This is a genomic window from Asticcacaulis sp. AC402 (assembly GCF_000495835.1).
GTDB lineage: Bacteria > Pseudomonadota > Alphaproteobacteria > Caulobacterales > Caulobacteraceae > Asticcacaulis.
On the sequence record NZ_AWGC01000012.1, the window covers coordinates 1 to 55,633 of the forward strand.

The 55,633-nt window shown below is 61.2% G+C and carries 56 protein-coding genes and 1 tRNA gene (1 of these 57 cut by a window edge); 28 read left to right on the forward strand and 29 right to left on the reverse strand.

Features of this window, described 5'->3' with window-relative positions:
- Nucleotides 1-128 precede the first annotated feature (128 nt).
- The 4 genes from nth to ABAC402_RS26380 form a co-directional block, all read right to left on the reverse strand.
- Nucleotides 129-770 (reverse strand): endonuclease III, encoded by a 642-nt coding sequence (gene nth, locus ABAC402_RS26365; protein WP_023448695.1) that lies wholly within the window; start codon nt 768-770, stop codon nt 129-131.
- A gap of 191 nt (nt 771-961) precedes the next feature.
- Nucleotides 962-1,477: a GNAT family N-acetyltransferase gene (locus ABAC402_RS26370; RefSeq protein ID WP_023448696.1), complete on the reverse strand. Its 516-nt coding sequence runs from the start codon at nt 1,475-1,477 to the stop codon at nt 962-964.
- Nucleotides 1,474-1,824: a phosphoribosyl-ATP pyrophosphohydrolase gene (locus ABAC402_RS26375; RefSeq protein WP_023448697.1), complete on the reverse strand. Its 351-nt coding sequence runs from the start codon at nt 1,822-1,824 to the stop codon at nt 1,474-1,476. The genes ABAC402_RS26370 and ABAC402_RS26375 overlap by 4 nt, the downstream gene beginning before the upstream one ends.
- 61 nt (nt 1,825-1,885) lie before the next feature.
- Nucleotides 1,886-3,034 carry an alpha/beta hydrolase gene (locus ABAC402_RS26380; protein ID WP_023448698.1) on the reverse strand — a complete coding sequence of 383 codons (1,149 nt, stop codon included), beginning with the start codon at nt 3,032-3,034 and terminating at the stop codon, nt 1,886-1,888.
- 96 nt (nt 3,035-3,130) lie between these two features.
- On the opposite strand from ABAC402_RS26380, the gene ABAC402_RS26385 reads away from it, so the two are divergent.
- From ABAC402_RS26385 to ABAC402_RS0119910, 3 genes are all read left to right on the forward strand, one after another.
- Nucleotides 3,131-3,589: a low molecular weight protein-tyrosine-phosphatase gene (locus ABAC402_RS26385; RefSeq protein WP_023448699.1), complete on the forward strand. Its 459-nt coding sequence runs from the start codon at nt 3,131-3,133 to the stop codon at nt 3,587-3,589.
- A gap of 66 nt (nt 3,590-3,655) precedes the next feature.
- The gene (locus ABAC402_RS26390; RefSeq protein ID WP_023448700.1) at nt 3,656-3,859 is read left to right on the forward strand and encodes a DUF3144 domain-containing protein; all 204 of its coding nucleotides are present in this window, start codon (nt 3,656-3,658) and stop codon (nt 3,857-3,859) included.
- Between the two features lie 157 nt (nt 3,860-4,016).
- On the forward strand, nt 4,017-4,316 hold the full coding sequence (locus ABAC402_RS0119910; protein ID WP_023448701.1) for a DUF3144 domain-containing protein: 300 nt from the start codon (nt 4,017-4,019) through the stop codon (nt 4,314-4,316).
- Here the strand turns inward: ABAC402_RS0119910 and hslU are convergent, their stop codons facing one another.
- From hslU to ABAC402_RS26420, 6 genes are all read right to left on the reverse strand, one after another.
- Complete coding sequence (gene hslU, locus ABAC402_RS26395; RefSeq protein ID WP_031235312.1) at nt 4,317-5,615, reverse strand: ATP-dependent protease ATPase subunit HslU; 1,299 nt, start codon at nt 5,613-5,615, stop codon at nt 4,317-4,319. It abuts the gene before it with no gap.
- 262 nt (nt 5,616-5,877) lie between these two features.
- Nucleotides 5,878-6,399, reverse strand: a complete 522-nt coding sequence (locus tag ABAC402_RS26400) for a GNAT family N-acetyltransferase (protein ID WP_023448703.1) — start codon at nt 6,397-6,399, stop codon at nt 5,878-5,880.
- Nucleotides 6,396-6,770 carry a hypothetical protein gene (locus tag ABAC402_RS26405; RefSeq protein WP_023448704.1) on the reverse strand — a complete coding sequence of 125 codons (375 nt, stop codon included), beginning with the start codon at nt 6,768-6,770 and terminating at the stop codon, nt 6,396-6,398. Before ABAC402_RS26405 ends, ABAC402_RS26400 begins: the two co-directional genes overlap by 4 nt.
- Nucleotides 6,767-7,330 (reverse strand): ATP-dependent protease subunit HslV, encoded by a 564-nt coding sequence (gene hslV, locus ABAC402_RS26410; protein ID WP_023448705.1) that lies wholly within the window; start codon nt 7,328-7,330, stop codon nt 6,767-6,769. Before hslV ends, ABAC402_RS26405 begins: the two co-directional genes overlap by 4 nt.
- A gap of 353 nt (nt 7,331-7,683) precedes the next feature.
- A complete protein-coding gene (locus ABAC402_RS26415; protein WP_040409845.1) occupies nt 7,684-8,424 on the reverse strand; it encodes a YoaK family protein in 741 nt (246 codons plus the stop codon).
- A gap of 73 nt (nt 8,425-8,497) precedes the next feature.
- Nucleotides 8,498-8,758: a glycosyl hydrolase gene (locus ABAC402_RS26420; protein ID WP_023448707.1), complete on the reverse strand. Its 261-nt coding sequence runs from the start codon at nt 8,756-8,758 to the stop codon at nt 8,498-8,500.
- A gap of 156 nt (nt 8,759-8,914) precedes the next feature.
- On the opposite strand from ABAC402_RS26420, the gene ABAC402_RS26425 reads away from it, so the two are divergent.
- The 3 genes from ABAC402_RS26425 to ABAC402_RS26430 all read left to right on the forward strand — a co-directional run bounded on the left by ABAC402_RS26425 (nt 8,915) and on the right by ABAC402_RS26430 (nt 10,945).
- The gene (locus ABAC402_RS26425; protein WP_023448708.1) at nt 8,915-9,649 is read left to right on the forward strand and encodes a HesA/MoeB/ThiF family protein; all 735 of its coding nucleotides are present in this window, start codon (nt 8,915-8,917) and stop codon (nt 9,647-9,649) included.
- Between the two features lie 66 nt (nt 9,650-9,715).
- Nucleotides 9,716-10,114, forward strand: a complete 399-nt coding sequence (locus ABAC402_RS39160; RefSeq protein ID WP_023448709.1) for a cytochrome c family protein — start codon at nt 9,716-9,718, stop codon at nt 10,112-10,114.
- Nucleotides 10,115-10,210: 96 nt separating this feature from the next.
- Nucleotides 10,211-10,945, forward strand: coding sequence for a YitT family protein (locus ABAC402_RS26430; RefSeq protein WP_023448710.1), 735 nt, complete (start codon nt 10,211-10,213; stop codon nt 10,943-10,945).
- Between the two features lie 118 nt (nt 10,946-11,063).
- Here ABAC402_RS26430 and ABAC402_RS26435 read toward each other — a convergent pair whose 3' ends face one another.
- The gene (locus ABAC402_RS26435; protein ID WP_023448711.1) at nt 11,064-11,546 is read right to left on the reverse strand and encodes a hypothetical protein; all 483 of its coding nucleotides are present in this window, start codon (nt 11,544-11,546) and stop codon (nt 11,064-11,066) included.
- Nucleotides 11,547-11,675: 129 nt separating this feature from the next.
- Here ABAC402_RS26435 and rlmN point away from each other — a divergent pair, with 129 nt between their 5' ends.
- From rlmN to ABAC402_RS26465, 6 genes are all read left to right on the forward strand, one after another.
- Nucleotides 11,676-12,893 carry a 23S rRNA (adenine(2503)-C(2))-methyltransferase RlmN gene (gene rlmN, locus ABAC402_RS26440; RefSeq protein WP_023448712.1) on the forward strand — a complete coding sequence of 406 codons (1,218 nt, stop codon included), beginning with the start codon at nt 11,676-11,678 and terminating at the stop codon, nt 12,891-12,893.
- 207 nt (nt 12,894-13,100) lie between these two features.
- The gene (locus ABAC402_RS26445) at nt 13,101-13,559 is read left to right on the forward strand and encodes a DUF350 domain-containing protein (protein WP_023448713.1); all 459 of its coding nucleotides are present in this window, start codon (nt 13,101-13,103) and stop codon (nt 13,557-13,559) included.
- 5 nt (nt 13,560-13,564) lie between these two features.
- Nucleotides 13,565-14,386 carry a hypothetical protein gene (locus ABAC402_RS26450; RefSeq protein ID WP_023448714.1) on the forward strand — a complete coding sequence of 274 codons (822 nt, stop codon included), beginning with the start codon at nt 13,565-13,567 and terminating at the stop codon, nt 14,384-14,386.
- A gap of 257 nt (nt 14,387-14,643) precedes the next feature.
- Nucleotides 14,644-15,273, forward strand: coding sequence for a DNA-3-methyladenine glycosylase (locus tag ABAC402_RS26455; protein ID WP_023448715.1), 630 nt, complete (start codon nt 14,644-14,646; stop codon nt 15,271-15,273).
- Nucleotides 15,263-15,559 carry a DUF1905 domain-containing protein gene (locus ABAC402_RS26460; protein ID WP_023448716.1) on the forward strand — a complete coding sequence of 99 codons (297 nt, stop codon included), beginning with the start codon at nt 15,263-15,265 and terminating at the stop codon, nt 15,557-15,559. The genes ABAC402_RS26455 and ABAC402_RS26460 overlap by 11 nt, the downstream gene beginning before the upstream one ends.
- Nucleotides 15,556-16,176, forward strand: coding sequence for a glutathione S-transferase family protein (locus tag ABAC402_RS26465; protein WP_023448717.1), 621 nt, complete (start codon nt 15,556-15,558; stop codon nt 16,174-16,176). The genes ABAC402_RS26460 and ABAC402_RS26465 overlap by 4 nt, the downstream gene beginning before the upstream one ends.
- Here the strand turns inward: ABAC402_RS26465 and ABAC402_RS26470 are convergent.
- The 3 genes from ABAC402_RS26470 to acs all read right to left on the reverse strand — a co-directional run bounded on the left by ABAC402_RS26470 (nt 16,152) and on the right by acs (nt 19,391).
- On the reverse strand, nt 16,152-16,661 hold the full coding sequence (locus ABAC402_RS26470; RefSeq protein ID WP_023448718.1) for an MOSC domain-containing protein: 510 nt from the start codon (nt 16,659-16,661) through the stop codon (nt 16,152-16,154). The genes ABAC402_RS26465 and ABAC402_RS26470 overlap by 25 nt on opposite strands.
- A gap of 154 nt (nt 16,662-16,815) precedes the next feature.
- Nucleotides 16,816-17,352 carry a hypothetical protein gene (locus tag ABAC402_RS26475; protein WP_023448719.1) on the reverse strand — a complete coding sequence of 179 codons (537 nt, stop codon included), beginning with the start codon at nt 17,350-17,352 and terminating at the stop codon, nt 16,816-16,818.
- Between the two features lie 98 nt (nt 17,353-17,450).
- Nucleotides 17,451-19,391, reverse strand: a complete 1,941-nt coding sequence (gene acs, locus ABAC402_RS26480) for an acetate--CoA ligase (RefSeq protein WP_023448720.1) — start codon at nt 19,389-19,391, stop codon at nt 17,451-17,453.
- Between the two features lie 184 nt (nt 19,392-19,575).
- Between acs and ABAC402_RS26485 the strand changes: the two genes are divergently transcribed.
- Nucleotides 19,576-20,313 carry a creatininase family protein gene (locus tag ABAC402_RS26485; RefSeq protein ID WP_023448721.1) on the forward strand — a complete coding sequence of 246 codons (738 nt, stop codon included), beginning with the start codon at nt 19,576-19,578 and terminating at the stop codon, nt 20,311-20,313.
- Nucleotides 20,314-20,538: 225 nt separating this feature from the next.
- Here ABAC402_RS26485 and htpG read toward each other — a convergent pair whose 3' ends face one another.
- Nucleotides 20,539-22,434: a molecular chaperone HtpG gene (gene htpG / locus ABAC402_RS26490; protein WP_023448722.1), complete on the reverse strand. Its 1,896-nt coding sequence runs from the start codon at nt 22,432-22,434 to the stop codon at nt 20,539-20,541.
- Nucleotides 22,435-22,970: 536 nt separating this feature from the next.
- Here htpG and ABAC402_RS26495 point away from each other — a divergent pair.
- The 4 genes from ABAC402_RS26495 (at nt 22,971) to ABAC402_RS26510 (ending at nt 27,218) form a co-directional block, all read left to right on the forward strand.
- On the forward strand, nt 22,971-25,196 hold the full coding sequence (locus ABAC402_RS26495) for a fused MFS/spermidine synthase (protein ID WP_023448723.1): 2,226 nt from the start codon (nt 22,971-22,973) through the stop codon (nt 25,194-25,196).
- A gap of 185 nt (nt 25,197-25,381) precedes the next feature.
- On the forward strand, nt 25,382-25,744 hold the full coding sequence (locus tag ABAC402_RS26500; protein WP_023448724.1) for a hypothetical protein: 363 nt from the start codon (nt 25,382-25,384) through the stop codon (nt 25,742-25,744).
- A 608-nt stretch (nt 25,745-26,352) separates the two neighbouring features.
- Entirely contained in the window at nt 26,353-26,649 is a 297-nt protein-coding gene (locus ABAC402_RS26505; RefSeq protein WP_023448725.1) for an autorepressor SdpR family transcription factor, read from the forward strand.
- A gap of 14 nt (nt 26,650-26,663) precedes the next feature.
- Nucleotides 26,664-27,218, forward strand: coding sequence for a hypothetical protein (locus ABAC402_RS26510; protein ID WP_023448726.1), 555 nt, complete (start codon nt 26,664-26,666; stop codon nt 27,216-27,218).
- 150 nt (nt 27,219-27,368) lie between these two features.
- On the opposite strand, the gene ABAC402_RS26515 is transcribed toward ABAC402_RS26510, so the two are convergent.
- From ABAC402_RS26515 to tsaD, 3 genes are read right to left on the reverse strand one after another with little or no spacing between them, the layout of a single operon-like run.
- Nucleotides 27,369-29,255, reverse strand: coding sequence for a glycoside hydrolase family 9 protein (locus ABAC402_RS26515; RefSeq protein WP_023448727.1), 1,887 nt, complete (start codon nt 29,253-29,255; stop codon nt 27,369-27,371).
- On the reverse strand, nt 29,252-30,256 hold the full coding sequence (locus tag ABAC402_RS26520; protein ID WP_031235318.1) for an NAD(P)H-dependent glycerol-3-phosphate dehydrogenase: 1,005 nt from the start codon (nt 30,254-30,256) through the stop codon (nt 29,252-29,254). The genes ABAC402_RS26515 and ABAC402_RS26520 overlap by 4 nt, the downstream gene beginning before the upstream one ends.
- Nucleotides 30,253-31,386: a tRNA (adenosine(37)-N6)-threonylcarbamoyltransferase complex transferase subunit TsaD gene (gene tsaD, locus ABAC402_RS26525; RefSeq protein WP_023448729.1), complete on the reverse strand. Its 1,134-nt coding sequence runs from the start codon at nt 31,384-31,386 to the stop codon at nt 30,253-30,255. Before tsaD ends, ABAC402_RS26520 begins: the two co-directional genes overlap by 4 nt.
- A gap of 79 nt (nt 31,387-31,465) precedes the next feature.
- On the opposite strand from tsaD, the gene hemC reads away from it, so the two are divergent.
- The 6 genes from hemC to ABAC402_RS40130 all read left to right on the forward strand — a co-directional run bounded on the left by hemC (nt 31,466) and on the right by ABAC402_RS40130 (nt 36,469).
- Nucleotides 31,466-32,401 (forward strand): hydroxymethylbilane synthase, encoded by a 936-nt coding sequence (gene hemC / locus ABAC402_RS26530; protein ID WP_023448730.1) that lies wholly within the window; start codon nt 31,466-31,468, stop codon nt 32,399-32,401.
- Between the two features lie 162 nt (nt 32,402-32,563).
- Complete coding sequence (locus tag ABAC402_RS26535; RefSeq protein WP_023448731.1) at nt 32,564-33,286, forward strand: uroporphyrinogen-III synthase; 723 nt, start codon at nt 32,564-32,566, stop codon at nt 33,284-33,286.
- 15 nt (nt 33,287-33,301) lie between these two features.
- On the forward strand, nt 33,302-34,258 hold the full coding sequence (locus ABAC402_RS26540; protein WP_023448732.1) for a COG4223 family protein: 957 nt from the start codon (nt 33,302-33,304) through the stop codon (nt 34,256-34,258).
- Complete coding sequence (locus tag ABAC402_RS26545; protein WP_023448733.1) at nt 34,255-35,808, forward strand: heme biosynthesis protein HemY; 1,554 nt, start codon at nt 34,255-34,257, stop codon at nt 35,806-35,808. Before ABAC402_RS26540 ends, ABAC402_RS26545 begins: the two co-directional genes overlap by 4 nt.
- A gap of 105 nt (nt 35,809-35,913) precedes the next feature.
- Nucleotides 35,914-35,989 (forward strand) — tRNA-Thr (locus ABAC402_RS26550).
- Nucleotides 35,990-36,331: 342 nt separating this feature from the next.
- On the forward strand, nt 36,332-36,469 hold the full coding sequence (locus ABAC402_RS40130) for a hypothetical protein (RefSeq protein WP_162148504.1): 138 nt from the start codon (nt 36,332-36,334) through the stop codon (nt 36,467-36,469).
- 310 nt (nt 36,470-36,779) lie between these two features.
- Here the strand turns inward: ABAC402_RS40130 and ABAC402_RS41220 are convergent, their stop codons facing one another.
- The 7 genes from ABAC402_RS41220 to ABAC402_RS26580 all read right to left on the reverse strand — a co-directional run bounded on the left by ABAC402_RS41220 (nt 36,780) and on the right by ABAC402_RS26580 (nt 41,684).
- Complete coding sequence (locus ABAC402_RS41220) at nt 36,780-37,028, reverse strand: HGGxSTG domain-containing protein (RefSeq protein WP_082179867.1); 249 nt, start codon at nt 37,026-37,028, stop codon at nt 36,780-36,782.
- Nucleotides 36,922-37,701: a hypothetical protein gene (locus ABAC402_RS26555; protein WP_155847332.1), complete on the reverse strand. Its 780-nt coding sequence runs from the start codon at nt 37,699-37,701 to the stop codon at nt 36,922-36,924. Before ABAC402_RS26555 ends, ABAC402_RS41220 begins: the two co-directional genes overlap by 107 nt.
- 189 nt (nt 37,702-37,890) lie before the next feature.
- Nucleotides 37,891-38,358, reverse strand: coding sequence for a helix-turn-helix domain-containing protein (locus ABAC402_RS26560; RefSeq protein ID WP_023448736.1), 468 nt, complete (start codon nt 38,356-38,358; stop codon nt 37,891-37,893).
- Nucleotides 38,359-38,365: 7 nt separating this feature from the next.
- Nucleotides 38,366-38,620: a hypothetical protein gene (locus ABAC402_RS26565; protein WP_023448737.1), complete on the reverse strand. Its 255-nt coding sequence runs from the start codon at nt 38,618-38,620 to the stop codon at nt 38,366-38,368.
- Between the two features lie 133 nt (nt 38,621-38,753).
- On the reverse strand, nt 38,754-39,107 hold the full coding sequence (locus ABAC402_RS26570; protein ID WP_162148506.1) for a helix-turn-helix domain-containing protein: 354 nt from the start codon (nt 39,105-39,107) through the stop codon (nt 38,754-38,756).
- Between the two features lie 410 nt (nt 39,108-39,517).
- Nucleotides 39,518-40,237, reverse strand: a complete 720-nt coding sequence (locus ABAC402_RS26575; RefSeq protein ID WP_023448740.1) for a hypothetical protein — start codon at nt 40,235-40,237, stop codon at nt 39,518-39,520.
- A 22-nt stretch (nt 40,238-40,259) separates the two neighbouring features.
- Nucleotides 40,260-41,684, reverse strand: a complete 1,425-nt coding sequence (locus ABAC402_RS26580; protein WP_162148507.1) for a site-specific integrase — start codon at nt 41,682-41,684, stop codon at nt 40,260-40,262.
- A 358-nt stretch (nt 41,685-42,042) separates the two neighbouring features.
- Between ABAC402_RS26580 and araD1 the strand changes: the two genes are divergently transcribed.
- The 3 genes from araD1 to ABAC402_RS26595 all read left to right on the forward strand — a co-directional run bounded on the left by araD1 (nt 42,043) and on the right by ABAC402_RS26595 (nt 46,983).
- Nucleotides 42,043-43,035 (forward strand): AraD1 family protein, encoded by a 993-nt coding sequence (gene araD1 / locus ABAC402_RS26585; RefSeq protein ID WP_023448742.1) that lies wholly within the window; start codon nt 42,043-42,045, stop codon nt 43,033-43,035.
- Nucleotides 43,036-43,490: 455 nt separating this feature from the next.
- A complete protein-coding gene (locus ABAC402_RS26590) occupies nt 43,491-45,800 on the forward strand; it encodes a TonB-dependent receptor (RefSeq protein ID WP_023448743.1) in 2,310 nt (769 codons plus the stop codon).
- A gap of 94 nt (nt 45,801-45,894) precedes the next feature.
- Nucleotides 45,895-46,983 (forward strand): glycerophosphodiester phosphodiesterase family protein, encoded by a 1,089-nt coding sequence (locus ABAC402_RS26595; protein WP_023448744.1) that lies wholly within the window; start codon nt 45,895-45,897, stop codon nt 46,981-46,983.
- Between the two features lie 155 nt (nt 46,984-47,138).
- Here the strand turns inward: ABAC402_RS26595 and ABAC402_RS26600 are convergent, their stop codons facing one another.
- On the reverse strand, nt 47,139-47,900 hold the full coding sequence (locus ABAC402_RS26600) for an ABC transporter permease (protein ID WP_023448745.1): 762 nt from the start codon (nt 47,898-47,900) through the stop codon (nt 47,139-47,141).
- The gene (locus ABAC402_RS26605) at nt 47,897-48,832 is read right to left on the reverse strand and encodes an ABC transporter ATP-binding protein (protein ID WP_023448746.1); all 936 of its coding nucleotides are present in this window, start codon (nt 48,830-48,832) and stop codon (nt 47,897-47,899) included. The genes ABAC402_RS26600 and ABAC402_RS26605 overlap by 4 nt, the downstream gene beginning before the upstream one ends.
- A gap of 198 nt (nt 48,833-49,030) precedes the next feature.
- On the opposite strand from ABAC402_RS26605, the gene ABAC402_RS26610 reads away from it, so the two are divergent.
- A complete protein-coding gene (locus ABAC402_RS26610) occupies nt 49,031-50,713 on the forward strand; it encodes an alkaline phosphatase (protein ID WP_023448747.1) in 1,683 nt (560 codons plus the stop codon).
- On the opposite strand, the gene ABAC402_RS40135 is transcribed toward ABAC402_RS26610, so the two are convergent.
- Both ABAC402_RS40135 and ABAC402_RS26620 read right to left on the reverse strand, forming a co-directional pair.
- Nucleotides 50,714-53,647, reverse strand: coding sequence for a calcium-binding protein (locus ABAC402_RS40135; protein WP_155847334.1), 2,934 nt, complete (start codon nt 53,645-53,647; stop codon nt 50,714-50,716).
- A gap of 133 nt (nt 53,648-53,780) precedes the next feature.
- Complete coding sequence (locus tag ABAC402_RS26620; protein WP_155847335.1) at nt 53,781-55,196, reverse strand: hypothetical protein; 1,416 nt, start codon at nt 55,194-55,196, stop codon at nt 53,781-53,783.
- Between the two features lie 171 nt (nt 55,197-55,367).
- On the opposite strand from ABAC402_RS26620, the gene murJ reads away from it, so the two are divergent.
- On the forward strand, nt 55,368-55,633 hold the beginning of the coding sequence (gene murJ, locus ABAC402_RS26625) for a murein biosynthesis integral membrane protein MurJ (RefSeq protein WP_023448750.1). Its footprint extends 1,351 nt past the window's final position; only the first 266 of its 1,617 coding nucleotides appear in the window; the start codon lies at nt 55,368-55,370; its stop codon lies off the right edge, out of view.

Consider the following 55,633-nt stretch of genomic DNA (forward strand, 5'->3'; position numbering starts at 1 on the left):
GCCTCATTAAGAATGACGCTTGGTATTCGCTTTTTTTCAGCTCAAGCGCCGCATGGCTCCTCGCAAAAGCTCGGGCGCGCGGTCGCGCTTGCCAACCCACGATGAGCCAAGATTTTCGCGGGTTGGTATTAAACCCCGATCCGTGGACACAGGTGGCTGACGATGCACAGCTCGCACTTGGGTTTTCGGGCGATACAGACATAGCGCCCATGCAGGATCAGCCAGTGATGGGCACGGGTCAACCACTTTTTTGGAATGACCTGCATCAGTTGTTGCTCAACCTTGTCTGGCGTCTTGTCGGCGGCATCCACCAGGCCCAGTCGATGCGAGACGCGAAAAACATGGGTGTCGACGGCGATGGCGGGCTGAATGTCCAGTTCGTTGAGCACCACACTGGCCGTCTTGTTGCCGACACCCGGCAGCGCCACCAGTTCGTCGCGGGTCAAAGGGATTTCGCCGCCATATTGCTCGATCAGGATCTGGCTGAGCCGAATGACATTGCGTGCCTTGCCACGAAAGAAGTTCAGCGAGGCCAGCATCGGGGTCAACCCGTCTTCACCCAGGGCAACCATGGCGGCCGGATTGTCGGCGACCTTGAACAGGGGCTCGGTGGCTTTGTTGACCGCCTTGTCGGTGGTCTGGGCGGACAGCGCCACCGCAACGACCAGGGTGTAGGGATTGACGAAATCGAGTTCCGTGCGCGGGTCGGGTTTGTCGGCTTCGAAACGCTCGAACAGGGCGGAAATCAGGGCTGGATCGGGTGCGGCCATCTGGGGTGATTAGCGGAGTTCGCCGACGTGCGGAACCGATGTTTTTTAAGATTTTTGACCACGAACAACACGAACAGACACGAACGAGAAACACCGTCACACACCAGGACTGAAAACCTCGGAGCGCCGTTTGCGTTCGTCAATACGCTTGTTCGTGTCTGTTCGTGTGGTTCGTGGTCAATTCTTAAGCCCTACGTTCTCAACCGCTCCAGCAATTGAATTTTCTCGCCGCGCAGATCCCCCTCCACCCACGGCGTAAACCCGACCTTGGTCGCCAACCGGAACGACGCCGCATTGTCTGGCGCGATCATGCAGGTCGTCCGCGCCAGCTTCAGATCCTCATCGGCATGGCGCAGGGCTTCCGTCACGGCTTCAAAAGCGTAACCCTGACCCTGAAAAGCCGGGTCCAGTCCCCAACCGACCTCCAGATCGCCCAAGACAGGCACCAAATCGCGGCGATAGTCGAAAATCCCGACCGATCCGATGAAGGCTGAATCGTCCCGGCGGCGGATGGACCAGTTGCCGACGCCCAGGGCCTGCCAATGGCCGATATCCCGCAACAGCCGCAGCCACACTGTCTCCGGAGTCATGGCCGGCAGTCCTATCTGGCCGGTAAAGGCCGGATCGCGCCATAGCCGGCACAGATGGTCGAAATCCGCCACCGTCATCGGCGTCAGGCGCAGCCGCGCCGTTGTCAGCTCCGTCATGCCTGGATCAGTTCCGGGGCGCTTTCGTCGGCCATGACCTGCTCCCATTTCAGCCACTTCTGCGTGATGGCGGCATTGAGGTCGATGCCTTCGGACCGCGCCATCAGCAGCACCATGCAGACGACATCGGCCAACTCCATCGCCACATCATGGCGGGCACCGTCGACGCTGCGGCGCGACCGGCCGGTCATAGCCAGGTAGGCCTGGGTCAGCTCGCCCATCTCTTCCTGGACCTTGATCAGGTGCCAGTCGCCGCTACGGTCGACATCATAGACTCTCTGATAACGGTCGGAAATGGCCTTCAGCCGGTCGACAAAGGCTTCGAGTTCGGGCAGGGGCAAGGACATGGGAATACCGTTCACGGGATGTTCTCACCTCATTTACGCACGATTCCCCGATGCGGCAAGCCTAGTTCGAATGTAGCCGAACGCCGAACTGTGCGGCTTCGCTGCGCGCCGCCGCATCGGCATCGGGCACATAGGCCGTGGTCTGCAGAAAAGCGTGGATCAGGGTGCCGTACCGGATATGGGTGGCGTCAAGTTTGCACTCGGCCCCGGCCGAAAAACTCGCCGCAAAGGCGGCTTGGGAGTCCTTCAGCGGATCGAACCCTGCCGATACGACACGGACGCTAGGCAGACCGCACAGATCGGCCTGCATGGGAGACGTATCGGCGGCCGTGGTAGCGACACTGGCGGGATAGGCTTGGTCAGCCAGGTACTTCAGATTGTCGGCATCCAGGCCGTAGCCGGCGCCCAGGTCCTTCATAGACGGATAGTCGTTCACCCGATCTACCCCGGGATAGAAGAGCAGCAGGCCATCTGGCATCGGCTTTTTCGCTTCGCGAGCCCGCAAAGCCGTGGCGATGGCCAGGGTACCGCCGGCGCTGTCACCGGCCAGGCCGATCCGACCGCCGCTCAGCCCCCCCCGGTTGGCCAGCACCCAGTCATAGGCGTCTTCGGCATCGTTCCAGGCCGCGGGATAGGGGTGTTCAGGCGCCAGGCGATAGCCGACCGAAACGACCACGGCCTTTGATTCAAACGCCATCATCCGCAGCGACGGATCGAAGGCATCCAGGCCGCCGAACATGAAGCCGCCGCCGTGGTAATAGACGATAACCGGTGCATCCGTGGGCAGGCCGTCAGGGCGATAGATGCGAATGGGAATAGCCGTTCCGTCGCGACCAGGTACTGTGCGGTCCTCGGTCGCCATCTGCGGTCCTGGGGCAGTGCGCAGCGCCCAGTAACGGTCCAGCGCCGTCCGCGTTGCGGCGCGGCCCTGCGGCGTGGCATAGCTGTTGCGAAGATAGGCCTGAACTGCCGGCGTCGAGGCCGGGCGCGTAACGTTTTCCAGCACCCACTGCAGGCGGGCGTCCAACGCAACGCCATCGGAGACCTCGCGCGGCCCCTTGAGATTGGCGAGAAACCAGGCTTCCGGCTGTTTCAATGCCTCTATTTGCGCCTGTTCCGCCGGTGTGGCGACGATCGGTTCGGCCCATACAGGCGTAACCAGGGCGGGGGTCGCGAGGATCAGTGCGGCGATGGCGATAGTGCGGATCATGGTTACCTGCCCTGTTGTGATTTTTACCGACCCTAACCCGGTCAGCCGGAAATTTCAACGCTTGTTGTAAACACAGGCGCACCTTATGACGAACCCATGACCGCCATCCTGTTCGTCTGCCTTGGCAATATCTGTCGATCGCCCCTGGCCGAAGGCGTGCTGCGCCACAAGGTCCGCCAAAAGCAACTCGACCACTGTTTCGAGATCGACTCGGCCGGCTGTGGTGGCTGGCACGCCGGCGAGGCGCCCGACCACCGCTCCATAGCCGTTGCCGCCCGCTTCGGGATGGACATTTCCGGCCAGTGCGCCCGCCAGGTGAAGCCGCACGATTTCGACCACTACGACGTGATCCTGGGCCTGGACCGCGACAATGTCCGCCACCTGACGAAGGTGCAGCCGCGCGGCTCGAAAGCCCGCGTGGCCCTCTATCTCGAGGAGGCCCTGGGCCTGAACAAGGACGTCCCCGATCCCTACTACGGCGGCGCGCGCGACTTCGAGGCCGTTTACCGGTTGTGTGACGAGGCCAGCGACGCTTTGCTGGCGAAACTGACGTAATTTGGTGGCATCCGAAACGGTTTTGTTGCAGGGTGCTACCCCACAAAGTTGCTTATGAGACCTGATATGCTGGAACGCCTCGCCCCCACCATCGAAGACATGGTCGGCCAACACATCCAACTGGCCAATGCCCTGTCCAAGGACCACCCGCCCAAGCATGTCAGCCTTGCCCTGTCGGCGGCGGCGGCCAATTACGCCGTTTACCTTTCAGCCAAGGTCAGCGAGGATCAGGCCCAGTTCGAAGCCATGCGCCAACAGCATATCGACTAATTCAGCACCGAATTCCGCGGGCTGATGGAAAAATTCTTCGACGACTACGTCACCCATTTCGACGCCGTCCGCGCTCGCCGACAGGTTTGATGTGACAGACTGGAACAATTATGTAGTCTGATGCTATGGGTGCGATTGATACCAAAGAAAGCATCGCATGTCCCAGCATATCGACCCCGGCTTCGAGGCCCGTTTCAAGAGCTTTATCAACACGGCCAATGGCTACCTGGCCACGACGCCGCCGATCAATATCAGCGTATCGCTGAACGAAGCGGCAGCGCGTTATCATGCATGGGTATGGGCCAAGATGGCGCCATCCGAGGCCGGGTACGCCGCCAAGAAGGCCGAGGCCACCGACTATTTTGTCGACCAATGCCGCAAGATGTTCGAGGCGCACTTCGACGACTATGTTCGCAATTACGACAAGAACTTCCCGAAGGATGAGACTAAAGCCTGATTACAGGATATACCGGCTAAGATCGGCGTCCGTGGCGATGTCACCCAGGCGGCGCTTGACGTAATCCGCGTCGATCAGCACGGTCTGGCCCGCCATGTCGGACGCGGTGTAGGACAGCTCCTCCATCACCTTTTCGATGACCGTGTGCAGCCGCCGAGCGCCGATGTTTTCGACCTTGGCATTGACCGTCGCTGCAGCCGCGGCCATTTCGGCAATGGCGCCGTCATCGAATTCCAAAGTCACGCCCTCGGTCTTCATCAGCGCTTGGTTTTGCTTGATCAGATTGGCTTCCGGCTCGCTTAAGATTCGGCGGAAATCGTCCTGGGTCAGGGCCTTCAGCTCCACCCGGATCGGCAAGCGGCCCTGCAGTTCCGGCAACAGGTCCGACGGCTTGGCGACGTGGAAAGCGCCCGAGGCGATGAACAGGATATGGTCGGTCTTGACCGGCCCATACTTGGTCGACACCGTCGTGCCTTCGATCAGCGGCAGCAGGTCGCGCTGGACACCTTCACGCGACACATCGGCGCCACCGCGTTCCGACCGCGACGCCACCTTGTCGATTTCATCCAGGAAGACGATGCCTTCGTTCTCAGCCAGGCTCAACGCCTCCGAAGCCACCGCCTCCTGGTCCAGCAGCTTGTCGGATTCTTCCGAGATCAGGGTCGGCCAGGCCGATTTAACCGTCGTCTTGACCGTCTTCTTGCGCCCGCCCATGGCCTTGGACAACATGTCGCCGAGATTGAAATTGTTGCCCGCCTGGCCGGGGATCTCGATCATGCCGATCGGCGACCCGGTTTCAGTCAGTTGCAACTCGACCTCCTTGTCGTCCAGTTCGTTGTTGCGCAGCTTCTTACGGAAGCTGTCGCGCGTCGCCTGGCCGGATGTGTTGCCGACCAGGGCGTCGATCAGCCGCTCTTCGGCGGCGGCCTCGGCCCTGGCGCGGACGCCGGCGCGGTTCTTATCCTTGATCATCAGCATGGCGGCCTCGACCAGATCGCGGACAATCTGGTCGACATCGCGGCCGACATAGCCGACCTCGGTGAACTTGGTTGCCTCGACCTTGATGAAGGGCGCCTGGGCCAGCTTGGCCAGGCGGCGGGCAATCTCGGTCTTTCCGACGCCGGTGGGCCCGATCATCAGGATGTTCTTGGGCGTGATCTCGTCGCGGATCGAGGCATCAGTAGCCTTGCGGCGCCAGCGGTTGCGCAGCGCGACGGCAACGGCCTTCTTGGCGTCGTTGTGGCCGATGATGTGGCGGTCGAGTTCGGAGACGATTTCACGAGGAGAAAATGTGGTCATGATGTCAGTCGGTCTGTGGGCGTTCTGGGCGAAGCGCGTTTGGGTCTTCGGGTTTAAAAAGGGGTTGTCCACAGATAAGCCAGATAAGCCAGATGGATAGCGTATCCCGCGTCAAATCCGGGCCGAGTCTCGGGCCTGGTTTATCGACGCGCGTTGCGCTTCAGGCGAACCGCTGAATAGAGCGCAGGCTGTGCGGAAAGGCTCCGCCCATCCGGCTTATCTGGCTTATCTGTGGACAACCCTTTCCTCGGTTTCAGTCGTATCAGCGGGTGCAGGCCATCAGCAGGCTGCAGCCCCATTGCGGATGATGGCCCTCTCCATATGGGATGAAACCTGCCTTTTCATAGGCCCGGATCGCCCTTCCATTCGAGGGATGCGGATCGGTGACGACGACGACCGCGCCTTCGTCGAACAACTCGGCCACCCGTTGCCGGATAAAGGCCGAGCCGTGTCCCTTGCCCACCATGTCGGGAACACCGATAAACTGGTCGATGCCGCGGGCCGGCGCGGGGCGGTCTTCGAAATGGTGCCCTGGATAGAGGTGCGGGTCGTAGTCCTGCATATAGGCGAAGGGTTCGCCTTCGTGCAGGACCAGCCACATGCGAAAATCCGGCTCGTCGAAATCCTCCGGGCCAATCGGCTCGGACGGGCCATCGGCCTCCACCCACCACTGCGCCACGTGCGGCGCCGCGATCCAGCCATTGACCAGGTCGAGGTCGTCCGGAGTCAGGCGGCGGAAAACATAGTGCTCTAGGAGCGAAGCGTTAGCACGACCTAGACTCACGCCCGTCCTTCCAACCTCAAGATTTGCGCCCGCATGTCTTTCGAACAGATTTCCGACTTTTCAGCAAATCCATTGTCGGGGCCGATCACCTTGGCGACGATGGCAGCCGCCTTCATCTGCTGGACATTGCCGGCACCGCTATAGGCCCATAGTTTCCATCGCGGCGTCATGTAGGCCCTGTACATCCAGGCCAGCGGCCAGCCGGACACGGCGACCGCCATCGACATAAAGGTGAACAGCGGCGGCAGCAAGCCCGATGGCACCAGGATCAGCGCCTGCCCCCAGGCGGCGAACATGATGCAGGTCGCCGGCAGGTGAACCGTCATCTTGGCCTTCGCTATGGCCTGGTCGATGGTCACGCGCCCGGTCACGACAGGGTCTCGATGGTCAGGTGGTCGTTGGTGTAGACGCAGATGCTCGCGGCGACCTTCATCGCCTTGCGCGCAATGACCTCGGCGTCCGGTTCGTATTCGATCAGGGCGCGCGCCGCCGACAGGGCATAGACCCCGCCCGAGCCGATGGCGGCAACGCCGTCCTCGGGCTCCAGGACATCACCGACCCCGGTCAGGGTCAGGATATGGTCGCGGTCGGCGACCAGCAGCATGGCTTCAAGTCGGCGCAGATAGCGATCGGTACGCCAGTCCTTGGCCAGGTCGACGCAGGCGCGTGCCAACTGGTCCGGGAACAGCTCCAGCTTGGCTTCCAGCCGCTCCAGCAGGGCGAAGGCATCGGCCGTGGCGCCGGCAAAGCCGGTCAGCACCTTGCCGCCAGCGAGGGTACGGACCTTGCGCGCACCGCCCTTGACGATGGTAGCCCCCATGGACACCTGGCCGTCGCCGGCGATAACGGTCTTGCCGTTTTGGCGCACGGCGACGATGGTCGTGCCGTGCCAGTTGGGGAAGTTGGAGTCGGAAAGGTTAGAGTTTGGCATGCCCGCTTACTTGGCGGTTTTGCCGTCCGGTTGCAAGGTGTGACGGTCAGAGACTGTTTTGAAAATTCGTCAGGCTGAGCCGAAAAGGCTTGGTTTCGAGAACCGGAGCGCCGCTTACACCAAGCCTCATAAAGAATGACGCTTGGTATTCGCATTTTTTCAGCTCAAGCGCCGGACTAGGCGCCCCCCATGGCTCCTCGCATAAGCTCGGGCGCCCCAGAAACGTACACTGGCGCGCTTGCCAGTCCGCGATGAGTCAAGGTCATCGCGGGCTGGTATTACTCAAGTACGTGAGCACCGGAAGCGCAGAAAACGGCCCTTTGCAGGCCAACCTGACGGATTTGCAAACAGTCTCAGCGTTGGGGTGAAAAAACCCGCTTTAGATCGTCGGCAATCGGCAATAGCGCCATCACGGCCAAAAGCACCGCCAACGGCAGAACGGCGACGAAGCCGATCCAGTTGAAGGCCGCCGCGCCCGCCAGCCCGCCAATGACGAAACCGGCCAGCAACAGCAACAGACGACGCAATTTGACCGCACTGAATCGCGTGTCGGTATGGCTGGCCTTGCCAAACAGTAACCGGCCGGTTTCGATACCAAGGTCTGTGATGACGCCGGTCATATGGGTGGTGCGGATCTCGGAGTGGGAAATCTTGGTGATCAGACCGTTCTGCATCCCCATAATCAGGCACAGCAATGCGATCAGGGCGTAAAGCCCGCCCAGACCGGCACCGAGACCGGCGGCGGCCAGGACACCGAAGACCACCAGTAACAAAGCTTCTGTCATCAGCGGCAGGGCGAACTCGCTGGCCAATTTCTTAAGCCGTGCCCAGTTGATCAGTACCGCCGACAGAACAGACCCGGCGAAAAAGGCAATAACGTGCGGAATGATGGCAACGGCCGTCCGCCATTGGTTGACGACGATCAGGTCGGTGATCGAGGCCACCATGCCGGTCATATGAGACGTATAGGCGCCGACGGCGAGGAACCCGCCAGCATTGATCGCGCCGGCGACAAAAGCCAGGACCACGCCCAGGCGGGTGTCGGCCTGTTCGGTGCGGTGCAGGGCGATCAGCTGGCGAAGGGCGGTCTTCATAATCATCGTCCCTGGAAGCCGCCAGTGTCCGCCGCTATGGTAAACAAATTGAAAACGGCGTTACTCTATGCACTCACCGGAGCTTTCCAGGACAGGTGGCGCGCAGTTGCGCCGGCAGTTCGTCCAGGGTGACGGTCTGGTCGCGAGCGAACAGGGCGTCCCACAGGGCCGGATATTGCGTCTTCTGGCCCCACCAGAACCACGCGCCGTTCATCTCGTGCAACGGCCGCCACAGGATGACGAGTCCTTGCGCCTCCCAGCGTTTGAAGACGACGGCTATGGCGTCGATATCGGCATTCATCAGATCGTTTTCGCGCGTTCCCGGCCTCAGCATTCGGCATGAGCCACCGGCGCGAGGGAGAGAAGCAACGCGATGATAGCTGCCAGAATGAATTTCATGTGACCTCTCCGAATACTTATTTCGTTTTTTCTGATTAGCCGCCAACATTCGGCTGTCGTCAAGCGGTCGCGAGACGACTATAGGAAGGCGATGCTCTCTGACGACGAAATCGACCGCTATGCCCGCCACCTGGTGCTGAAGGAAATCGGCGGCCAGGGCCAGATGAAACTCAAGGCCGCCAAGGTGGCGCTGGTCGGCATGGGCGGGATTGGCTCGCCGGCAGCGCTATATCTGGCGGCCGCCGGAATCGGGACCTTGGGCCTGATCGATGACGATACGGTCAGCCTGAACAATCTGCAGCGCCAGGTTTTGTATAGCACCGGCGAGATCGGCGCGTCCAAGGCCGGTACAGCCCAGGCGCGGCTTGCGCAGATCAATCCGCATTGCGATTGCCGTGTCCACGCGGTGCGCCTGGACGAGGCCAATGCCGCCGCGGTCTTGCGCGGGTACGACATCGTGCTCGACGGCTGCGATAACTTCCCGACACGGTTGCTGGTCAACCAGGTGTGTCACGACCTAAACAAGCCGTTGGTTTCGGCGGCGATCGGGCGTTGGAGCGGCCAATTGGCCGTGTTCAAAGGTCGTCCCTGCTATCGGTGCCTGGTGCCGGATCTGCCGCCTGACGCCGAGACATGTGAGCGGGTCGGTGTCGTCGGCGCTTTGGCGGGCGTCCTGGGAACCCTGGCGGCGTTGGAGACGGTCAAGCTGATCACAGGCGCGGGCGAGAATCTGGCCGGGCGGCTGATGATCTTCGACGGGCTGACCCTGCAAAGCCGGATTGTCGGTCTCGCGGCCGATCCGCAATGTCGCGTCTGCAGCCGGTGACTTGATTCTGATCAAGGACGGGCTCGCCAATGAGATCCATGATGCGACGTTCACATGGAGCGTCGGATGAAAGCCTTTTTATTCCTTGGCACGGTTCTGCTGTTTGCCCCTGCTGTTCAGGCGAAGACACCGCCTCCTCCCGGGCCAGACATCCAGGCGGGAAGCGCCCTCTATTTCAAGGCCTGCAGCCTGTGCCACGACGACAGCGCTCACATGCTGCTCGACACCGGGCCACCCCTGTTCGGCGTGGTCGGCCGGCGTGTCGGCTCGGTCGAAGGCTTCACCTATTCACCGGCCCTGCAGAAAGGCTATCGGAAAGGACATCGCTGGTCGGAAAAACGGCTCGACAAATTCCTGGCGGGTCCCCAGCACGTCTATGGTGGTACGGACATGCCAATGATGTTCAATGATCCGAAGGTCCGGCAGAACCTGATTGGTTACCTGAAAGGTCTCAAGGCCGAATAGACGACAGCCACAATCTGTGGCATGGGTGGTTTCAAGCGCAAGCATCTGCGCATCGACAGGCGATGAGACGTTCAGGCCAAACCTGACGAGTTCCGCATGCCCACATCTGCCACCCCAGCCAAAACGACGCTCGATAAAACCCAGTTGGACCAGGCCAAACTGGACAAGGCCAAACTGGAAAAGGCCAAACTGGACAAGGCCAAACTGGACAAAGATGGCGCCGATGCTCTCTATCCCGCCGTCAAACATACGGTGATCGAGGACATCTACGCCTTTGCCATTGGATGTTCGTTCGTGGTGCTGGGCGTAGTTTTCCTGAAATCAGTCGGGCTGGTAACGGGTGGCGTCGCCGGTATCGCCCTCCTCGTCTCCTATCTCGTGCCCCTGCCGGTCGGCGTGCTGTTTATGCTGATCAACATCCCGTTCGTCCTGTTTGCCTGGCCGGCCATGGGGAAGCGCTTCATGATCAAGACCGTCATCGTCAACCTGGCCATCATGGGCCTGGCGACCTTGGCACCGTTCATGTTCACCCTGTCGGGTGTCAATCCCGTCTTCGCGGCCCTGTTCGGCGGCACCATCATCGGCATGGGCATACTGGCCTTGGCGCGGCACAGCGCCGGCGCCGGCGGCACCGGCGTGCTGGCGCTTTACCTTCAGAAGACTCGCGGCATCAATGCCGGCAAGACGCAGATGCTGTGCGACGCCCTGATCCTGTCAGCCTCGATCCTGGTACTGAACTGGCAGCAGGCCGGACTGTCCCTGTTATCGGCCGCCGCCATGAGCGGGGTCATGCTCGGTTTCCACCGGCCGGAACGCTACATCGGCCGTTAGAGCGCAATCCGATAAAGTGGCCGCCGCCGCACGGGCGTTCCTGTTTTCGGAAAAAGTGCGCGAAAAAATTTAGAGCGGGTTGTGTTCAGATGGAAACGTTTGGCAGAACACAATCCGCTTATTTCTTCTTATCGGCGCCGCCGTTCGAGATAATGGCCTGGGCGAACGCGTTCAGGTCGATATATTTGACCAGGTCGCTGGACCCGGACTGGACAGCAGGATCGCCCATCAGTTCCGTCATGGCCAGTTCGCCCAGTGACTTGAACGCCTGGCCGAAACCATCCGAGCTTTCAGCCCTGAGCGCTTCTGCCGATTCCGCCGCGCAATCCACGGCCATCAGCCGGGTAAAGACGTCGCCGGCGGCCCGATTGACTTTTTCGTACTTCGCGTCGGTCATCGCCGACAGGTCGGAGACACTGGGGTGACGGGCGATGACGCCGAATATCCAGCGGGCCAGGTTGGCGCGGTCGGTCTTGGTGCTCTTCTGGATCAGGCACCGCGACAGGGCCTCGCTGGCCGGGCCAGCGTGCGAGGGTGCAGCCAGCGGCAAGGTAAGAGCGACGGCCATGGCCACGGTCAAGGCGGTGGTCGAAATTTTCATGATGATCCCCAATTCCCTTATTGCTCTCATGGTACATTGCGGAAATGCCTTGTCAATTGGACTTTGCGGCGGGTTTGAGGTATAGGCTCGCCTCTTCCTCATAAGTCTGTTTTTCGAAAGCCGCATCTCTTGGCCCATACGCTCGACCTGTCGCCCAAGCCCGCGACCCAGCCTGCCCTGGTCAATATCACAGGCCTGACCCGTGATGGCCTGCTGCACGTCCTGCTCGACAGCGGCGTGGTCGAGGAACGTAAAGCCAAAATGCGGATGCAACAGATCTGGCGTTGGATTCACCATTACGGCGTCACCGATTTCGACCTGATGACCGACATCGCCAAGGAACAGCGCGCTCTGTTCACAGATCGCTTTACGCTGGCCCGGCCTGAGATCGTCGAGCGTCAGATTTCGCGCGATGGTACGCGCAAGTATCTTATCCGCATGGGACCGGGCATCGAGGTCGAAAGTGTCTACATTCCGGGCGTCGGCCGCGCCGGAGCGCTCTGCGTCTCCAGCCAGGTCGGATGTACGCTGAACTGCACCTTTTGCCACACTGGCACGCAAAAGCTGGTGCGCAACCTGACGGCGGCGGAAATCGTCGCCCAGGTCCAGGTGGCCCGCGACGACCTCGGTGAATGGCCGTCGCCCAAGGAAGACCGCCAGCTGTCGAACATCGTCTTCATGGGGATGGGCGAGCCGCTGTACAATCTCGACCATGTCTGCGATGCCATCGACGTCATCTCCGACAACGAAGGCATAGCCCTGTCGCGTCGCCGCATCACCGTCTCGACCTCCGGCGTGGTGCCGGAGCTGGAAGCACTGGGCAGCCGGACGGCTGCCATGCTGGCCATTTCGCTGCACGCCACCCATGACGCGCTGCGCGACGAGATCGTGCCGCTGAACAAGAAGTACAATATCGAGGCCCTGATGGCCGGAGTCCGCGCCTACCCTGGCTTGTCGAACGCGCGCCGCGTCACCTTCGAGTATGTCATGCTGAAAGGCGTCAATGACAGCCCGGCCGAGGCCCGCGCCCTGGTCAAGCTGCTGAAGGGGATTCCGGCCAAGATCAACCTGATCCCCTTCAATCCGTGGCCGGGCACCGACTACCAGTGCTCGGACTGGACGACGATCGAGACCTTCGCCGCCATCCTCAACAAGGCAGGTTATGCCTCGCCGATCCGCACCCCGCGCGGCCGCGATATCCTGGCGGCCTGCGGTCAGCTCAAGTCAGAGAGCGAAAAGAAACGCGCCTCGACGATCCGCCGCGAAGCGCGTGATGCGTCAAACGAGGACAACGGCCACGGCGAAAGCCTGCCGTTTGCCCATCTCGCGGCGGGCATGGTCGACTAGGCTGGGCCGGTTTGGGCCTTGCGTCTTATGGCCTTTTTGGTTGCAACAGAAATATTGTCCACAGCGGTTTATTGTTGGACTTGATCTTGCAGGGACAATCCCTCATGAATGAGCCGCCCAAGGCTGCGGGCATGTATGTAGTATTTTAGTAGGCACAGTGCTTACGGAAAAGTGAAAACGCTTTTCCTGGATTGCTTAGGGGACCGCATGACATCCGACTCCTTTAATCTCGACTTTCTATCGCCGGAGATCCTGCGGCCCGAAATCCAGGCCTTTAGCGAAGGTTTCCCAACGACCCTGGCACATGCCGGCATTACCTTGTTGCTGCTTTTTCTTGGCGCCTTCATCTATTCCATCCTGACGCCCTATAAGGAGATTCAGCAGATCCGCGAGGGCAATTCGGCCGCAGCGGTGGCTTATGGCGGGGTCGTTATCGGCCTGGCCATTCCGCTGGCCGCCTCTCTGGCGGCTGCGACCTCCTGGCGTGAAATCCTGCTGTGGGGCGGTGCCACGATCGTCCTGCAGCTCTTTGTCTTCCGCCTGGTCGACTTTCTGCTGGCAGGGCTTCCCAATCGCATCAACGATGGCGAGAGTTCTGCCGCGGTGCTGCTGGTGGCTGCCAAGTTGGCTGCCGCCCTGATCCTCGCCGCCGCCATTTCCAGCTAATCGCCATGAAGGCCGACTGGCTCCTCTATGCAGCGGCGATTGCGATCCTGGTGATCGTTCCTGGCGCCTGGCACGAAAATTCCGCCCTGCCGGAAGCGCCGCCGCCGCCAGGTGTCGGTGAGATGTCGTTGTTCGCCACCTTTACCCCCTTCTCTGCCGGTTCGATCATTAACCTGCCGACGGATGATCAAAGGGTAATGACCGGGACGGCCTTCGCCATTGCCGCGTCGGGCGAGTGGATCATGGCCCGCGAAAGCATCGCCGGCTGCCCCCACCCCTTCCTGAATATTGGCGGCAATCTTGGTGTTCCCTTCACCGTGCGCGACGTCAAGAGCGTCGATGGCTACGTTATCGGCGTCACCCAAGGCGCTGGACGCGCCCTCTCGCTCGCCGATCCGTCCACAATCGAGGCTGGTGTCCGTGGTTTTATGCCAGGCTATCCCTCCGATCTGCCTGGCGAGGCGACCGCGCGCTACATCGGCACCGTGACCCTGAAACGCGCCAAACGCGGCGACCAACCGGAAACCGTCATGGCCTGGGCCCGAGCCGGAAAGACCAATGGTATTCGCGGCGATCTTAACAAGCTGGCCGGCGGACCGGTGCTTGACGACAATAGCCGGGTGATCGGCATTACCATTAAAGAAAAGCCGCGCCGCGGCCGCATCTATAGCTCGACGCCGCAGACCCTGGCGAAAGTGGCGAGCACCGCGGCGATCAAGCCCGACTTCGACAACGAGGCCGTCATCACCAAGGCCAATTACGGTATCGTCTCGGATACTTTACGGCGTGAATATCGCGTTGCGCAGGTGGGCTGTATCAAGTCGTAGAATTTTTGGAACCACGGGTGGACACGGATAAACACAGATAATCCGTGTTTATCCGTGCCAATCCGTGGTTCCCTCCCTCTTATACCAATCCACGATGACCTTGACTCATCGTGGATTGGCAAGGGCGACTGCCCGCCCGAGCTTACGCGAGGAGCCATGCGGCGCTTGAGCTGAAAAAATGCGAATACCAAGCGTCATTCTTTATGAGGCTTGGTATTACTGTCAGAAACCGGCGAATCCGGTGATATTCAGCGGCCATGACGCCGCTCGATCCCCTGCACCTGACCGCACTGGCCACCGCCGACCCGAAACTAAAACCGCTCACCGAGCGCTTCGGCCATATCCAGTATCGCCTGCGCGAAAGGGGCTTTGCGGCCCTGCTCGGGCTCATCGTCGAGCAGCAACTGTCGGTCAAGGCCGCCGACACCATACTGGCGCGTCTGCACGCCGGTCTCGGTCAGGTCAGCCCGCAAGCCGTGCTCAGCCACGATGACGACCTGATGCGCAGCTACGGCCTCTCGCGCCCCAAGATCAAATATGCCCGCGCTCTGGCCGAAGCCATCCACACCGGCACTTTCGATACAGGCAGCCTGAAAGACCTCGATGTTGATGCCGCGGCCGACAAGCTGCTGGCCCTGAAAGGCATCGGCCGCTGGACCGCCGAGGTCTATCTGATGTTCTCGGAAGGCCGGCTGGACCTGTTCCCGGTCGGAGATGTCGCCCTGCGCGAAGCCGTCGCCTGGCTCGACAAACTCGAAGCCCGACCGGACGAAACATACTGCTCTGAACGGGCCAGGGCCTGGTCGCCCTACCGGTCAATCGCCGCCCACCTGTTGTGGGCGTGGTATGGCGCCGTCAAGCGCGGAGACATGGGCCGTGATCTATAGCTTCACCGGCAAGCTGTGGCGCTGGAAAGGCGGGGCACCGGCGTCGTGGGTCTTCGTCACCCTGCCCGGCGATGTTGCTTTCGAGATCAAGTGCCAGATCCAGGACCGCCGTGCCTGGGGATCAGTCGGCGTCGAAGCGCGTATCGGGGCCACCGCCTGGCAAACCTCCCTGTTTCCCGAAAAGGCGTCCGGCAGCTATCTCCTGCCGGTCAAGGCAGCGGTACGCAAGGCGGAGGGGCTGAACGATGAAGACGAAGCCACAATCGAACTCAAGGTGAAATCATGATCAGAATTCTGGGCCGGCAATCGTCGTTGAATGTGCGCAAGGTGTTGTGGGCCTGCGATGAACTGAACCTCGATTTTGAACGCGAAGACTATGGCGTCGGTTTCCGGTCGGTCGATACGCCGGACTTCCTGGCGCTGAATCCGAACGGCCAGATCCCGGTGGTGTTCGACGGCGACCTGGTGCTGTGGGAATCCAACGCCATTATCCGCTACCTGGCCAACTGTCACGGTCACCACCTTTATCCGGCAGAGCCGGTTGCGCGGGCGCGGGTCGATCAGTGGCTTGACTGGCAGGCGACCGATCTCAACGCCGCCTGGGTCTACGGCTTTCTGGCGTTGGCGCGGCGCACGCCCGGCTATGACGACCCCGCCCGCATTACCGCCTCGGTGGCGGCGTGGAACCGGGTGATGACCATCCTCGACGGCCAGTTGGCGAAGGCGGGTGGTTATGTTTCAGGGCCGGAGTTCCGCCTGGCCGATATCGCCATTGGCCTCTCGGTCCATCGCTGGGTGGCGACACCGTTGGACCATGCCGACCTGCCGCGGGTGCGTGACTATTACGAACGCCTGCGTGAACGCCCGGCCTTTGTGCCCTATGCCTCGTCCGAGACACCCTGAACCACGGTCAAGGCATCGCCGAGTTGCACCTCGCCGTCCTCCAGAACCCGCGCCGTGATACCGCCATGGCCGCGCACCGCATTGTAACCGCCTGGGCCGAAAATGGTCTCCATGCGTGAGCACGGATGGCAATCCCCCGTCATCTCAAGACGTGCGGAACCCAGGAAAAATTGCCGGCCTTTCAAGGCCAGCAGATTAATCCCTGACACGACGACATTGCGGCGAAGCAGGTCCGGTGTCACCTCATTCCGGCCCAGGAAGGCGGCGATGGCGGTCAGGTGCTCGGCCTGGATCAGGGTGATATCGCGGGCGCCGCTGCGGCCCATGTAATGGTCGCCCTCCAGGCCCTTGCCGCGTATCATCCGGGCATGGTCGACCGACGTCATCGCCAAGAGGTGATCGGGGCGGAGGCCAATCCAGGTGACCGTGCCCGGCCGGGCCGGCGCTGTCATCAGCTTGGCAAGGGGGGATTTGGGATTGAGCATAGGCAAAGCCGGTAAGTTGATCTCCCGGCCTTAGCCTGTTTCGCCTTGGGGGGCCAGAGCGTGTTCCGATCAGATTGCTTCAGACAGGCACTCTGGTTTTTTGTTTTTACGCGCTTTCTGATCCAAAAAATGCGTCACACTTTTTGGAAGGCGCTTAGCCGACCTTGCCGATGGTATTGTCTGGTTTGACCTCGACGTCCGGAGTCAGGGCGTGGTCATTGGCGTCCTTGGGGGCGTCGAACCTGTGGTCCTTGTCCGGAGGGAAGTATTCCTTGTCCTCGCCGGCCTGGTTCAGTTCGTGGGCCGAGAACACCGTCTTGCCCTCGTAGGTGACAAAGTCGACGGCGTTGGCTTCCGAAGGATCGGCATTCAGGTTATCGCCGTCGTACGGTGCCTGGGTAACGCCGCCGGCGTCGTCGGCGATGACCTCAGCGGCATTTTCCTGGACCTCAGTCGCATAGGTCGGATCGCCGGCGGCGGAGGCGTCACGTGCCGTGCCGCCCTGGACGGACAGATTGCCCGTCAAGCCGGCCGTGGCGGCAAAAGCGCTGCCACTCTGGAACGGGTTCATGCCGCCCAGGTTCTGGTCCTGCTCGGCGGCCGACTGGCTCTGGCCGGCGTTCTCGCCGAACAAATCCGGGGCATTACCGGTGGAAGTCTGGAAGTTGCGATCGTCGCTCGGCTTGTCCATGACGGTCCTCCTGAGGGGTGTTTAGCCCGTCAGTATAGGCGCATGGACATAAGGGCGGAGGCGGCATTGCGCCCTTACTCCATAAGGGAAAAATAAGCTTAGTTCAGCCCCTTGGCGCCCTCGATCAGGTCCGCCACCACCGACGGATCGGCCAGGGTCGAGATATCGCCCAGGTTCGACACATCCCCCTCGGCGATCTTGCGCAGAATGCGGCGCATGATCTTCCCCGACCGCGTCTTGGGCAAGCCCGGCGCGAACTGGATGACGTCCGGCGAGGCGATCGGTCCAATCTCGCGGCGCACCCAGTTGCGCAGCTCGACCTTCAACGCGTCCGTGCCTTCAATTCCCTGTTTCAGGGTGACGTAGCACCAGATTCCCTGGCCCTTGATATCGTGCGGGTAGCCGACGACCGCGGCCTCGGTAACATCGCTGTGGGCAACCAGGGCACTTTCGACCTCGGCCGTGCCGAGCCTGTGGCCCGAGACGTTCAGAACGTCATCGACCCGGCCGGTGATCCAGTAATAGCCGTCCTCGTCGCGGCGGCAACCGTCACCGGTGAAATACATGCCGGGATAGGTCGAGAAGTAGGTTTCCAGGAAACGGGCATGGTCACCGAAAACGGTGCGCATCTGCCCCGGCCATGAGTCGGTCAGGCACAGGTTGCCCTCGGTGGCACCGTCCAGCACCTTGCCCTCGGCATCGACCAGGCAGGGCTGGACACCCGGCAGGGGCTGGGTCGCGGAGCCTGGTTTCAGCGGCGTGGCACCCGGTACCGGAGAAATCAGAATGCCGCCGGTTTCGGTCTGCCACCAGGTGTCGACGATGGGGCAGCGGCTGTCGCCGACCACCCTGTGGTACCACAGCCAGGCTTCGGGATTGATCGGCTCGCCGACCGAACCCAGCAAACGCAAGCTTGCGCGCGACGATGCTTTCACCGGCACCTCGCCGTCGCGCATCAGGGCGCGAATGGCCGTCGGGGCGGTGTAGAAGATGTTGACCTGGTGCTTGTCGATCACCTGCCAGAAACGGCTGACGGTCGGATAGTTGGGCACGCCCTCGAACATCAGGGTGGTGCCGCCATTGGCCAGAGGCCCGTACAGCACATACGAATGGCCGGTCACCCAGCCGATATCGGCCGTGCACCAGTAGACGTCGCCATCCTGGTAGTCGAACACGGTCTTGTGGGTATAGGCCGCCCAGGCGAGGTAGCCGGCCGTGGTGTGCAGCACCCCCTTGGGTTTGCCGGTGGAGCCCGAGGTATAGAGGATGAACAAGGGATCTTCGGCACTCATCGGCTCGGGCGGGCAGTCAGCCGACATGGCTTCCAGCGCCTTGGGAACGCTGATGTCACGGCCGCTATGGGTCAGATAGTGGGCAGCCGTATGTTCGACCACCAGGACATGCCGGACCTTGGGGCATTGCAGCAGGGCGAGATCGACATTGGCCTTTAGCGGGATGGTCTTGCCGCCGCGCAAACCCTCATTGGCGGTGACAACGATGTCCGACTGGCAATCGAGAATCCGGCCGGCGATGCTGTCGGGCGAAAAACCGCCGAAGACGACCGAGTGAACCGCGCCGATACGGCTGCAGGCCAGCATGAAGTAGGCAGCTTCCGGCACCATCGGCATGTAGATGGTGACGCGGTCGCCCTTCTTGACACCGTGGGCCTTGAGCAGGTTGGCGCGTTTATTAACCGCTTCGGACAGCTGGGCATAGGTGATGTGTTCGGAAACGCCGGGATCGTCGCCTTCGAAGATGATGGCGGTCTGGTCGGCGCGGGTACGCAGGTGACGGTCGATGCAGTTGGCCGAAACGTTGAGGACACCGTCGTGGAACCAGCGGATGCGGAAGTCCGAGCGGTTGAACGACACGTCCTTGACCTGACTGTACGCCTTAATCCAGTCGAGGGCATCGCCTAAGGATCGCCAGTAATGTTCGGGGTCGGCGGCGAAGCCATCATGCTGAGCTTTCAGGCCGCTGGCGGTCAGGGTGCCAGGACGGATGAAGTCGCCGGGAACGCGGAAAAAATGATCTGGCATGGCGGCAGTTTCCTCTGCATTTTCTCGTTCTGGCCCCTTTGCGACCCAAAAGAACCAACGGGATTTTTCGTTGCCCGGACCTTAGGGAAACGCGAATCCGAAGTCCATAAGACCAATGCGAAAAAGATGGCGCCCCCGCAATAAACGTCTTAAGACGTCGCAGTTTGCGACAGGAGTTCAAGACATGCTGCTGGCTTTTTCCACCTGGCCCGAGATCGATGCGCGCCTGAAGTCGTCGCGCACCGTCATCATCCCGATCGGCTCCAATGAGCAGCATGGCCCGATGGGGTTGCTGGGTACAGACTGGCTGTGTCCGGAAATCATCGCCCATGCCGCCGAAAAGGAGGGCGACCTTCTGATCGCGCCGACTTTCAATATCGGTATGGCCCAGCATCACCTCGGCTTTTCCGGTACGATTTCCCTGCGGCCATCGACCTTCATGGCGGCGATTTCCGACTGGGTGAACTCGCTGGCGCGACATGGCTTCGACCGCATCTATTTCCTCAATGGCCACGGCGGCAATGTCGCCACCATAGAGGCGGCCTTTTCCGAGATCTATTCGGACTATTCTTACTCTGCAGAAGCCTGCCCCTTCATCCTGAAGCTGCGCAACTGGTGGGACCTTCCCGGCATTGCACGCCTTTGCGCCAGGATTTACCCGACCGGCCACGGCACCCATGCCACCCCATCAGAGATCGCCGTGACCTTTGCCGCCTATCCCGACCGGGTGAAATCGCACCTGATGGAGCCGCAAATCGCGCCCAGCGGCCCGATCCGCGACGCGCTGGATTACCGGGCGCGGTTCCCCGACGGCCGCATCGGCTCGGACTCATCCCTGGCTACCGTCGAAGACGGCCGCGCGATCATCGCCGCCTCGGTCACCGGGCTGATTGAAGATATCGCCAAGTTCGACGCGGACTAGAGCGGGATGAGTTTTGATGGAATCAAAACCCCGCTCTAACTTTTTGTTTTGTCGCGCAATTTTTCCGAAAAGTGGCGTCCACTTTATCGGATTGCGCTCTAGCAGCCTGTCGGATTGGGCGTCACGCTTCTACATAAGCTATTGATTTTATAGACATTTAAATTCAAGGCCGAAACTACGATCTTGAATTAAATCAACGACTTAAGTTTTCAATCCGACAGACTGCTAACGTTCCACTGCCAGAGCGGTGGCAAAGAGCCTCGACAGGCGCTCGGCGAAAGCACGCGGATTCGCCGGCTTGTCGCCGTCGAGAATTCTGGCTTCGTCGAGCAACAACCACGCGGCATCCTCCCTCGCCGCTCCCTCTGACCGACCGGAGATCTGTTTTACCAACTCGCTCTGGGCGTTGATCTCCAGCACGGGCTTGGAAGCCGTTTGCAACCGGCCGGCACTTTTCAGGATCTTCTCAAGTTGCCGGTCTGGTCCGTTTTCGGGGGCCACCAGACAAACAGCGCTCTGAGTCAGGCGTGAGGAGATGCGTACATCTGCAACCTCATCCTTCAGGGCTTCGCGGGCAAACGCGACAAATTCGGCAACAGCTTCCGACGTTTCAGGCTTTTCATCCGTGGAGGCATCTTCGCCCGCGACGGCATCCAGATCCGCCAATCCCTGGGTTACGGAGTCCAAAGCCTTTCCCTCGAAGGTCTGTCCGGTCGGCGCCCAGAAGCTGTCCACGACGTCGGTCAGCAACAGGACCTCAATGCCCTTGGCGCGAAAGCCTTCCAGTTGCGGCGAGGCCTGCAACTGGTCGAGGTTTGTGCCCGTAATGTAGTAGATAGCCGTCTGGCCCGGCTTCATGTCCTTGACGTAATCGGCCAGGCTGCGCATGCCATCGCCCGACGCCGTCGTGCGGAAACGCGCCAGCTTCAACAGCTGCTCGCGCCGTTCGTGGTCGTCGTAAATCCCTTCCTTAAGAACGGCGCCGAAGAGGCCCCACACCTTGTCAAAGGCTTCAGGATCGGAGTCCGCCAAGGTCTCAATTGCCGTCAAAATTCGGCCCGTCACGCCTTTTCGAATGGCGGTGAGGACAGGGCTCTGCTGGATCATTTCACGTGAAATGTTGAGCGGCAAGTCAGAGGTGTCGACGACGCCACGCACGAAACGCAGGTAACGCGGCAACAGCTCGGCGTCGTCGGTGATGAACACCCGCTTCACATAGAGCTTCATTCGGCCGGCACGGTCGGCATCGAAGAGGTCAAACGGTTGAGACCCCGGCACAAAGGCCAGCGTCGTATACTCATGCCTGCCTTCGGCGCGGAAATGCACGTTCATCAGCGGATCGTCGTACTGTCCTGAGATGCCGCGGTAGAAATCGGCATAGTCCTCTTTGGATATTTCGCTCTTGGGCCGGGTCCACAGCGCCACGCCATCGGCAACGCTGACAGGGTCAGCGCCGTCTTTCTCGATCAGCTTGATCGGCACGGGAACGTGACCGGACTGGTCGCGGATAATCTTTTCGACGGTCCACTTGCTGGTATAGGTCCTTGCATCCTCGTTGAGGTGCAAAACAACGCGCGTACCGCGTGTCAGACCTTCGGTTTCGGGGGCCTGGGCAATCGTATAACTGCCCTGTCCGTCCGAAGACCACAGCCAGGCTTCGGCCTGTCCAGCGCGGCGCGATACGACGTCGACCCGGTCCGCCACCATAAAGGACGAATAAAAGCCGACGCCAAACTGGCCGATCAACTCCGCCTTATCGCCCGCCTTGGCGGCTTCGATACGCTCCAGGAACAGCCGGGTTCCCGACCTTGCAATCGTCCCAAGCGCATCGATCATGTCCTCGCGACTCATGCCGATGCCGTTATCGTCGACGATCAGAGTCCGCGCCTCTTCGTTCAGCGAAATCAGGATACGCGCGGGCTCACCGTCGCTGACGAGTCCGCCATTCGATATCGACTCGTAGCGAAGTTTCTCACAGGCATCCGCCGCATTTGAAATCAGTTCACGCAGGAAGACATTTTTGTCGGAATACACCGAATGCACCATCATATGCAGAAGGCGACTGACGTCAGCTTCAAATGCATGCTGTTCGGATTTGGAAGCGTCTACGGTCGTTGTCATGGCATGCCTCGCTAGAGCGGGATGCGTTTTGATCGAATCAAAACCCCACCCTAAGTTTTTGTTTTGTCACGCAATTTTTCCGCAAAGTGCTGCACACCTTATCGGATTGCGCTCTGAATTTAGACCCGACGCATCAGATATTTTCGACACGCGAGAATTTCAAGGGCACAAACATGTTTTGGTGAGTGTTGTACAAAAGCATTTGAACACGCTTCGCAATGAACACTGAGCGCATTTGGCGAAGCAACCCCCTCTACCCGCATCCCTGTCAGCCAAGCGCATCGCGAGCCAGGCTGACGGTCACTACAGGAAAGACTGCCAGTTTTCAATCACTTGCTTCACCACAGTAGTGGCCCAGGCAAGGTCCCTGTCGGGCTCGACCGGAACCTGGCCAAAACGCGGAGGCCCTGCCTCTCCTGCCGGCAAAAAGGTGAAAAAACTCACAGCAGCCTAATGTCGTTCAATCTTCCCGCTATAAACACCTATTAAGCATAACACCTTAAGTCTGCGTCATCTGGTTGACACGAGGGAACCCCATGTCCAGCTCCGCGACGGCGCCTGCCGTGCCCGTCCTGTCGCGCCCACCGGCGCTGTTTGTCGTTACCGTTTTCACCTCCGCCTTCCTCGTCTTCTTCGTCCAGCCCATGGTCGGCAAGCTGCTGCTACCGATGCTGGGGGGCGCGCCGGCCGTGTGGAACACCTCCATGGCCTTCTTCCAGGCCGCCCTGCTGGCCGGCTACGGCTACGCCCACCTGCTGCAAAAGCTCAAGGGCTTCAAGACCCAGGTCCTGGTCCACGGTATCATGCTGGCCCTGGCCGGGCTGACCCTGCCGCTGCATGTGTCCGGCGTGCTGGGGGCACCCAATCCGGAGCAGCCTATCCTGTGGCTTTTGGGCGTGCTGACCCTGTCGATCGGCGCGCCTTTCGCCGTCCTGTCGGCCACCGCCCCTCTGGTCCAGGCCTGGTTCGCCCGCACCGCTGCGCTCGATCCGACCACCGGAAAAGCACCGGAGCCCTACAACCTCTATGCCGCTTCCAACCTGGGGAGCCTGCTGTCGCTGCTGGCCTATCCGATCCTCGTCGAGCCCCTGACCCTGTTGACGCATCAACGCCTGGGCTGGAGCCTCGGCTACGGCGTCCTGGCCGCCATGATCATCCTGCTGGGCCTCACCCAGAAGGCCCGCACTGCAGCGGCCGAACACGATGCCGCCACGCCGCGCCCGGACCTGCTGACCATGGCCAAGTGGGTGGCGCTGGCCGCCATTCCGTCCAGCCTGATGATTGGCGTCACCACCTATCTTTCGACCGACGTCGCCACCGCCCCCTTCCTTTGGGTAATCCCGCTGGCCCTCTACCTTGTGACGTTCATCCTTGCCTTTTCCAGCCGCCAGATCATCAGCCGCAAATATCTCCTGCTGGCCCAGGCCCTCGGGCTTGGCGTATGCCTGTACCTGCTGCCGCTGCAGACCAGCAGCATCCTGCTCCACCTGTTCGTCCACCTTTTGTGTTTCTTCCTGACGGCATGGGTGTGCCACACCGCCCTGGCCCAGGCCCGGCCGGCGCCGGGTCACCTCACCCTCTACTATCTCTGCCTGTCCCTGGGTGGTGTGATCGGCGGCGGCTTCAACGCCTTCGTCGCCCCGGTGCTGTTTGACACCATTTTCGAGTACATTCTGATCCTGGCGGTAGCGTGCGCCGCCCGGCCGTGGGGGGATGGCTGGGTCCGTCGCGACGTCATCTGGCTGACGACAGGGATCGTCGCCGCGCTGGCCATGGCAGGTCTCGGTTTTGTAACGGTTTCCGAGGAGCTGGGCAGCGCTCTCGCCAAAACCTTTTTCGCCATCGCCATCGTCTCAATCATCGCCTTGCACCATCGCGGACTGCTGATGGCGCTCATCGCCGTCCTGGTGTCCATGGCATTGCAGGTATTCAACCATCCGGGCAACCTGATCGAAACCGATCGCAATTTTTTCGGCGTCATCCGCGTGTCGGATGTTGAAGACCCGACGCTGGGGCCCATCCGCGAAATGATTCATGGCACAACCCTGCACGGCGCCCAACGCCGGCTGGCCGGGACGCAATGCCAGGCCCTCACCTATTACGGACCGAAAGCGGCGATCGGCCAGACCTTTACCCTGCAGCAGGCTCGCAGTCCGTCGCTGGAGCTGGCGACCGTGGGCCTGGGCGTCGGTACGGTTGCCACCTATGTCCGGCCAGGCGATCGCCTGACCTTCTATGAGATCGACCCCGAAGTGATGCGCCTCGCGCGCAATCCGGAACGCTTTACCTTTATCTCGCATTGCGCCCAGGGCCCGGTCGACTTCCGCACCGGCGATGCCCGGTTGACCCTGGCGCCTTTGCCGCAAGGTGAGTTGGACCTGCTGCTGGTCGATGCCTTTACATCCGACGCCGTGCCGGCGCATCTGCTGACCGCCGAGGCAATCGCCATGTACCTGTCCAAGCTGAGCGACGACGGGGTGGTGGTTTTCCATCTCAGCAACCGGCACCTGGAACTGCGCAGCCCCGTCATTGCGGCGGTGCTTCAGGCAGGTGGCGTATCCCTCACTCAGGTCAGTCCGGCGGCGGCCAAAGACAGCCGGATCCGCACGGCCTCGATCGTCGTCGTGGCGGGCAAGAGCGACCGGGCCCTGGCCCCCTTCCTTGCCGATCCGCGCTGGGAAGGCCGCAGCCCGGGTAAGGTCAAGGCCTGGACCGACGACTACATGAACGTCATAGGGGCGATGTTCCGGCCGCAGTATTGAAGTTGCCGCCACACCTGAAGACGTGGCATGTCACGCCAATGTGAGTCTCCTGTCACGGAACTGGCACAAGAGTGTCATGGACCGCGCCTAAGCGGGATTCGCCCACACGTGACGGGCGAATCCCCGCAGCCGAGACTCTCCCATCACTTGAAGCCCGGCTGCCCGAAAACAACAGAGGTCACACCATGAATCGCTACCTGTTCCTGTATTTTGGCGGCTCCGAGCCGACGGCGCCTGAAGAGATCGAAGCTACCATGGACGCCTGGACGGCCTATTTCGACAAGCTGGGCGACAAGATCATCGACGGCGGTGCGCCCCTGGCGGACCGGACTTCGGTCGGCGGCAGCGTCATGAGCCAGGCCACCGGCTATTCGATCATCATCGCCGCCGACCTCGATGAGGCCCGGACTTTGAGCGACGGCCACCCCCATCTCATCACCGGCGGGACGATCGAAATCCTCGAATGCGTCGACATGGACATGGGCGGCGAAGAGGACGAGGAAGACGACGAGGACGAAGACGAGATGGTCCGCGAAGCGGTAATCTAGAGCGGGTTGCGTTTTGATGGAATCAAAACTCCGCTCTCAGTTTATGTTTTGTCGCGCAGTTTGTCCGAGAGGTGCTTCACACTTTGTCGGACTACGAACTCGCTAAGCTGAAGTTGAATTAACCAGAATTTTGGGCGGCGATTTTCTCTCGCCGCCCTTTCCCTGATTGTTCGGCGCGCTACGAAATGCCGCGCCGCAAAATTTTGGGAAACCATTTGGGTAAACCTTACCGTAGTGTCGGGCACGACCAGAGCGGGACGTGTGTTGATAGACCCAAAACCACGCTCTGCTTTTTTGTTTTGTCGCGCAGTTTATCCGAAAACGGGAGCGCCCGTGCGGGTGCGTCACACTTTATCGGATTGCGCTCAAATACCAATCCACGATGACCTTGACTCATCGTGGATTGGCAAGGGCGACTGCCCGCCCGAGCTTACGCGAGGAGCCATGCGGCGCTTGAGCTGAAAAATGCGAATACCGAGCGTCATTCTTTATGAGGCTTGGTATAAGAACCGACTGCGCTCGCCGCACAAGGGGAGGGTGAGAAAGAAACATTTCCGCCAAAAACATCGCGCTTGACTCTATTTCGATATTTAGCTAAATACAAATTTATGAGCCTGATTTTCAAAGCCCTTTCCGATCCGACCCGCCGACGCGTTCTCGAAATGCTGCGCCAAAGGCCGATGTCGGCCGGAGACCTGGCGGCGGCCTTTCAGGTCTCCAAACCCACAATGTCGGCGCATTTTGCCGTCCTGCGTGAGGCGGGTCTGATCGCCTCGGAAAAACAGGCCCAGAGCGTCATCTATCACCTGCAGATGTCGGTTCTCGAAGAGGCCATGCTGGGTTTTGCCCAGGCCTTCGGCTGGCAGTTGCACACCGTAAGCAAGCCGGATTCATCACCAGACTGAACGGAGATTCTCCCATGACAGATCCCACGACCCCCGCAAAGCCCGCCCTGTTTTCCGTCGTCGCCCTCATCGTCCTGGTGGCGCTGATCCTGGCGATCGCCGTCGCCAAGATGACAGGCCTGATGGAAACCGCGACCGCTGCGCAATACATCGGCAGTATATTCAGTATACTGATGATTGGTGCCGGCAATGTCCTGCCGAGGAGCGAACCGCAGACGGCTTCGCGGGTCGCCGGCTGGATATTGGTCCTGGGCGGCCTGGCCAGCTTGGCCGTGTGGCTGTTGGCGACGCAGGATATCCGCATACCCCTGGCTTCGGCGACCGCGCTGGGCGCCTTCGCCGTCGCGCTGCTGGCGGCCATCATGCACCTGAAACGCGGCAGCCCGACCGGCGCGCGAAGCCATCATTCCGTGCTGCACATCCTGCATGGCTTGATGTGGGCCTTCGCCATCCTGCTGGCCGCTGTCGTCGTGGGCGGGCAATCCGTCTTGTGGATGACCGCGGGCTTCACCGTCTCGATGAGCCTTCTGACGATCGTCCTGCGCCGCCCTGCCGGGACATCCGCCTAGAGCGGAATGGCTTTAGTTAGAAACGCCATCTCGCTCTGGAGCGCAATCCGATAAAGTGGCGTCCACTTTATCGGATTGCGTAGGTTTTAGGTTTTTGCTTTGTCGCGCAATTTTTCCGAAAACGGGAGCGCCCGTGCGGTGGCGTCCACTTTATCGGATTGCGCTGTAGTCTGCGCCCACAAACCGGACGAGCAGCCTCAGATAGGCGACTTGGTAGGCGTTGGAGTTCTCGGTCACTTCCCACGAATTGATCGGCCAAGACGTGTTGAAATCGGCGTAGGCCTTCTGGTCCGGCTGGCCGTAGGGCGGTGACAACGGCGCCTTACCGCATTGCGGGCTGACCCCAGGACAGCGCGAGTCCCAGCCGTAGGACGGGTTGGCGCCACCGACAACAAAGCCTGGCGCCGGGCCGTACTTCGACTCCTTGACGCTGTCCCACGACGTGCCCGGCGCAAACCACGAATGGTAGAAGCGGTCGACGGAGTTTTCAGCGCCCAAAGCTCCCATGTTCGACAGGTAGACCTTACCGAGCGGGTTGACGCCGTGCAGGTAGTGCAGATAGCCGGCGGCGGCATCGCGCGACTGTTGCACCGGATGGTCCGACAACCCATAGCGCGCCAGATCACCGAACAGGCTGCCGTGATTGCCCTTGGTGGCACTGCTGCCCCAGGTATAGGCGGTAACATAGGCATTGTACGGATCGACGCCCTGCGATGCCCAGCCTACACCACCCTCGAAACCACTTACCCACGCGTCCCTGATATCCCTGGCCACTTTCGGTGTCGCTCCCGGCGCCATGGCGTAGTCAAGCAACGGGGCATGCTCGGTGTAGCGAAAGTCGAGATTAATCGCATGCGCGAACAATTGGGCGTCGCGATAATGGGCGTCGACATAGTCGCGATAGACCGCTTCCCCCGTCAGGTCGAACAGGTAGATGGCCGCCGCCAGCGCCTTCATGGCGCGGCTATGGTCGTCGGTCTCCTGCTGGCCGGCGCCGACGCCTTCGGAGTTGTCGCGGGCGTCGTTATTGTAGAAGGTCGCCTTGGGGTTGGCACGGGCCCACGCCCACGCCTTGACCGCCCGCTGCTTCAGGTCGGCCGCATAAGACGCAAAGCGCGGGTCTCCGCCATAGACCTTGGCAGCGCGGGCAAAGGCCGCCGCCGTCCCGTAGGACGCCGAGGTCGTGGCCGGGCCATACAGGCTGGGTCCTGTGGCAGCCGAGGGCGGCGAGGCATGCGACAGGGCGACGATCGACAGCACGCCGCCATCGGGGTTCTGCATGCGCGTCAGCCAGTCGGTGCCGTACTTCACCTCGTCCAGCAGGTCGGGGACACCGTTGCCGGATTCCGGGATGTTGAAGTCGTCGGTCCACACAGCCGGATTCTCGGCATAGGCCGCCAGCAGACCGACAACATAGTCCGCCGTCCAACTGGTATATTTGTTGTAGTCACCGGCATCGTACCAGCCGCCCGACAGGTCGCGCTCCGTGGTCGCGTCATTTTTGGCGCTATACAGTCTCGCCCTGGCGTCCTGGGTGTGCGACGCGCCGTCGGCCCAGCCGTCACCGGCAAAGCGGGCCACCTTGGCAAGGCCGGCGCGCTGGTAGTAAAAGACCCGCGTGGCGGCGACCAGGACCGGCCGGTAGACCGAGGACGAAATTTCAAAGCTGTGGGAATCGTAGGCCGCCTGTTTGTCGCGAATGAGATACTTGCCGGGCGCGGTTACCGGTGAAAAGTCGAAATGCCACGCCCGGTCACCCGATGACGGATCGACGGCGCCAGAGTTCCAGGGCGCGGGCTTGCCTTCGTGGACGACAGCGCCCGAGGCCGTATCGATGACCTGATAGACGGCGCCAGGGGTAAAATCCCACTCGGCGTCGAAGCCAGTTTCCGGGTCGCGAATGACAGCAATCTTGCGGGCATCCGGCAGGTAGCCAAATTGGTCGACAGTGATGAACGGGGTCGGCGGGCCGTCGTCCTGAGCCATGACCGGCCCCGCCAACAACGACAAACCCACGACCAGCGCCGCGGCCCTCATGCCCGTTCGACCTTGAGCGGCCGCGATAGCAGGGCATCGATGGCGGTGCGCACATCCATCTCGCCCTGAAGTACCGAATTAACGGCCTGGCACAGGGGCAGTTCGACATCGAACTTGCGGCCGAGATCGACCGCCGCCGGCGCCGACTGGACGCCCTCGGCGACAGATACCTTACCGGCCAGGGCTTCCTCAAGCGTCATGCCCTGACCCAGGGCCATACCGACGCTCATGTTGCGTGACTGGCTGGACGAGCAGGTCAGCACCAGGTCACCCAGACCGCATAGCCCGACCATGGTCTCGAACTGCCCGCCCATGGCGACGGCGAGACGTGACATTTCGGCGAAACCGCGGGTAATCAGCGCGGCATGGGCATTGCGCCCCAGCCCCTTGCCTTCGGAAATACCGCAGGCAATCGCCAGGACGTTCTTCAGCGCCCCGCCGGCCTCTGCACCGATCATATCGTTCGATTTATAGGGCCGAAACGTCGGTCCGGCGAGGCTGGCGGCAATGCGGGCGCACAGCGGGGCGTCATCGCAGGCCACGGTAACGGCCGCCGGCAGGCCGCGCGCCACTTCGGCGGCAAAGCTGGGTCCGGCCAGGACGGCGCCGCGCGCGTGGGGCAGGACGTCGCGCAGGATCTCATTCATCAGAGCGTCGGTGCCGCGCTCGATACCCTTGGAGCACAACACGATGGCGACGTCATCGCGGGCAAAGGGGGCGAAAGCGGTCAGGGCCGCGCGCATGTGCTGAGCCGGCGGAACCGCCAGGATCAGGTCGCAGTCGGCCAGTTCTGCCAGATCACCTGTGGCGCGGATGTCGGGCGAAAGCTCCACATCCTTGAGGTAGATGGCGTTTTGCTGGTCGGCGCGGATGCTTTGCACCACCTCTGGCTCACGCGCCTGCAGGGTCACCTTGTGACCGGCAAAGGTCGCCACCTGGGCCAGGGCTGTGCCCCACGCCCCGGCGCCGATGACGCCCACACGTTTGAACCGCTCACTCAAGACTTGGCTCCCTTGCGCCCCTGTTTCTTATGGATCGGGTCGGCCAGCGCCCGAACCTCGTCGAGCGGCCAGCGCGGACGCGCCAACGCCGCCAGTCCCTCGGCGATCAGCGACTCCCGTTCCTTCAGGCCCATCTTGCAAAGCTTGGCGTAATGTTCAAGGCCTGCCAGGGCGATCATCGCTGCATTGTCGGTGCAGTATTTCAGTGGCGGCGCCAAGAAGCGAAAGCCGTTGCGCCCGGCCAGGGCCTGCAATTCGCGCCTAATCGTAGCATTGGCGGCCACGCCGCCGGCGACTACGAACGCGGGCACATTTTCGTTACCTGCCACGCAGGTGTGTGCTTTGAACAGCGTCATCGCCCGGCCGGAGCGTTCAACCAACTGGCGCGCAATGGCCGCCTGGACGCAGGCGCACAGGTCGGCGCGGTCCTGTTCAGTCTTGACGTGTTCATAGGCCAGGGTCGCCGCCGCCGTCTTCAAACCCGAGAAAGAGAAGTCGCAGTCCTTGCGACCCAGCAGGGCGCGTGGCAGGGTAAACCGGTCCGGATTTCCGCTGAGGGCAGCTTTTTCCAGCGCTGGACCGCCAGGATAACCCAGGCCCAGCACCTTGGCGATCTTGTCGAAGGCTTCGCCGGCGGCATCGTCGATCGTGGTGCCCAGTCGCTCGTAGTCGCCAACGCCGCGCACGCTCAGCAGTTGGCAATGGCCACCGGAGACCAGCAGCAGAAGAAACGGAAAAGGCACATCTTCGGTCAGCCGCGCCGACAGGGCGTGGCCTTCGAGGTGATTGACCGCCATCAGCGGCAGGCCACGGGCGAAGGCAAAGCCCTTGGCGAATGACAGCCCGACCATGACCCCCCCGATCAAACCAGGCCCTGCGGTCGCGGCGACGACATCAATCGCCGGATAGCCAGCTTCGGCCAGGGCGCGTTGCGCCAGGTCGTCGATGGTTTCGACGTGCGACCGCGCAGCGATCTCCGGCACGACACCGCCATATTCAGCATGCTTGACCACCTGGGAATGGATGACGCTCGACAGGACCTCGACGCCCGCGGCAGACCGGCGCACGACGGCCACGGCGGTTTCGTCGCAGCTCGATTCGATGCCCAGCACGGTAAGGGTTTCGCTCATAGGCCCCTAGATGCTGCCCTCAACCCGGGCGTCAAGTCTTTTGCATTGAACCAGCATAAGAAAATGCTAGATCAGAGTCATGACGACTCTGAAGATCGGTACCCGCGGTTCGAAACTGGCCCTCACCCAATGTGGATGGGTTCAGCGCCGAATCGTCACAGCTCTGGGCGAAGACGCCGGCCGGGCCGACGAGGTGGCGCCGCTCACCGTCATCACCACTCAGGGCGACCGTATTCAGGACCGGCGACTGATCGAGGCCGGCGGCAAGGCGCTGTTCACCAAGGAGATCGAGGACGCCTTGCTGCGTGGCGACATCGATGTAGCGGTCCATTCGCTGAAAGACATGCCGGCTGCGGAGGTGCCGGGTCTCAGCCTGTGCGCTATTCCGGTGCGCGAAGACCCGCGCGACGCTTTCCTGGCGCCACGGTACGAGTCCATCGCCGACCTGCCCCAGGGCGCGCGTTTGGGGACGGCCAGCATGCGCCGCCAGGCCCAGGCCCTGGCGCAACGGCCGGACCTTGAGATCGTCATGGTGCGTGGCAATGTTGATACCCGCCTGGCCAAGCTTGCGGCCGGCGAAACAGATGCTTTGCTGCTCGCGGCGGCCGGGCTGAACCGGCTCGGGTTTTCCCACCATATCCGGTCCTTCATCGATGCCTCTCAGTTTGCGTCTGCTCCGGGTCAGGGGGCTCTGGCAATCCAGTGCCGGAGCGAGGATCTGGGCGCGGCGTGGATGGCCAGGGTGCATGATGTCACGACCTTTCTGCGGGTCCAGGCCGAGCGCGGCGCGCTGGAGGCGCTGGAAGCGTCGTGCCGCACGGCGGTCGGCGCCTATGCGACCTTGCAGAACGGCCAACTGGATCTTTTTGTCGAAGCGCTAAGTCGTGACGGTTCCAAACGCTGGCAAAGGCGAGAGAGTCTGTCCAACCCGACGAAGCAGACGGCGCGCGACCTCGGCATGAAGCTGGGCCATGACATCAAGGCCGAGGCCGGCTCAGAACTGATCGTGAGCTAGCGCATGATCCACGAGAGCGCCAGTTTTCTGTCTCTTACACCACCCCGCGCCCTCTGCGTGGGGAGGGGACCATCAGCGTAGCGAACGCAGTTAAGCGGAGCGAAATGGTCCCCTCCCCACGCAAAGGGCGCGGGAAGGTATCAGACTCTGGGGTGCCACCGCATGACCCGACCGGTCGTCTGGATCACCCGCACCCCCGATGGCGCCAAGAGCACGGCCAGGGCCGTCCAGGCGCGGGGCGGTGAAGCGATCCTGGCGCCGGTGCTCAGGGTCGTTCCCCTCAAACCCATCATCGATCCGCACAGCTTCGACGCCGTCATCCTGACGTCTCGCAATGGTCTGGCCGCCTTCAGCGCCATTGTCGGCCGCCGCTCGATCACCGCCTGGTGTGTCGGCGAAGCCACCGCCGAAGCCGCCCGTACCGCCAGGTACCAGAACGTCGTTGCCGCCGACGGCGATACCGACGCCCTGGCCAAACTGATCATCGCCACCGCGGATCGACACAGCCGACTGTTTTACGCGGCGCCCAGGGAACCGGCCGGCGACCTGGCCGGCGAACTTCGCAAGGCCGGTTTCCCGGTGAGTGAAGCCGCCGTCTACGAAACGCGCCCGGTCATGCCCGTGCTCCTGCCCACCGACATGGCGCGCATGACCCATGTCCTGGTGCATTCCGCGAAGGCGGGACGCGTTATCGGAGCCATGCTGAAAGCCCATCGCGACCGCTTCGACCTCGATCGACTGTGCTTCGTCTGCATCTCGGACAGCGCCTGGCATGGGCTCGAACACGCGCTAAACGAAGGCGAAAAAAATATTGATCCCTCACGGCTTATCCGGCGCATTTCGCCGTTCCCTGATGAGGCTTCCATGCTAAAACAGCTCGACTAATCCGGAACGAACATCATGAACGATACCACCGATCCGCTGACGGTCGATCACGACGCCGAAGATGCCGCGCTGCGCGATCACCGTCGCGAAGCCGCCAAGGTGACGCGAATCGCTCTTCTGTTCGCCGTGCCATTTGTGCTGATGCTGATAGCCGTCATCGTTGCATTCATTTGGAGCTCGCAGCGCGATGCCTCCAGCGCCGCGCGCCTGGCCGCCACCTCGGCTTCATCCGCCACTGCGCCGGTGCCCGCCGACAACAAGGATGCCGAGATCGCTCGTCTGCGCAGCCAGATCGCCGCCCTGCAACAGGGCCAGAGCGTATCCGCCATTCCGGTCACGCCGGGCACGTCCGCCTATACCGATCCCAATGCCCTGGCACAGATTTCGGCGCGCCTCGATCGCGTCGAAGCCAATCAGCGCGCCCTGGCCCGCGCCGCCGCCGCGGCCAATGCTGCCGCCGCGCTGCAGCAGGCTGCGCGTAACGACGGCCCCTTCCTCGCGCAACTGGGCGTGGTCGAGAGAAGCATTGACGACCCGGCCCTCATTGCCCTGCTGCGGCCCCACGCCGAAAAGGGTGTCCCGAGCGAGGTTTCGCTGGCTATCGAATTTCCCCAATATGCCGCCAAGGCCCATATCGCCGCCGCTTCGGCCGCCAACAAGAATGGCGTGCTGGAACGTATCGGTCAGATGCTCAACATTTCCGTCCGGCGTACCGATGGCGAAGACCAGGGGCCGGATGGTCTGCTGCACAGCGCCGAGTCACGGCTGAATGCCGGCGATTTGCGCGGCGCCGTCGCCTTCGTGAACCGCTTGCCGGCGCCGGCGCAGCCGTCGCTGAAACCCTGGCTGGACAAGGCCCAGGCGCGGCTCAGCGTCGACGACGCCATTCACCGCCTGACCGAGACCACCCTGGCCCGGCTGAGCCAAGGCGGCGAAGCGGCGGCGTCGGCGGAGACCGGAGCTGTGCTGTGATCCGTTCGCTTCTGATCCTGCTGACCATTACCACCCTGATCGTCCTGGCCATCGGGCTGATCGGCGATCCAGGACTGGCTTCGCTGAGCTGGATGAACTACCGGATCGACATTCCGGCGACGGCGGCGGTGATCCTCATCGGCATTATGGCCTTCTGCGCTGTTGCGTTCTGGAACCTCGCCCTGTGGCTGGCGCGCTCGCCCCAGCGCGCCGAACGGGCACGTGCCGAGCAACGCCGTCGCCAGGGCGAAGACGCCATCACCCGTGGCTTTATGGCTGTCGCCACCGGCGACGGCTCCGAGGCCCGTCGTCACGCCATCAAGGCACTGGACCTCAGCGACAACACAATCCTGGTCCGCATCCTCACCGCCATGGCGGCTGAAGAGTCCGGCGATGCCGCGGCAACCAAATCCGCCTATTCCGCCATGGTCAGCGTGCCGGAGCTGAAACTGGCTGGCCTGCGCGGCCTGATGCAGTTGGCTGCCCGCCAGGGCGACAAGGCCGAAGCCGTCAAGCTGGCGGCCGAGGCCTACAACCAGCCGCGCCCCGGCATGTGGTCTTTTGAGACCCTGTTCGAAGCCCGGCTCGAGGCCGGCGAATGGGCCGAGGCCCTGGACCTGATCGAAGGCGCCCTGACTCGCAAGCTGATTTCGCCCATCTTCTCCGAGCGCGCCAAGGCGTCGCTGATGGCGGCCTCGGCCGCCCGGCTGGAGACCTCGGACGACGCCCAAATGCGCGACCAGGCCCTCGACTACGCCCAGCGCGCCGCCAAACTGCAGCCGCAGTTCACGCCCGCCGCCATAATCGCTGCGCGCCTGCTGAAGAAGGCCAACAAGGCTGGCCGCGCCGAGGATGTGCTCGAGGCCGCCTGGGCCGCCCGTCCGCACCCGGCATTGTGGCTGGCCTATCGCGATCTCGTCTCGGACGAGACGCCGAAGGAACGCGCCCGCCGGCTTCAGGGCCTGGCCGATCGCAATGCCAAGCATCGCGAAAGCCGCCTGTTACAGGTCGAACGCGCCCTGCTGACCAACACCAAGGCGGAGATTTCCACCGCACTGGCGGCGCTTGAAGATGACAGCGCGGAGGCCAACCTGACCAAGCGGCTGTGCGGGGTCATCGCTCGGGGCGCCCAGGGCCTGGGCGACTACGACACAGCGCGGGTGTGGATCGCCAAGGCGTCCGGCGTCCGGGGCGAGGCCGACTGGTCCGATATCGACGCCGAGGGCAATGCCTTTACCTATTCGGCTTCGGACTGGAGCGACGTTATCCTGACCTTTGCCGAGACCGCGGCGCTGTCGCATCCACGCTATGAACGTGGCGATAAGGGCCTTCCCGAGATCCCGGACATGCCGACGCGATATGTGCCGTCCATGCCCTTCATCAAGGGTTCGTCGCGATCTTCGTCGGTTCGTACCGAACCGGGCCACATACCGGACGATGTCGGTCAGTATGATGCGGCGATCACGGGCCAGGACCTGGATGACGAACCGCTTGAAGAGGCAAAGCCCAAACCCGCCCGCGGCCGCGCCAGGGCGCCGAAGAGCAAGTAAATTATCCCTGGCAGGGCGTTACAAAGCGCTTGGCAAGGCAAGCGGTTATGTGTAATGACACCGGCCTGCCTGCGGGGCCTTCGTCTGCCCTGCCCAAGGTTCCGGGCCGCTTTAGCTCAGCCGGTAGAGCATCGCATTCGTAATGCGAGGGTCAGGTGTTCGAGTCACCTAAGCGGCACCACTTTTTACCAATATATTCAAAATCTTGCGCAGCGCCGGCCATGGCGTGCGCGTCTCGGCAGGACGCCAGACACCAAATAGACACCACGGCGAAAAAATCCTACGTCCCCAGCAAGGGCATATTCCATGAGCCGACACGAAGGACGTTGATGGAAACTTCGATCAGCAAATGCACTTCATGTTTGCCCTCCAAGGCATGGGAAAGACCGCCCTTGTCAGGGAGCGGCTGTGTGGCGTATTTACACTTACAATCGGTTGAGTTTGCCGCGCGCTATAAATCAGGTTGATTCAGCGCCGGGTTGAGGACTAGACTCCGGGTATGGAAAAGAAGAGCCCCCGAGACATGACCGATGGGGAGGCAAAAGCCGCCCTCTCCGATCCGCACTACACCGATAACCACGACCGGTTCATGGAACTTCGTAACCGGCTCGTGCTTATCAGCGGCGCGTATCACGCCACAAAGGGCATTGAAGACGGTTAAGCCGCCACCCCGATGATGTCGGTGACGAAACGCCCGTTTAGCACGGGGATTTCGTAGCCACCGGCACCAATTACGATGCCGTTCGCCGTCTGGTCTGCCGTGCCGTCGCCGAACTTGTAGGTCAGGTTATAGGTCGCAGCAGCGGGCTTGATCGTGAACGCGACAGCCGCGCGTTCGACCGGCGCAGTCGTTGTGTCGATAGGAGAGCCCCAGCGCGTGGCCTGATGCCGTAGTCATTGATCGAACCACGGATCAAACAGCCCATCACTGCTCTTCAAACGTCAAACCTTTGAGGGGAAGGTTGACTGCATTATGACTCATTGAACTCCCGAACAATCTCCCGGATCCGTCGCAAATCGTCCTGACACGCCTTGGTATAAATCCCGTGCCGATAGCGCCCGTTCGCGCGCCCGACAGGTGCACCAGGACTCTTCCCGCCGTGCATCCGGCATCTAGCCTTCCCGGACACCGCTGGCGACTGGCACGGCTTCCCGGACCGCGTCTTCGCCCCGCATCGCCTCGACAGGTGCGCCCGGCTGATATTCCAGGCCTTGTGCATGGGGTTGACCAGGGTTTTGAGGTCGCTCCCCTCCCCCGGTCTTGACGGTATCGGCGATGACATTCTGACTGTTCCTTGCATCAATATGGGTGTGCTTGACCTCGACCAACTGCCGACCGCCGCCACGCATTTTCTGTAGCGCCTCGACCTGCGCCGTGAAGGTGCGCCCCAGCCGGTTGACCTGATCCAGCCACAGCTTGGCTACGTCCATCCGCTCCGTCGATTCCACCCGTCGCGCCGAACTCATCATCAGGCAGTGAACGGCGAACATCTGCGTCGCCAGCGCACCTTCGATTTCGTTCTGAGGTGCCACGCCCTGCATGAACCCGAGCCCTTCCGGCAGGCCCGCCGCCTTGTTGCTGTCATTCTTGATTTCCGACCCTACGTCTCGCAATTGCGTGAGTAAGCGTTCAGCGTAGGCTTCAGACCGGGTGCCCAATGCGTCGCACAGCACCAGCCCGTCAAAGACCGAGTTGGCCATGTCCGATGCCACTGCGACACCGCCACCAGGCTTGGCCGTCGCGGAAAACTTCACCCGTGGCCCCTTCGACAGAACCTTGTCCGACAGATTCGTCACAAGCTTCTGGTGCGGCTTGGACAATGCCGCGTGCGCCGCCTCCACATCCACCGCTTTTGGTTTGGCGACAGTCGCCACCTTCTTCGACTTCGTCACGGTCAATTTCCTTTCAGTACGCCTTCAAAATTCAAAACACGGTCGCAATCGGTGGTGTGAACGGTCGCAATTGACGCCACCGTTCCCTCTAAATCGCCCTATTTTAGAGCCCCACGGCCTCAATCCACACCACCGTCGACCAGGTGCAGGGACTGGCCACGGTCGCAATCCATGGGGTACATATAGAATCTAGCCATAGGCCCTCACTTCCAAAGGGGACACGGATGGTTCAACCGCATCGCCGCCGGTGACCGTGTCTGTGTTCGCCGCTCTACCCGAACGCCACAGCTTGAAACCGTTTGAAGGTGCCTTGCCGGTCTTGTCGCATTTGATCCAGGTGAGGCGATATTCCGCCGCCAACCGCATCTTGCATCCAAAGCTTGCCTCACGCGTCCGCTCAATGAAGCCGACCTCGATCAGCCGCCGCAGCGCCGCCGATACCGTGTTCGGCGCCAATCGGCATTCATCCGCCAGCGCGTCGACCGATGCCCCCAGGGTGCCATTATTCTGGCCTCTGTAGCGGCTCATAAGCTGGATCAGGACAACCCTTGCCGATGCCCCAAGTTCCCGCCAAGCCTCTGACTGCAGAATGTCGTGTCTCAGCATGACGAAGGACGGGACGCCTTTAGAGCGCCCCTTTTTGTTGTGCTTGGCCATGCGTGTCCTAACCCGTGCTACCGGTCAGCAGGCCCAGGTCGTGCGCCTTGGCCTCGGCTTCCTGTAACAACCGGATCAGGTCGGGGATTTTGCCGACCGTGACCGTAACCCCTTTCCCGGTGGCCATGTAGGTCTTGGCCGCGCCGAAGGTGCCATAGTGGCGAAGGTCGACGACATCGCCGGCTTTCACAGTCTGGAAGGCAAGGCGAACTTCTTCGCCCTCCCCCACGACGACAGCGCCGATTCTATGCGTGACGGTCATGTGCGCGCCTCCGTCTCTTTGATGGCGCGTTCCAGATGGCGCTTGGCTGTGACAAGGTCCGCCCGTCTCTCACGCGCGTTCCTCGACTGCATGGCACTGGCGAGCCACCGCATCGCACGACTGACATGACGGCTCATGACGCGCCTCCCGAGCTCTGTATTCCGCCGGTTTCGAGAACGTCGAAGTCGACCGCCAGGACATACCGCGCCACACGCGTGTCGACCTCGACCTGTTCCATATGCGTCTGGATATCGAAGCCCAGCTTACGAAGGTCGAAGACATAGCCGCTTGTGCGCCGCGCCCATTTGGCGTTCGAGAACCCCAGAGAGGTATCGCCCGCCGGTCCGGCCTCGATCAAGTGCGCCAGGGTTTGCGCTTCCCGTCCGCGTGCCGTGGTGACGCTGCCGTCGCGCCGTTTCACCTTGATAAACGGCTTTGATTTTGCTTTATGGGGTTCATGTATCGAGTTGGGGGCTTGTTGGCGCAAGCCCCTTTCATTTTGCCCGAACGGCCCCTTTGCGATGTGCTGATCCATCACGCGCCAACCCCTTGAGAGGTGTTGTCACGTACTCGGCTGGCCAGGAAGTCGGCGACGCACGCCGGGTCATATCTGACACTCTTTCGTCCAAGTTTTATGTAGGCAGGTCCGCCGCCAGTCAGCCGCCAGCGCCGCAAGGTGATTTCAGCTAATCCAAGGTGTTGCGCTGTTTTGCGCGTGTCCCAAAGGTCTGTCATGGGAAGTCTCCGTAAATGACACGGCACAGGCAAACGCCATCAGCCGAGAACGGATACCTATTGAGCACATAAAACCGTGTTGCTCACGAATAAACGTCTGCAAAATTAATCTGTCCGCAAAAAAGCGACACTCATTATGTGTACAGTGGGGACAATCACCTACTATGTGGACGGTTTCGTTCTTTTTTCGCTTTCAGCAATAATTTCCATATTTCTTTTCCAAGTTCCATCGCGAATAGATCGAGTAGCCATCCAAGTTTTTAATTCAGTCTCAAATTCGTTATCTGGGAACCACCTCATAACGGTGCTTGGCTGAACGCCCATAATCTTGGAAATCTCCCGAAAAGTCGGCTTTTTCCCGTAATCGATCAGCTGTTCGGCAATCACTATGGCAGTATGCTTTTTGTGCTTCTTTTCAGCCGCTTGCCTGTAAGGGCTGTCTTTTCCAGAAAGGCGCTCCCTAATAAGAATGTTAAATGATGTATTAACAATTCCAATATTATGCCATTCGGTGGCCCTGAGTATAAGTTCAATTATATAATCTATCAGCGCGAATGGTATGACCTTATTTCTAGAAATGATATGAGTTTCGCCCCCTTTCTGAAGGCGCTTGTACTCAGATATTGATTTCAAAAGCGCGATACACAAGCGATCAATACAATTTTCGTCAAGATCAAAACAGCCAACTAAATCTTTTATATCTAATCCATGCAATTTAAATTCATCTTGCAACGGCATATAGGCAAACACGTCCATTCTGTATCGCAAGAAATCTTCTTCCGGATAAGCTTCTTTTAATGCCAGATAGAAATCTAAGTCCTGATTTTCAGCAAAGCTCGAAACATCGAAGAGCCTATCACCCGTGATTTTCCATTCACTCATTGCCCGCTCCCCAGAGGAAATTCTAGCCCACGATAGCTTTCAAACGGTCCCGCCCATTAGTGACTGAAAGCCGTTTGCCAATTTTGTCGACGGCCTCCTGCAACGGATCAGAAGACAGGTGCGCGTAACGTTCCGTCGTGCGCGTGTTGGCATGACCCAAAAGCTTCGACACCAGGAAAAGACTTGCCCCGTCCGCAACGGCGAAAGATGCGAAGCTGTGGCGCATGTCGTGTAGACGAACGCCCTTGATGTCCGCCGCCAGACACGCCTTGGCGAAAATGCGCCGCAGCCCAACAATCGGCCCGCCTGTGGTGTTCAAGGTGCGCGGACTGGGGAACACAAGCGGCAGCTCCAAAGGCTTGCCGTCGACTCCGACATAATCAGCCCTTGCATCATGGCGACGGCTCAGGATTTCGAGCGCGGCAGGCATCAGCATAATCCGCCGTTCACCCGTCTTTCCACCTGCCTTGGTGCGCTCTGGCGGCAGAACGAGGCACCGCCGGTCAAAGTCGACCTCCGACCATGTCAGGTTCGCTATCTCCGACTTCCGAGCCCCGGTCAGCAGCAGCAGACGCAATGCATCGCCATACACACGGTCAACACTGCCCTCGGCTTCAAGGCGCGCCAGAGCGTCCAGAAACGCCCCCGCCTCGGCTTGGCTCAGAAACCGCTCTTTGACAGGTGCGGCAGGCAGGTCGATTCCGGTGAAGGGGTTTTGCTTGACCAGACCGTGCTTGATACCCCACGCGAACATCGCCGCCGCAACAGCGCGTGTCCGTCTGGCGACACCGTCGCCGCCGGTCACGACAGCCTTGCCCCTTGGCTTGTCGGATTTCTCGACCACCGCCGTCTTGCCGTGGCGAATGTCATAAATCGCCCTTGCTGCATCTTCATGGGAAAGCCGGTCCGCCGCCTTGGTGCCGACCAGGGGCAGGATATGACGGTGAAGGCATGACGCATCCGAAGACCACGATATCGCCCGCTTGTTGGCCTTGGTTTGCGGTCCGCGTTCGATATATTCCTTGATCAGGTCCGCCACGGTCATGGCGTGGCGCTCCGCCAGCTTTTCCGCCGCCGGATCGAGCCCAGCCGTCACATTGTCCAGAACCTCTTGCGCCTTTTTCCGCGCCTTGGCCGGTGTCCAGGGCGAACCGTGCGCACCAATGGTGTAAATCTGGTTCTCTTTGCCTATCCGATATCGCACTGCGTACACCTTGCGGCCCGATGGTCGCACGCGCACCAGGAAGCCGGTCAAGTCCGTATCCCACAGCCGCGTCTCTCCGGTTTCGGGTATCGGTAAATCGTCGACAGTGTCTTTGCCGATGCGGCCTTTGATATTCAGCATTTGCGCCTCCGCTTGGTGTCTGGCGTGGTGTCTGGCGGAAATTCCAGACACCAAATAGACACCAGAGCGCCCGAAACAGTCGGACACCACCGGAAACGACATTATCATTATTCCCTTGTTTTGAAAGGATTTTCAGCATCCTTGCGATACAAGAATAAACCTAGGAAAATCAACGGACACGCCTTAACCCTGACATTCGTAATGCGAGGGTCAGGTGTTCGAGTCACCTAAGCGGCACCACTTTTTTCGCCCACGGCCAGTTCGCTTCGCTCATGCTTCCGCCGGGACGGAGCAGAGACGTGTCCAGTACCTCTGCGGCGCCGCGTCCATCGGCGCGCTTATCGTGGACCTTCATGATATGGGAATGCCATTTCGTGAGGTGTTTAACAAGGCGCACCCCGGGGTTTACATCTCCAATTTGTCAGACTATTAAGAAGCCAGTTTTCAAGAGGAGTATCCCATGGCCTTGCGTCTCATCCAGATCGTCAGCTCTTCGGGCGAACGCCAGCTCATCGCAGCGACGGAGGATGGCGCGCATAGTATCAATGGCGTGGCGACGACTTACGAACTGGCCAGGGCCGCCATTGCAGCGGGCATTTCGCTGGCGGCGCAGGTCGAAAAGCAAGGCATCGGTGATGCGGTCGACGTCGCGGTCGCGTTGTCGCAAGGCCGGGTCCTGTGCCCGATCGATCACCCCGACGCGTCGCACCTGCACGTCACCGGCACCGGCCTGACCCACCTTGGTTCGGCGGAAGGCCGCGACAAGATGCACAAGGCGGCTGCGGCGGCCGAGACTCCGACCGATTCGATGCGCATGTTCCTGATGGGGGTGAAGAACGGCAAACCGGCCGCCGGCGAAACGGGTGTTCAGCCGGAATGGTTTTACAAGGGCAACGGTACCACCCTTGTCGGACCAAATGCACCTTTGACTTCGCCCAGTTTTGCGGAAGACGGCGGCGAAGAGCCGGAAATGGCCGGCATCTACATCATCGGTGACGACGGCACGCCGTATCGCATCGGCTGGGCATTAGCGAACGAGTTCTCCGACCACGTGGTCGAAAAGCAGAACTATCTATGGCTGGCCCACTCCAAGCTGCGTCCGGCCTCGCTGGGTGTCGAGATCCTGACGGGCGAGCTGCCGAAGCACGTCCAGGGCACGTCACGCATCTGGCGTGGCAATGAGGTCATCTGGGAAAAGCCCTTTATTTCGGGCGAGGACAACATGTCCCACAGCTTTAGCAACCTGGAGTACCACCACTTCAAGTACGACCTGTTCCGCACGCCGGGCGATCTGCACGTGCACTGTTTTGGTACCGCGACGGCGTCGTTCGCTGACGGCGTCAAGACCCAGGACGGCGATGTCTTCGAAATTACCGCCGATGCGTTCCAGTACGGGCTGAAGAACCCGCTGCGGACGGAGGTTGAACGGTCGGCAACGGTCGTGGCGTTGTAAGGACAGAACGCAGGGGTGAGAAGCGCAGGTTTGCCGCATGGCCGGCAAACCTGATGAAATCGACCTAGCGGGTCGATTTCCGCGCCGAACGCCCAGAGCCATGCGGTGGGCGACCCCTACAATCTTTGCTACACAGCAGGCGGGCGGCCGCCGGCAAAGCCCGAAGTTGCCGCTCAGATTGCCGCGCAGAGACATGATGTATCCTTTTTGCAAAAGACCCCGGCCCAACCGCTTCTTGATAAAAATCGCTTTAAGTTTTTGGTAGGAATCTGGCTGTGGCATCGTGATCACACCATGCTCCCCTGCGAAATAAGGGCTTTGCGGGCGGGTCATAAAAGCTTTGCGAGTTCGACACCCAACTGTCCAAAAACCTTACTCAAAACGTCATCGTCCGTCGCTACGGCGCCTTCCCTATGGCGCCACCCTCCCCCTCACCGGCGCCCAAGGGGATACTTATGAAATCGTTCCTGTTCACATCCGTCGCCGCCCTGGCCCTCGTCGCCAGCGCGACACTTTCAACCGCCGCCTATGCCGACGAAGCTGCCGCGCCGGTCGCTTCCGAAGAGATCACCGAAGTGATCGTCCTGGGTCAAGGCCAGAGCCGCCAGACCCAGTCGCTGCGCACCTCGGACCTGACCGAAGTCGCACCGGGCACCTCGCCTTTGAAGGTGCTCGACAAGCTGCCAGGCGTCACCTTCCAGTCGGCCGACCCGTTCGGTGCCTATGAATGGTCGACCCGCATCTCGATCCGCGGCTTCAACCAGAACCAGACCGGCTTTACCCTGGACGGCGTCACCCTGGGTGACATGTCCTACGGCAACCACAACGGCCTGCACATTTCGCGCGCCATCATCAACGAAGACATCGCCCGCATTGACCTGGTGCAAGGCGCCGGTTCGGTCGATTCCGCCACCTCGTCCAACCTGGGCGGCACCTTGAAGTTTGTCTCGCGCGACCCGTCGAAAGATCTGGGCGGCGAACTGGCGGCCTCGATCGGCAGCGACTCGATGCACCGCCTCTACGGTCGCTTTGAGACCGGCAGCATCGACGTCCTGGGCGGTCTGCGTGGCTACGTTTCCGCTGCCGACCAGAAGGCTGAAAAGTGGAAGGGTGCCGGCGATCAGAAGGCGCAACAGATCAACACCAAGTGGGTCCTGCCCCTGGGTGAAGACGGTTCAATTTCGGCTTTTGCCAACCGTTCGGAACGCCGTGAACAGGACTATCAAGACATGTCGTTCGAAATGATCGAACGTCTGGGCTATAACTGGGACAACTTCCAGCCGAACTGGGCCCTGGCCAATCAGGTGGCAAACCTGTATCAGACCCAGGCTTCGCCGGTTTATCCGGGCAAGATCACGACCGTTGACGACGCCTACTACTACGGCGCCGGCGTCCGTAATGACACCATCGGCGGCGTGAAAGCCGATTTCGCCCTGACCGACATGATCCGGGTCAATGCCCAGATCTATAACCACGCCAACGAAGGCCAGGGCCTGTGGGTCACGCCCTACCTGCCGTCGCCCGGCGTCGTCTACTCGCCCTTCTACAACCCGGCCAGCCCTTCGACCGACAACGCCTTTGTCTCGATCCGCACGACTGAGTACGACATCAACCGTACGGGTTTGATCGCGGGCCTCACCTTCGATCTGGGCGCGCACCAGGTATCGGCAGGCTTCTGGACCGAAGACAACGACTTCACCCAGGCGCGCCGTTTCTACGGTGAAACCCTGGCTGCCCCGCGCCGTGACTCGCTGGGCTTCCAGAAGAACCCGTTCTTCACGCAGTGGGAATACGACTTTAACACCAAGACGACCCAGGCCTATGTCCAGGACGTATGGCAGGCCACTGAGGCCCTGAAGGTCAACTTTGGCTTCAAGTCGCTGACGGTCGAAAACACCGTCAACCAGAAGGTCGGCGGCACCATCAAGGCCGAACTGGAGTCCAAGGACAGCTTCCTGCCGCAAATCGGCGCTGTCTACCAACTGGATAACGGCTATGAAGTCTTCGCTTCCTACAGCGAAAACATGAACGCCTACGTCTCGGCGGCGACAGCAGGCCCCTTCAGCTCGCAGAATCAAGCCAATATCAACTATGTCCGCGATACGCTGAAGCCTGAAACCTCGACAACCCTCGAAGGTGGCGTGCGCCTGCGCACCGATCGCTTCCAGGGCGTGGCCGCGGTTTACAGCGTCGAATTCGACAACCGCATCCTGGCCGTGGCCCAGGGTTCGGGCATCCAGGGCAATGCCCCGGTGCTGTCGAACGTTGGTTCGGTCGAAACCAAGGGCCTCGAGCTGGCCGGTACCTACCGCCTGAGCGATACCTGGAAGGTCTACGGCACGTACGCCTTCAACGACTCGACCTATGCCAACGATGTTGTCGCGGCTGATGGCACGATCAAGGCCCGCACCAAGGGCAAGACGGTTGTCAACACACCGAAGAACCTGGCCAAGGCTGAACTGGCCTATGACAATGGCGCCCTGTTCGCCACCCTGGGTGTCAACCACACCGGCGAGCGTTACTACACCTACGAAAACATCGGCGGCCTGGTTGAAGGTTCGACCATTGCCGATCTGAGCGTCGGTTACCGCTTCGACACGATCGGCACGACGGTGCAGTTCAACATCACCAACCTGACCGACGAGCAATACATCTCGACGATTGGCTCCAACGGCTTCGCCAACAGTGACGCCTCCGGGACCAACCAGACCATCCTGACCGGCGCCCCGCGTCAGGCGTTTGTGAGCGTACGTAAAAAGTTCTAAGTTGCGTCGTTAAACTTTCCCGAAACTGAGCCGGCTGTGCACCACCACAGCCGGCTTTTTTATTTCTGTTGCATGTCTGGGTTATTCAGGGGCCATGAACCGTCGTCAACTTGTCATCACCGCCTCCGCCGCCATGGCCCTTCCCGCCTACGCCAAGGCCGAATCCCCCAGTCTCAAGTCGCCCGGGCCCCAAATCATCGCCCATCGCGGGGCTTCCGGCTACTTGCCCGAACACACCCTGGCCGCCTATGAGGCCGCCGTGCGGATGGGGGCTGATCATATCGAGCCTGACGTAGTGGCAACGAAGGACGGCCACCTGGTCGTGCGCCACGATCCGGTTCTGACGGATTCAACCGATATCCTCAGCCATCCGGAATTTGCCGACCGCAAACGGACGGTCTCTTTTGGCACGTTCGAAATTACCGACTTTTTCGTCAGCGACTTTACCCTGGCTGAAATCAAGACCCTGCGCGCCCGCCAGGTTTTTGCCGACCGCAGCCACGCCGACGACGACCGCTACGAAATTCCGACCCTTCAGGAGGTACTGGGCCTGCGCGAGCGTCTGTCGCGGGAGTCTGGACGAACAGTCGGCATTGTGCCGGAGATCAAGTTCCCCACCCTGCATCGTCAGGTCGGGCTGGCGATAGAGGAAAAGCTGGTCGACATGCTAGACCGTGCCGGTTTGAACTCGGCCACGGCGCCGGTGTGGATCCAGTCGTTCGAACAGGCCAATCTCAAGGCGCTGAAAAAGATGACGCCGATCAAACTGCTGCAACTGGTCAGCGGTTCGGACGTCGATCCGACCGGCGCGGTGACCCTGCTGCCGCCCGACGACAAGCCCTATGACTGGGTGGTCTCAGGCCGCGCCGGCACCTATGCCGACATGCTGACACAGGAGGGACTGGACGAGGTGGCGACCTATGCCGCGGTTGTTTCGCCGTGGAAGCGCTGGCTCGTGTCCTTCAGCAACGGACAGCCGGTCGTGCGTAAGGACATTGTTGACAACGCCCATGCCCGTGGCTTGCAGGTCTTCACCTGGACCCTGCGCAATGACAGGCTCGATCCGTTCTACGCGGGTGATCCGGCGGCGGAATATACGCAATTGTTCCACATGGGCGTTGACGGCGTGTTCAGCGACTTCCCCGACACAGCGGTCGCTGCACGCGATAAGTTCGCGCAATAACTTCCTCTCCCCGCCCGCGGGGAGAGGACGAGAGCGGAACGAAGTGAAGGCGATCGGGTGAGGGGCTATTCTGACAATTCAGGTGCAGCGGCGTTTACAGAAGCCCCTCACCCTAACCTCTCCCCGTGAAGAACGGGGAGAGGGGTTTTTCAGCCCTAGGTCCGCAACCGGTAACCCGTCTTGAATATCCACGCCACGATGGCCAGGCATACCGCCAGGAAGGCCAGGGTCATCCCCAGACTGATCCAGACATTAACATCGGCCTGGCCGTAGAAGGCCCAGCGGAAGCCGTTGACCAGATAGACCACCGGGTTGAACAGGGTCACGGTCTGCCAGGTTTCGGGCAGCATCTTGATCGAGTAGAAGGTCCCGCCCAGAAAGGCGAGAGGGGACAAGATCAGCATCGGTACCGCCTGAAGCTTCTCAAAACCGTCAGCCCAAACGCCCAGCACAAAGCCGAACAGCGAAAACGTCAGCGAAATCAAAATCAAAAAGCCTGCCGTCGCCCACGGATGGACGATCTCATAGGGCACAAACAGGCGCGCCGTACCCAGGATCACACACCCCAACACGACCGACTTGGTCGCGGCCGCGCCGACATACCCGGCCACGACCTCGAACACTGAAACCGGCGCCGACAGGACTTCGTAAATTGTCCCGGTAAAGCGTGGCAGATATATCCCGAACGCGGCGTTGGAGGTGCTTTCGGTCAGCAGGGTCAGCATGACCAGGCCCGGAATGATGAAGGCGCCATAGGGCACGCCGCCAATGTCCCCCATCTGCGACCCGATGGCCGAACCAAAGACGATGAAATAGAGCGAGGTCGATATAACCGGCGTGGCCAGGCTCTGGAACAGGGTGCGGATACTGCGCCCCAGTTCGGCCTGATAGATGACCCATATGGCATGCCAGTTCATTGTTTAGCTCCCACCAGACCCACAAATATGTCTTCCAGCGACGACCGGCTCATATCAACCGATTTGAAATCGATGTTCAGCGCCGCCAGGGTCTTGATCAGACCCGTCGCATCGGCTTCGGTATCCTCTCCCTCACCCTTCAGGGTCAGATACAGGGTCGTGCCGTCCTCGGACAGGGTCAGGGGCCATTTGACCAACGCGTGCGGCATGGCGCTCATCGGTTCCTTCAGCACAATGGTCACCCGAGTCTGGCCCAGCTTGCGCATCAGGGCGTGCTTTTCTTCGACCAGAATGATTTCGCCATTGTTGATCACCCCGATCCGGTCGGCCATTTCCTCGGCTTCCTCGATATAGTGGGTGGTCAGGATGATGGTGACACCACTCTCACGTAAGCGCCGAACCATGTCCCACATGTCGCGGCGCAGTTCGACATCGACCCCGGCCGTCGGTTCGTCGAGAAACAGAATCCTGGGCTCGTGGGCCAGGGCCTTGGCGATCAACACCCGACGCTTCATGCCGCCGGACAGGGTGGCAATCTTGTTGTCCTTCTTGTCCCACAACGACAGGTCGCGAAGCACTTTTTCCAGGTGTTTCTTGTTTGGCGGCTTGCCGAACAGGCCGCGCGAGAACTCCATCGTGGCCCACACCGTTATGAACATGTCGGTAGCCAGTTCCTGCGGCACCAGGCCGATTGCCGAGCGTGCCTTTCGGAAATCCAGGGCAATGTCGTGGCCGTCGGCAATGACGCAACCCGAGGTCGGCCGCACCAGGCCGCAGATAATTCCGATCAGGGTGGTCTTGCCGGCGCCATTAGGTCCCAGCAGGGCAAAGATTTCGCCGCGCCTGATCTCCAGATCCACGCCTTTGAGCGCGTTATGCCCGCCCTTGTAGGTCTTGGCGAGCTTTTCGATCTTGATGATGGAATCGGCCATGCGGGCGTCCTTGTTCGGGTGGGCCTTATATGGCGCAAGGGTCCAGCCGGATCAAGGACGCCGCCACAGACTGCTGACAGACGGTGGCAGTGTGCAGAACCTTAACCTTTCCGCCGAAAAACCGTCACGCAGCTGTTAAATCCCTGTCGTCAAATCACCTTAAAGCCTCGTCAACTGACACAACTCGCAGGGGTCGAGATGGCTTTCAACCGACGTCGCGCCCTTCTGGGCTTGGGTATTGTTGCGGCATCGCCGGCGCTTGGCGCTTCGGCCGTCGCTCCGCCACCGCAGATCCAGCGCTTCGGACACGGCGTCGCCTCCGGCGATCCCCTGACTGACCGGGTTATACTGTGGACGCGGATCAGTGGTGTCCAGGCCGCCGTTACGGTAGCCTGGCAGGTCGCCCGCGACGACAGTTTCACCGCGCTGGTTGCCCAGGGCAGTTTCACCACCGGGCCAGAACGCGACTACACCGTCAAGGTCGATGCCACCGGCCTGGAAGCCGGAACGGACTATGTCTACCGGTTTATCGCCGGGGATGTGACGTCACCGATTGGCCGCACCCGCACCCTGCCTCGCACCACGGACAAGGTCGTACTGGCCGTGGCCTCATGCTCGCTGCATCCCAACGGCTTTTTTAACGCCTATCGCGCCATCGCCGATCTGGAAAGAGTCGATGCCGTCGTCCATCTGGGCGACTATATCTATGAATATGGCGCCGGCCTGACCGACTACGGCATGGGCAATGGCCGGATGCTGAACCGCACGCCGCAGCCGCCGCACGAAATCGTCTCGCTCGCCGATTACCGTACCCGCCATGCCCAGTACAAGGCCGATCCGGACCTGCAGGCCGCCCACGCCCGGGCGCCATGGATCTGCGTCTATGACGACCACGAAATCATGAACGACTGCTGGACCAGCGGCGCGGAAAACCACGACCCGGATGAAGGCGAAGGTGATTTCCTGGTGCGCAAGGCCGTCGCCCTGAAGGCCTATGGCGAATGGATGCCCATCCGCGAAGCCTCCCCCGGCCGCCTGGCCGAGTCGATCTATCGCAGCTTCCGCTTCGGTGACATGGCCGAGTTGATCATGACCGAGACCCGGCTGGTCGGGCGGACAAAGCAACTCGACTACGAAGCCGACCTTTTCATAGATGGTGTGCCGGCCTTCGACGCCATGCGTGCCAAGATCAACGCTCCGGCGCGCGAGATACTCGGCGCAGATCAGCGCGCCTGGCTGGGCGATACCCTGAAGGCTTCGGTTCAGGCCGGCGTGCGCTGGCAGGTGTTGGGCAGCCAGGTGGTGATGACCCGCACGGCCGGCCCCGACGTGGTCACCGCCCTGGGTGCCGAAAACATCGCGCGTTTGATGGGCGTACTGCCCGACGGGCCCAAGCGCATTCTGGGCGCCATGGCCGGCCTGTTCAGCCGTCCCGATCCGTTTCCGTTCAATCTCGACGCCTGGGACGGCTATCCGGCCGAGCGCGAACGCCTTTACGACCTGATCAAGACCGCCGGTGCCCGCACGGTGGTTGTCTCCGGCGACAGCCATGCCGCCTGGGCCAATCAATTGCACGATGCTGCGGGCCAGCAGGTGGCGGTGGAAATGGGCGTGACCTCGATCACCTCGCCGACGCGGTGGCTGGATAGCTGGCTGCCGGACCTGCATCTGGCCGAGGCCCTGGCGGCGCGCAACGAGGAGATCATCGCCAGCGACGACGGTCACAACGGCTTTGTCCGCCTGACCCTGACAGGTGAGAAGATGACCGGCGAATGGATGGCGGTCGACACCATCACCTCGCACGATTTCAAGCTGTCGGTGCGCAAGACCTTCGAAGCCCGCGCCGTTGAAACGGGCGTCGGGCCTCTCAGCGAAACCTGACTACCAGATGATGGCGCCCAGGAAACCGGCATCGGTGGCATCCGTATCGCGCACCCACACCAGATTCCCGCTGCCGAGATCGATCAAGGCGTGGCTGCCGGCCTGGCTGATCGTGCCGGTGCCGAAGGCGCTCACATCGATGACGTCGCCTTCATTCGCGTCGAAATCGTAGATACTGTCGGCCCGGCACCCGACCTGGAACAGGAAGGTATCCGCGCCCAGGCCGCCCCATAACAGGTCACCCGCGCCGCCGCCGTCGATGACATTGTTGCCGTCATTGCCGAACAGCGCGTTCACCTGATTGTTGCCGGTCGCATCGATGTTCGCAGTGCCGGTCAGGACCAGTCCCTCTACATAGGTGCCCCACAACGAGAAGCTGACCGACGAATAAACCTCGTCATTGCCCCCGCCGGCGGCTTCGACCACCACATCATTGCCGACCTGGACGTAATAGCTGTCGTCGCCCAGGCCGCCCGTCAGTACATTGTGGCCTTCATTGCCGACCAGGGCGTTGTTCAGCGAATTTCCCGTGCCATTGATATCGCCAACGCCGGTCAGGGACAGGTTTTCAACGAAGTCGCCCAGGGTGTAGCTGCGCGACGATTCGACCGTGTCCGTGCCTTCGCCGTCCAGTTCGGTCACCACGTCACCCGACGCATTGACGCCATAGGTATCGTCACCCAGCCCGCCCGACAGGCTGTCATTACCGGCCCGGCCATCCAGCAGGTTGCCGCCATCATTGCCGTGCAGTGTGTTGGCCAGGCTGTTGCCGTAGAGCGCGATATCGTCCGAGCCGGTCAGATAGGCGACCTCGATATGGCGGCCGGTCAGGTCGTAGGCCACCGAGCTGTGCAGCACGTCCGTGCCGTGGCCGGCGGATTCGAACACCTTGTCCCCGGCATTGTCGACGAAGAAGGTGTCATTCCCCAGCCCACCGTACATCTTGTCGTAGTTTTCGCCGCCGTCGATGATGTTGTTGCCGTCATTGCCGGTCAGCGTATTGGCCAGGGTGTTGCCGGTGGCATTGAGGTTATCACTGCCCGTCAGGGTCAGGTGCTCGACCACCCGTCCCGCCAGCGTGTAGGTCACCGACGAGATGACGGTGTCACGCCCCATACCGGCATCTTCGTGGATCTTGTCGCCCAGGTCGTCGACATAATAGGTGTCGTCGCCATCACCGCCATACAGGCTGTCGGCGCCCCGCCCACCGTCCAGGACATTATTGCCGGCGCTGCCGGCGATCAGATTGCTGCCATCGTTACCGTTGCCGTCAACATCATCGAAACCGTCGAGATACAGGTCTTCGATAAAGGTACCGACCAGCGACCAGGTGATGGTCGAGACGACCGTGTCCTTGCCTTCGCCGTCGAGCTCGACCACGACGTCGAAATCGCCGTCGACATACAGCACATCGTCGCCCAGCCCACCGATCACCGTGTCGTCGCCGCCATAGCCGATCAGCGTGTCATTGCCGGCCTCACCTTTGAGTTCGTCGTCGCCTGCGCTGGACCCCAGGTCGTTGGCGGCGCCATTGCCACGCAGATAGATCGCGACGCCGCTGTCGAAGAAATCGTCTTGGCTGTCGAAATAGCCATCGCGGATGATGACGTCGACATGTTCGATATCCGCGATCACGTTGGCCGCGCCGCTGCCCAGGTCGATCACCCCATCCGTCAGGTCGATGCTCACGCTGCCGAGCGGGGTGATACCTACCCCTGTATCGGCCTCGTCATAGATGAAATTGTCGATCTCCAGCTGGAAGGTGTCGATACCGGCGCTGCCCTCGATCGTGTTGTTGCCAAAAATCAGGCTGGTTGTCCCATCTGCGCCCTTGACACCCGCGGTCGTATCCGTCGGATCCGGAAGGAACACCCCGCCCTGGCCGGCATTGAGGAACAGAGCCAGCGAAATCACCACATCATCGATCGTGGCGCGCAGATGATTGCCGCTGAAGTCGATGACGGCGTCACCGCCACTGCCGCTGACGCCGTCCTGGCTCGGATCGTCTTGCGAGGCATAGCCAAATCCACCCTGGCCGCCCACAACGGCAATGACGATCCCGTCTTCACAGCCGCAATCTGAGGAAAAGTCGAAGATGTTGCCGGTGACCGCAACCGACGCGTCACCACCCTCCCCGCCATTGCCGTTGTTGCCGTAACTCTCGTCGCCGGCACCGCCGATGCCGGCATAGCCCTGCAACCCGCCGTCACCGCCCTTGCCGCCCGTCGCGGCAATCGCCCGCCCGTCAGAGGTCACGAACAGATTGTCAATCACCGACAAGGCGGCTCCGCCACCGGCACCACCATGGCCACCCAACCCGCCATTGCCGCCGTTACCGCCAACGGGGGCACCCTCGCCGCCGTCGCCACCGTCGCCGCCCGCCCCACCGTCACCGGCAGATATCTGGATAAAGGTCGCGCCGACCTCGGAATCCGCCAGCGTCAGACTGGTGCTGCCTCCCACACCCCCATGTCCCGCGTCGCCACCGTTTCCGCCATTGTAACCGTCCTCAGCCGCCGCGCCGCCATTGCCGAACAGGTCGGTGCTGTTCCAGCCACCGCCCTTGCCGCCGTAACCGGCCACCACCAGGATCGACACCGTCTCGGCAATGATGCTGTCGATCCCGATATCGATGTCGCCCCCGGCGCTACCCTGGCCGCTGTTACCTCCGTTGGCGCCATTGAACGCGACACCGGCCGGGGCGCTGCCGCCCAGCCCGCCATTTCCGCCGTTACCGCCCCAGCCGCCTTCAGCCTGGACCTCAAGGTCACCGGACAGGACATCACTTTGATCGAGCAGGTGCCCGATAAGTCCTTCACCGTCATTACCGGCGCTGCCGTCTGTGCCGTCGCCCGGCGCTATACCGGGTGCGCCGACATCACCGTCGAGACCGTCGATACCCTCATCGCCATCATCACCAAGGAACACGAACATATTGAGCCTCCCAGGCGTCACAGCCCACAGGCGCACGCCAACGATCATTCCGGTTGAACGCTTTACTCGGTTGCGAAAGATGCGCGGTCAAGACCTGATGAATGTCAAGTTAACACGCCGATTTCTGGCTGAATCAGTAGACCGGACACGCCATCCACTGATATTCGCGCGCCCGGGTTACACCCAAGCTGCGCACCAGGACAAACCCGCGGCTTTCCGACGGGCCGTCAGTCATCGGGCTGCAGTTGGACATATAGACGCCGGGCGCATAGCTATACGCCACATCGATGTCCAGCCCCCCCTCCTTGCCGATGCGGACCTGGGCGACATCATAGCTGACATAGCCGCCCGTGTGCAGGTAGTCCCCCACCCGGCCGTGTTCATTGAGCACAACGATCGTCGCGTCCCGCACTTTCATGCGCTGCAAAACTTCCAGCAGGCGGTCCGGACAGCCGCTTTCGTTCTTGCGCCAGTCGCCACGGCGTTCGGCGCAATCGACGACCTCCAACTCGCGGCCATACGCCTCAAAGATGGTTACCGGCACCGGCGCCAGGGGAGCGCCACAAATATGGTGGGCCCGTTCCGTAATGTACTGCCCGTCGCCAGGCTGTCCGGTCTTTTGCTCGCTGACGTACCAGCCGATGGACTGCGTTGCCCAGCAGCCGGATGGGCCGCTCAGGAAAGACTTGTCGATCCAGCGGCTGTCGGCCTTGAAACCATCACGCCCCTTGCGTTTCAATACCCATTGATCGACCTGTTTTTCACTCAAAACATCGCCCGTCTTCACCGGCATACGGGCGGCGATCAGATCGACCTCTTTCTCGCCGGGGGCATTTTGCAGATAGGTGATAGCCGGTTGAGCGCACCACGTCTTGCGCAGCTGATAGGCCTTGTCGCAGGTCGTACCAGTGACGGCGAGATAGCGCACACTGCCCGACACCTGCAGCTCTTCGGTGCGGTGATGAACGCCGGCAGATCCCGGCAGGATGGGCTCACCTTCGGGATAATAAGGCCCCTGCGCCGTTTCTGGCCCGCCGTCGCACGACGCGATCTGGCTCTCATAGGCCACATTTACCCCGTTCTCGGCGGCTATGACATAGCCGACGCCCTCGCCGTTGAGGCGGTAGCAGTTGCGCGGGACGGTGACGTCCGAGGTCGGCAGGTCAAGGCGCTGCGCCACCAGGGCACCGTTCTCGATCCTGGCGGTAAACAGGCTGAAATCGCTGCCATAGCGGCCGGCGATGCGTTGACGCGGTTCCGGCGCCGTGTACAGCCCCAGCACACGTATCGGATTGGCGGTCAGCTTGGATTTCAGCGTTTCAAAGCATGGTCCGCCGCCGGCCGGCTGCCACGCGGCGGGACAGCCGTCGCGCGCCACCGCGATCATCAGCTTTTCGCCTTCGACCTCACGGACGGTGCCGTATTCAGCTTCCCGGATCAGTTTCGGCGACATGGACTGCGCCATCGCCGCAACCGGCGCAAAACTGACCGCGGCGGCCAGCGACCCAAACACCCAAGAACCTACCCAGCCAGTTTTCCACATAGTCACCCTCGCCTCCGAGCCCCTGAACGATTGGCGCCATTAAGCGCGGCGGCGCGTACAAATCAAGTCGCGCTTGTCGGAAATGATTGCACGCCCTTAACTCAAATGAACCCATAACCGCTTGCAGGCTTTGCTGTGCAAGCCTAATGCTGCGCAACCGCTTTTCCAGGGTTTTCCGTGTCCGACTCGTCTCCAAAATCCTCTGGCGTCAAATCTTCCGGTCTCGTCCGTAATTCGCTGATCAACTCAGCCTTCACCCTGATCAGCCGGTTTCTCGGCATGGCGCGCGATATCGTCATCACTGCGGTCATGGGCGCCTCGGGTAATATCGCCGCCGACGCCTACAACACGGCGCTCAGCTTTCCCAACCTGTTCCGGCGCATCTTTGCCGAGGGCGCCTTCACCGCCGCCTTCGTGCCCAGCTATTCCGCTGTCCTGGCCGA

What these genes read in the sequence shown, in the direction of transcription:
- nth (WP_023448695.1), bottom strand. Translation starts at nt 770, where the DNA reads ATGGCCGCACCCGATCCAGCCCTGATTTCCGCCCTGTTCGAGCGTTTC.
- ABAC402_RS26370 (WP_023448696.1), bottom strand. Translation starts at nt 1,477, where the DNA reads ATGACGGAGCTGACAACGGCGCGGCTGCGCCTGACGCCGATGACGGTG.
- ABAC402_RS26375 (WP_023448697.1), bottom strand. Translation starts at nt 1,824, where the DNA reads ATGTCCTTGCCCCTGCCCGAACTCGAAGCCTTTGTCGACCGGCTGAAG.
- ABAC402_RS26380 (WP_023448698.1), bottom strand. Translation starts at nt 3,034, where the DNA reads ATGATCCGCACTATCGCCATCGCCGCACTGATCCTCGCGACCCCCGCC.
- ABAC402_RS26385 (WP_023448699.1), top strand. Translation starts at nt 3,131, where the DNA reads ATGACCGCCATCCTGTTCGTCTGCCTTGGCAATATCTGTCGATCGCCC.
- ABAC402_RS26390 (WP_023448700.1), top strand. Translation starts at nt 3,656, where the DNA reads ATGCTGGAACGCCTCGCCCCCACCATCGAAGACATGGTCGGCCAACAC.
- ABAC402_RS0119910 (WP_023448701.1), top strand. Translation starts at nt 4,017, where the DNA reads ATGTCCCAGCATATCGACCCCGGCTTCGAGGCCCGTTTCAAGAGCTTT.
- hslU (WP_031235312.1), bottom strand. Translation starts at nt 5,615, where the DNA reads ATGACCACATTTTCTCCTCGTGAAATCGTCTCCGAACTCGACCGCCAC.
- hslV (WP_023448705.1), bottom strand. Translation starts at nt 7,330, where the DNA reads ATGCCAAACTCTAACCTTTCCGACTCCAACTTCCCCAACTGGCACGGC.
- ABAC402_RS26415 (WP_040409845.1), bottom strand. Translation starts at nt 8,424, where the DNA reads ATGAAGACCGCCCTTCGCCAGCTGATCGCCCTGCACCGCACCGAACAG.
- ABAC402_RS26420 (WP_023448707.1), bottom strand. Translation starts at nt 8,758, where the DNA reads ATGCTGAGGCCGGGAACGCGCGAAAACGATCTGATGAATGCCGATATC.
- ABAC402_RS26425 (WP_023448708.1), top strand. Translation starts at nt 8,915, where the DNA reads ATGCTCTCTGACGACGAAATCGACCGCTATGCCCGCCACCTGGTGCTG.
- ABAC402_RS39160 (WP_023448709.1), top strand. Translation starts at nt 9,716, where the DNA reads ATGAAAGCCTTTTTATTCCTTGGCACGGTTCTGCTGTTTGCCCCTGCT.
- ABAC402_RS26430 (WP_023448710.1), top strand. Translation starts at nt 10,211, where the DNA reads ATGCCCACATCTGCCACCCCAGCCAAAACGACGCTCGATAAAACCCAG.
- ABAC402_RS26435 (WP_023448711.1), bottom strand. Translation starts at nt 11,546, where the DNA reads ATGAAAATTTCGACCACCGCCTTGACCGTGGCCATGGCCGTCGCTCTT.
- ABAC402_RS26445 (WP_023448713.1), top strand. Translation starts at nt 13,101, where the DNA reads ATGACATCCGACTCCTTTAATCTCGACTTTCTATCGCCGGAGATCCTG.
- ABAC402_RS26450 (WP_023448714.1), top strand. Translation starts at nt 13,565, where the DNA reads ATGAAGGCCGACTGGCTCCTCTATGCAGCGGCGATTGCGATCCTGGTG.
- ABAC402_RS26455 (WP_023448715.1), top strand. Translation starts at nt 14,644, where the DNA reads ATGACGCCGCTCGATCCCCTGCACCTGACCGCACTGGCCACCGCCGAC.
- ABAC402_RS26465 (WP_023448717.1), top strand. Translation starts at nt 15,556, where the DNA reads ATGATCAGAATTCTGGGCCGGCAATCGTCGTTGAATGTGCGCAAGGTG.
- ABAC402_RS26470 (WP_023448718.1), bottom strand. Translation starts at nt 16,661, where the DNA reads ATGCTCAATCCCAAATCCCCCCTTGCCAAGCTGATGACAGCGCCGGCC.
- ABAC402_RS26475 (WP_023448719.1), bottom strand. Translation starts at nt 17,352, where the DNA reads ATGGACAAGCCGAGCGACGATCGCAACTTCCAGACTTCCACCGGTAAT.
- acs (WP_023448720.1), bottom strand. Translation starts at nt 19,391, where the DNA reads ATGCCAGATCATTTTTTCCGCGTTCCCGGCGACTTCATCCGTCCTGGC.
- ABAC402_RS26485 (WP_023448721.1), top strand. Translation starts at nt 19,576, where the DNA reads ATGCTGCTGGCTTTTTCCACCTGGCCCGAGATCGATGCGCGCCTGAAG.
- htpG (WP_023448722.1), bottom strand. Translation starts at nt 22,434, where the DNA reads ATGACAACGACCGTAGACGCTTCCAAATCCGAACAGCATGCATTTGAA.
- ABAC402_RS26495 (WP_023448723.1), top strand. Translation starts at nt 22,971, where the DNA reads ATGTCCAGCTCCGCGACGGCGCCTGCCGTGCCCGTCCTGTCGCGCCCA.
- ABAC402_RS26500 (WP_023448724.1), top strand. Translation starts at nt 25,382, where the DNA reads ATGAATCGCTACCTGTTCCTGTATTTTGGCGGCTCCGAGCCGACGGCG.
- ABAC402_RS26505 (WP_023448725.1), top strand. Translation starts at nt 26,353, where the DNA reads ATGAGCCTGATTTTCAAAGCCCTTTCCGATCCGACCCGCCGACGCGTT.
- ABAC402_RS26510 (WP_023448726.1), top strand. Translation starts at nt 26,664, where the DNA reads ATGACAGATCCCACGACCCCCGCAAAGCCCGCCCTGTTTTCCGTCGTC.
- ABAC402_RS26515 (WP_023448727.1), bottom strand. Translation starts at nt 29,255, where the DNA reads ATGAGGGCCGCGGCGCTGGTCGTGGGTTTGTCGTTGTTGGCGGGGCCG.
- tsaD (WP_023448729.1), bottom strand. Translation starts at nt 31,386, where the DNA reads ATGAGCGAAACCCTTACCGTGCTGGGCATCGAATCGAGCTGCGACGAA.
- hemC (WP_023448730.1), top strand. Translation starts at nt 31,466, where the DNA reads ATGACGACTCTGAAGATCGGTACCCGCGGTTCGAAACTGGCCCTCACC.
- ABAC402_RS26535 (WP_023448731.1), top strand. Translation starts at nt 32,564, where the DNA reads ATGACCCGACCGGTCGTCTGGATCACCCGCACCCCCGATGGCGCCAAG.
- ABAC402_RS26540 (WP_023448732.1), top strand. Translation starts at nt 33,302, where the DNA reads ATGAACGATACCACCGATCCGCTGACGGTCGATCACGACGCCGAAGAT.
- ABAC402_RS40130 (WP_162148504.1), top strand. Translation starts at nt 36,332, where the DNA reads ATGACCGATGGGGAGGCAAAAGCCGCCCTCTCCGATCCGCACTACACC.
- ABAC402_RS41220 (WP_082179867.1), bottom strand. Translation starts at nt 37,028, where the DNA reads ATGCACAAGGCCTGGAATATCAGCCGGGCGCACCTGTCGAGGCGATGC.
- ABAC402_RS26560 (WP_023448736.1), bottom strand. Translation starts at nt 38,358, where the DNA reads ATGGCCAAGCACAACAAAAAGGGGCGCTCTAAAGGCGTCCCGTCCTTC.
- ABAC402_RS26565 (WP_023448737.1), bottom strand. Translation starts at nt 38,620, where the DNA reads ATGACCGTCACGCATAGAATCGGCGCTGTCGTCGTGGGGGAGGGCGAA.
- ABAC402_RS26575 (WP_023448740.1), bottom strand. Translation starts at nt 40,237, where the DNA reads ATGAGTGAATGGAAAATCACGGGTGATAGGCTCTTCGATGTTTCGAGC.
- ABAC402_RS26580 (WP_162148507.1), bottom strand. Translation starts at nt 41,684, where the DNA reads ATGTCGTTTCCGGTGGTGTCCGACTGTTTCGGGCGCTCTGGTGTCTAT.
- araD1 (WP_023448742.1), top strand. Translation starts at nt 42,043, where the DNA reads ATGGCCTTGCGTCTCATCCAGATCGTCAGCTCTTCGGGCGAACGCCAG.
- ABAC402_RS26590 (WP_023448743.1), top strand. Translation starts at nt 43,491, where the DNA reads ATGAAATCGTTCCTGTTCACATCCGTCGCCGCCCTGGCCCTCGTCGCC.
- ABAC402_RS26595 (WP_023448744.1), top strand. Translation starts at nt 45,895, where the DNA reads ATGAACCGTCGTCAACTTGTCATCACCGCCTCCGCCGCCATGGCCCTT.
- ABAC402_RS26600 (WP_023448745.1), bottom strand. Translation starts at nt 47,900, where the DNA reads ATGAACTGGCATGCCATATGGGTCATCTATCAGGCCGAACTGGGGCGC.
- ABAC402_RS26605 (WP_023448746.1), bottom strand. Translation starts at nt 48,832, where the DNA reads ATGGCCGATTCCATCATCAAGATCGAAAAGCTCGCCAAGACCTACAAG.
- ABAC402_RS26610 (WP_023448747.1), top strand. Translation starts at nt 49,031, where the DNA reads ATGGCTTTCAACCGACGTCGCGCCCTTCTGGGCTTGGGTATTGTTGCG.
- ABAC402_RS40135 (WP_155847334.1), bottom strand. Translation starts at nt 53,647, where the DNA reads ATGTTCGTGTTCCTTGGTGATGATGGCGATGAGGGTATCGACGGTCTC.